We start from the raw sequence: 57671 nt of genomic DNA on the forward strand, positions 1-57671 counted from the left end.
ATGGCTGCCATGTCTCGAAAATGCCACCATTATTTAAAAAGAGCTGCGTGATGAGCGTATGATGATAGGCATCATTCCATTGGGCGACGCTTAAATTGCGCACTGCCAGCATGCGTTGCAGCAAGCTCACCAAGGCAATGCTCAAAAGCAGCCAGCCATGGCCGCTGATCCTGATGGTTTTAAGCTGATTAAGCCGCATCGTCCAAGTTGAGCGTGGCGCGGGCCAGATTGCAGCGAGTAGCCCGATCAAGGCATAGCCAAAAATAACCCAGCGATTAATCGCTAGCCCAACAAGCGCAAAGAGGTTTAAGCTGATTGGCGGCAGGGCAATGCCAACGCACCAACTCAAGGCCCAGCGTTCGCTTCTGCTGAGCAATTGGGCAGGGCTAAGCCAGCGAATGGCGGCCCAGCCAGGAATTAACATCACAAAGAGCAAAAAGCTGCTAACCCCAACGATCGGCGTGAGATTAAGCGCTAACCAATTGATGCTGCGCCCAAAGCCAAAGCTGAACAATGCCAAGATGATGGCTAGCACTGCGCTGGCAATCGTTAAGTATGGCTGATAGCGCTGCCAACCTGATTGCTTCGCCTGAGTTGAAGGATGGGATTCGATCTGCATGCATCGTGGCCTTTAATTCATGTGACAGGTGTCACAACGTGGCGAGTATAACAATAGCCTAAAACGCTGTCAAACCTTAAGGCTTGGCCAGCGCTAGGCTATTGTGGGGTTTTAGCGTGGTTAGGCTTGGGCTAAAGGCCGTACTTTAACATCGCCTGCATAGACGGTTTGCAGTTGGCCTGTGTTGTCGCGCACCTGCAAACCACCATGCTGATCAACCGCTTCGGCCACGCCAACAAAGCTATGCGTGCTTAGTTCAATCTCGACCGCTTTGCCCAAGGTGGTTAAGCGATCCAGCCATGCTTGCCGTAATGCTTCGCGGCGACCGCTGCGCAAATTGAGATAATGGCGATCGTAGCTGTGCAAAATTGCGCGCAGCAAGCCAGCGCGATCAACTTCATGGCCACATTCGCTTGCCAACGAGGTTGCCGCTTGGTTAATTGTAGGATCATCGCTTGGCTGCCAATTGACATTAATGCCGCTACCAATCACTGCCCAGCGCAACCGTTCGGGGCCAGCGGTTTCTAGCTCGACCAAAATGCCAGCTAGTTTGCGCCCGTTAATCAGCAGATCGTTAGGCCACTTGAGTTCAACCGTACAGCTAGTTTCGCGTTCGATTGCCTCGCTGATGGCCACCGCAGCCAACATTGTTAGCAAAAAGCTTTCGCTTGGCACCAGCCAGGTTGGCCGCAAAAGCAGCGACAACAACAAACTACTGCCAGCGGGAGCGCTCCAGTTGCGCCCGCGTCGCCCACGGCCTGCGGTTTGCTCGTTGGCCACAATCACCAAGCCTTCGGCTACGCCAGCAAAGGCCCGTTCGCGAATCAGGCTGTTGGTCGAAGCAGTTTGTTCGAGGCCTAGCAATTCTTGGCCAATAATCAACGTCTCTAGTTGATAGCGGGCTGGTTCGATAATTGTTTGTTCAAAAGATGTCAACATAGGCGCGTTAACCGTCCCTCGTGTAAGTGCCAAATCTCGCCAGCAAATTGCTGGATAAAGCGCCGATCGTGCGAAACGGCAATGATCGGCCCAGCAAATTGATTGATCGCGGCCTCGAATTGCTCTAAAACATCAAAACTGAGGTGGTTGGTTGGTTCATCGAGCAAGAGCAAATTGGCGCGCAAGGCAATCAAGCGGGCTAATTGTAACTTATGCAACTGGCCTGTGCTAATGCCCCCAACCGGACGATTAACCTCAGCATAGCGAAATAAGCCCGACCACACGAGCTCGTTGATTAAGTCTTTGTTGAAGCCAATTAAGCCTTCGCGATAGGCTTCAAAGAGCGTTTGCTCAGGCTTGGGGCGCTGATATTCTTGGCGTAAATAGCCAATTTGCAAATTTGGCCCAGGGCGAATTTGGCCACTACTCGGTTGCAAATCGCCTGCGATTAGATCGAGCAATGTGGTTTTGCCGCTGCCATTGGCTCCGGTTATCAGAATCCGTTGGCGGGGCCGTAATTCCAAATCGATCTGCTCAAGGATAGTTTGTTGCTCGCGTTGGTATCCTAGGCCTTCGATTGAGAGCAGTTGTTGGCTGCCATCGGGGCTGGGGTTAAACGTTGGGTTGATTGTGAGTGGTTTGGGTGGCTCGGCAATCGGGTCGGCTAAAATCCGATCGAGCGCTTGTTGGGCTGAACGCACATTGCGCGAAACAGCCGTCGCCACATTTTCACCCTTGGCATGGTAAATAAAGCCATCGTTATCGCGTGGCGCTCGATTATGGGCAACTTGTTGATTTTGGGCTTTGGCGCGCTGTTGCAATTGACGAATTTCGGCCTGCTGACGCTCATAATCAGCTTCCCAACGTTCGCGTTCTGCTTGTTTGGCGGCAAAATAAGCGCTGTAATTGCCAGGATACGTTTTGAGTTGATGGCTATGTTCGTCAAGCTCAAGAATGGTGGTTGCCACTTGATCAAGAAAGGCCCGATCGTGCGAAACCACCAAAATTGCGCCAAGATGCGATTGAAGCCAAGTTTCGAGCCATGCGCTGGCCTGATGATCAAGGTGATTGGTTGGTTCATCGAGCAACAATAAATCGGGGTTGCTAATGAGCAATGCTGCTAAACCAAGCCGCGTTTTCTCGCCGCCAGATAGCTCTTGCACCGAGCGTTTGCGCGGAATATGGCTTAATCCAAGGCCTTGCAGCACTTGATCGATGCGATGATCAAGCTCGTAGCCACCACGCAGTTCAAAGCGTTGGGCCACATCGCCGTAGTGTTCTAAAATCGCTGAAAGTTGATCGGGGTCGGTGCTTGCCATTTGGATGCTTAATTGCTCAAGTTGTTGGCTTAGCGCGCTCAGCTGTTGTTGGCTGGCGGCCAGTAATTGCTCAACATTGACATCAGCGGGGCTGGTTAATTGCTGGGTTAAATAGCCATATTCGCAGCCTTCGCCCCAGCGAATCGAGCCAGTATCTGCTTGCTCTTGACCAATAATTAAACGCAGTAGGGTTGATTTGCCAACGCCATTGGCTCCAACTAAGCCAATTCGTTCGCCGCGATTGATGATTAGCGCAATGTCGCTGAGGATTTGGTGTGGGCCATAGGCTTTGTTGAGGTTGTTGATCTGCAATAACATATGTTCGATGATCTCCCGGGTAGTCTATTTTGGGCCGAAGGGCGATTCAGGATCATCAAACTGGTGATTTTCATTGGTGTAACTCCATAAATGAATCAATAACTTCAGTGTAGCACAACTGCATCCACCCCAAGATCGGGCTTGCGAAGGATGAAGGCAAAAGGCAGAAAGCAAAAGTCAAAAGGCAGAAAAGAGCATAGAGCAAAGAACATAGAACATAAGGATGAGGGATGAATTATGAGGGAGTAGGATCCAGGGCTTTTGGCTTTTGGCTATTGGTTCATTGCGTTAGCCACCGCATGATCCCCTCACCCCAACCCCTCTCCTATCCGATGGGCGAGGGGCTTTAAGCGCATGGTTCTGCCGCACTGGATGGTAAAAAAGGATCTGCTCCCCTCGCCCGCGTTCAGTGGGAGAGGGGCTGGGGGTGAGGGATAGTTGCTCATCCAATGTACCATTACAGCTATTGGCTATGAGTTGTAGACGAAAGACTATTGATATTTCCAACGAATTTCCGCTAGCCAAAAGCCAAATGCCATTTCCCTTCGCGCTCTTCGCGTCCTTCGCGGTTTCAGGCTTCGTGCTCTTCGTGCGCTTCGTGGATCAATATGGTCATTTTCGCATACTTGCATAGCGCAGCACATCGCAGTAGAATGGGCGCTAATTGAATCTGGTACGGCAGCTCCGTACAGCAGCAAATGTTCGGGAACAACTGGGTTCTTGAGCGTTTTTTTGTAAGTAGCGGGAAACGGCCCGTTGCGAAGGACAAACGTGCTATGCAATGGAAATTAGCACTTCATCGGCCAATTGCTCCCCGAGCGAGCAATGAAGAAACTTTGCGCCGCAACATGCGCTTAGGAGTGGCCAATGGAGTTTTATTTATTTTAGCCGACGCATTTAGCGATGCGAATTTGGTTTTGACCGTGTTTGTGCGGGAGTTGGGTGCTGCGCCGTGGGTAGTTGGCCTATTGCCATCGCTCAAATCGGGCGGTTGGTTGTTGCCGCAATTGTTGAGCGCTGGGCGTTTGCAAGGCATGACCTACAAACTGCCAGTGTATCGCCAAGTTGGCATTGTGCGCTTCTTTATTTGGTTGGCGATGGTGCTCGTGGTGTGGAACGCCACCAGTCTGCCGGTTTTGGTGCTGCTGCCGTTGTTTTTGCTGGGCTACGCCATGTACAACTTTACTGGCGGCTCTGGCTCGGTGGCGTTTCAAGAAGTGGTGGCCAAAACGATTCCAGCCCGCCAGCGCGGCAAATTTTTTGGCGCGCGCAATTTGATTGGCGGTTTGCTTTCGTTTGCCTTGGTTAGTCCCTTGGTTGGCTGGCTTCTCAGTCGCACTAGCCCGTTGGTTTTTCCGCATAACTACGGCATTTTGCTGTTTATTTCGTTTGTGCTGATTGGATTTGGCATTATTTCGTTTAGCTTATTTGCCGAGCCGCCAACGACCAACCCGCCAGCAGCAATCTCGGCTAGACAGATGTTTGCCAAAATTCCGGTGCTGCTCAAGCACGACCGCAACTTTCGCCAATATGTGCTTTCGCGCATGGTCACGCGCTTGGGTGGCTTGGCCGACCCATTTTATATTTTGTATGCCCGCGAAGTGCTGCATGTCTCGCCGCGCATGATTGGGGTCTATTTGGCGGTGCGGGTATTCGCCGCAGCCCTATCCAACCTGGTTTGGTCACGCATCGGCGATCAACGTGGCAATCGTTTGTTGATTGTATTAACTGGCGCGTTGATTATTACCGTGCCAACGTGGGCTTTGCTGATTATGCCATTTGCCAATGTTTTAGGCCCAGAAGCCTTGGGCTGGCTGTTTGGCGTAATCTTTTTGCTGATTGGCTTGAGCGTTGATGGCTCGAACACCGCTAGTTTGACCTATGTGATGGAGCTAGCTCCAGCCGAGCAACGGCCTGTTTATGTGGGCGTTTGTAATACGCTGATGGGTGTAGCAACCTTCTTTCCCGTTTTGGGTGGCTTGCTACTGGCTCAATTCGGCTATTTGCCATTATTTTGGATCAGCGCTGCCAGTGCTTTTGGCGGCTGGTTGCTCTCGCGCCGCCTACCTGAGCCACGGACGAAGAGCATAGAACATAGAGCATAGAACATAGAACATAGAGCGTATTTTGGGCTATGCTTTAACGCAGAGGCGCAGAGCAACAAAGTTACGACTGCGCCTTTGTGTTAAAGCAAGATTACGAAGGAGCGTAACCGCGAAGAGCACGAAGAACACGAAGGATTATTTTCGCCACAGATTCTACAGATTGGCTTGATTATCGTTCCCATAGCCCAAAGCCAATAGCCCAAAGCCATCGTGTCTCTGCGCCTCTGCGTTAAAATTGTGATCCACGCAGGACTATTTTCGCCACAGATTTCTAGGATTGGGCTTTTGACTTCTGACTTTTGATTTTTGCCTTCATCCTTCCCCCTATGTTCTATGCTCTTTGTTCTATGTTCTACCAATATGGTATGATGGCGCAAATCTATAGCTGAGAGCCAGACCCGTTTCGGAGTGCAAGGAGGCATTTGCATGCTACGTGGCCTGATGATGGACTATCCGCTGACCGTTGATCGGTTGCTCGACCACGCTTATAAGCTCTACCCCCACAAACGTGTGACAACCAAGCAACCAGATGGCTCACTCCACCGCTATTCGTTCGCCGATTTATACCACCGCGTTAAACGCTTAGGGAATGTGATCCACAAACTTGGCATCAACCAAGGTGATCGAGTCGGTACGTTTGCATGGAACAACTACCAACATCTTGAACTCTACTATGCAATCCCTTGTGCTGGCGCTGTCTGCCATACGCTCAACATTCGGCTTTCGGCTGAGCAATTGGCCTATATCATCAATCACGCCGAAGATAAGGTGATTTTTGTTGATGCGACCTTGCTGCCGTTGTTCTCCAAGCTAGCCGATAACATTCCTGCGGTCGAAACCATTGTCTTGATCAATGGCCAACCTGGCATCGAACTCCCCTTCCCCAATGTTGTGCACTATGAAGATTTGATGGCTGCTGCTGAGGCAGAATTCGCTTGGCCAGTGACTGACGAACGCCAAGCAATGGGTTTGTGCTATACCAGCGGCACGACTGGCAATCCCAAAGGCGTGTTGTATAGCCATCGCTCGCTCTATTTGCATACGATGGGCGAAAATCAGGCAACCGCCTTGGCCTTTACCCCCGATGATATTGTGATGCCAGTTGTCCCTCAATTTCATGCCATGGCGTGGGGCTTGCCCTATTCGGCCATGTTTGCAGGCGCAGATTTGGTGATGCCTGGCTTGCACTTGAATCCAGTAGCCTTGGCCGATTTGATTGCTGACGAAAAAATTACCTTTCCTGCTGGCGTTCCCACGATCTGGACGGCGATGTATCAAGAAATGCGGGCTAGACCACGCGATTTTTCGCATGTGCGCTGTTTGGCTGTGGGCGGCGCGGCCATGCCACGCGGCTTAATCGAAGCCTACGAACGCGATTTTGGTGTGCCAGTGCTGCACGCGTGGGGCATGACCGAGCTTTCGCCTCTAGGCACAATTTCTAGTTTGCAACCGCAACATCGCAATTTGAGCAACCCCGAGCGCTGGGATTTACGCGCCAAACAAGGCTATCCAATTGGTGGAGTCGAGCTGCGCATCGTCAACGATGCAGGCGAGGAATTGCCGTGGGATGGTACAACAGTGGGTGAGTTGCAAGCGCGTGGCCCGTGGGTTACTGCTGGCTATTACAAAGTTGAGCCAACTGCCGAGCATTTTACCGCCGATGGCTGGTTTCGTACTGGCGACGTGGCCACAATCAACCACGAAGGCTATTTGGGCATTACCGACCGCACCAAAGATTTGGTCAAGAGCGGCGGCGAATGGATCTCGTCGGTCGAATTGGAAAATGCCTTGATGGGCCATGCCAAAGTGACCGAAGCGGCGGTGATCGCGATTCCCGATGAGCGTTGGAGCGAGCGCCCGCTGGCGTGTGTGGTCTTAACTAACGATGCTGGCGAGGTTGCGCCAAGCGAATTATTGGATTATCTTGAGCCGTTGGTTGCCAAATTCTGGCTGCCTGAGCGGGTTGTTTTTCTGAGCGAAATTCCTAAAACCAGCGTTGGTAAGTTTGATAAAAAAGTTTTGCGTGCCCGCTATGCCAATGGCGAACTGGGCTAAATAAAAACAGGGCGGATGTTACATCCGCCCTGTTTGATCTATGGCTTGGAGTTTAACAGACTGTTTCCCCAAAGCAGGCTTCAAGCAGGGTGCGAATTTGAGTTTGGTGTTGTTGCCACCAGCCGCGCCCGCCGAGCACTTCAACAACGGTTATCACTTCGTTAAGTTGGTAACATGTAGCCTCGATGCCATCAGAGCGCACGATCGAAATGCTTTGCTCATCAGCATTAGGCGAAATTTTGATTGTATATGTTTGGGTTTCAATCACCATGCTCATTTGTGTGCTACTACCCTTTCGTTTCTACTATTCACCAATAGCCTCGCTTGCTGGTTGGAAACGTTTTCTCCAGCAAGAAAACTATGGTTTCAGCCTACAATTTCAAGTTAACCAACTAATTTACCCAATTTGCTTTCGATGTAAGTAGAACGTTTGAAAACGCCGAACGTTCCTAGAAAAATTCCTTTTGGCTACCCTTTAACATTGCGCTAACAGTAGTTACTCGTTGGGCTAGGCTTAACGTTGACGCTTACCAGGATAAATCTCTGCCGCAGTTTTCCCACAATCGTGGGGCGCATCGACCACAGCCTCGCAGCGCGAACGTGCTTAGGCCATTGCTGGCAAAGGTGAGAGAATTTGAGCCTGCTTTGCCAACATACTGGAACGATTTGCCCCAAGCATAATGGTTATGTCGCCTGCGAACACTATCATCTAGGTTGGATTGGCCAGCAATTTAGGTTTAAATGCTGAGTGTTTTGGTCAATTGGGCCAGAATTTAGCCCAACAGTAAGCGCGATTAACCAAGCTGAGCTAGGTATTTGTCGGTGCTTCCTTGAGGGCTTCTGCTAAGCAAATATCGAGCCATGGCTATATATGTATAGTTGTAGGTTTAAGGATGAAAGTCAAAAATCAGAAGTCAAAAGGCAAAATAGAAGGATGAGGAATGAAACGTAACAGCTTTAACTTAAGGCAGCGGCGCAGAGGGATCATGGCTATAGGCTATGGGCTATCGGGCATTTGTTGGTAACGTCAAAAACCGATAGTCCATAGCCGCGTTTTCTTCGCGGTTTCAGGCTTCGTGCTCTTTGTGGATCAAATTTAACGCAGAGACGCAGAGGAATGAGTTTATGGGCTATCGGTTTTGGAACTAAATATCTTGGAACTACCAGAATCAATCATTCCGATAGCCAATAGCCCAAAGCCAATAGCCACTAGCTCTCTGTTCTATGCTCTGTTTATTGCCCCAAAATCAAGGCAAACATCAACGGAGCCACGATTGAGGCATCGGATTCAACGATAAACTTCGGTGTGGTTGGCTCCAGCTTGCCCCAGGTAATTTTTTCGTTGGGCACAGCGCCTGAGTACGAGCCATAGCTGGTGGTCGAATCGCTGATTTGGCAGAAGTAGCCCCAGACTGGCACATTGCCCATCTGCATATCTTGGTGCAACATTGGCACAACACAAATTGGGAAGTCACCAGCGATACCGCCGCCAATTTGATAGAAGCCAATTGAATGGGTTTTGCTGGTTTCGATATACCAGTCGGCCAAATATGTCATGTATTCGATGCCCGTGCGCACGGTGTGCACATTTTTGACTTCGCCTTGCATAACGTGAGCTGCAAACATATTCCCAGTCGTTGAATCTTCCCAGCCTGGCACGATGATTGGCAGGTTTTTCTCCATCGCGGCGTACATCCACGAATCTTTGATGTCGATTTGGAAGAATTCTTCCAACACACCTTTGCGCAAGATCCGATATAAAAACTCGTGGGGGAAATAGCGCTCGCCAGCGGCATCGGCTGCTGTCCATTCATCGACCAAGGCCCGCTCCAAGCGGCGCATGGCTTCTTCTTCTGGAATACAGGTGTCGGTGACGCGATTCATGTGGCGGGCCAAGAGTTCTGCTTCATCATCGGGGGTTAAATCGCGATAATGTGGCACGCGTTCGTAGTAATCGTGGGCCACCAAGTTAAACAAATCTTCTTCGAGATTGGCTCCGGTACACGAAATAATCTGCACTTTATCTTGGCGAATCATTTTGGCCAACGAGAGACCCAATTCGGCGGTGCTCATCGCGCCTGCAAGCGTAATCATCATTTTGCCATTATTGGCAAGGTGCTGCACATAGGCATCGCTGGCATCGATTAAGGCTGCCGCATTGAAGTGGCGAAAGTTATGGCGCAAAAAATCGCTGATAGGAGTTGTGCTCACAAGCTACCTCTTTATTGATAATGCAAAGATTAAGGCGCTAGATTGGGCTAGCGCCGCCGTCTATTGTACCGCAGGCTGCCCCGATTATTGCGCTAAAACGAGGGCAATCCGTTTGCGTTCTTGGTCAATCGATTGAATACTAACATCCACAATATCGCCAACGCTCAAACTCAGGCCACGAGGAATTTGCGAACGGTGCAATAAGCCATCGTGTTTGACCCCCAAATCGATGAATGCACCCCAATCGACGACATTGCGCACGGTGCCTTTGAGCTGCATGCCTGGCTGCAAATCTTCAAAAGCTAGCACATCGCTGCGCAAAATCGGTGCTGGTACATCCTCGCGTGGGTCACGGCCTGGGCGCAAAAGTTGGTCGATAATATCGCTCAAGGTTGGCACGCCGGTGCCTAATTCTGCTGCAAGGCCATGCAATGGCTGGTTTTTCAGATCTTCCAAGCGTTTGATGCGTTCGTTGCGGCCTGTTTTGGCATTGATATTGAGCTTGGCTAGCAAATTTCGTGCTACAGCATAGCTTTCTGGGTGAATGGCGCTGGCATCCAAGGCCTCATCGCCATCGCGAATGCGCAAGAAGCCTGCTGCTTGTTCAAAGGCTTTTGGCCCAAGGCCTTTGACCTTTTTGAGTGCGACGCGCGAACGAAAAGGCCCATGTTCCTCGCGATGGCTGACAATTTGGGCCGAAAGTTTGGGGCCAATCCCCGCAACGTAGCGCAAGAGCGCAGGCGAGGCGGTGTTGACATCAACGCCAACATTATTAACCGCGCTTTCAACCACGCCATCGAGAGCATTGCCCAGCGCAGTTTGATCAACATCGTGTTGATACATGCCCACGCCAATTGCTTTTGGCTCGATTTTGACCAACTCTGCAAGCGGGTCTTGCACGCGACGGGCAATCGAAACTGCGCCGCGCAAACTTACATCGAGATCGGGCAATTCGTTGCGAGCAAGTGTGCTGGCGCTATAGACGCTGGCTCCTGCTTCGCTGACAATCAAATATTTGAGGCCAGCATTTTGGCGAATTACATCGGCAACCAATTGCTCGGTTTCGCGCGAGGCTGTGCCATTGCCAATGGCAATTAAACTTACAGCATAGCGTTTGATCAAGCCCTGTAATTCTTGAAAGGCTCGTTCGCGAGCTGCCGCGCCACTGTGGGGATAAATTGTCGCAGTGGTGAGCACATTGCCAGTTTGGCCAATAATCGCCACTTTGCAGCCAGTGCGAAAGCCCGGGTCAAGCCCAAGCACGACGTTATTGGCAATTGGCGCTTGCAACAGCAACGAATGCACGTTTTTGGCAAAAACGGTGATCGCATGGCTTTCTGCTTGTTCGGTCAAGGCGCGGCGCACATCGCGTTCGATTGCTGGCAGCAGCAAGCGCTCAGCACCATCGTGAACCGCCAAACGCAGCTGTTCAGACCATTGTGAGCGTTGATCGAGCGGAAAATATTTGGCGGCAACATCGGCCCAATCGCGTTCGCTGACCTGAATTTTGAAGCGCAAAATATGTTCGGCCTCGCCGCGATTGAGCGCCAGCACTTGGTAGGGCTTGAGCCGATTGGCGATGGCCTCAAATTGGTAATAGGTCTGGTAAACGCCTTTGCTATCGTCGGCATCGGCGATCAACTCGCTGCGGGCAACGCCCCAACGCAAGGCTCGTTCGCGGGTTTGGCGGCGCACTTCTGGATGCTCGCTCAGCTGCTCGGCCACAATATCGCGCGCTCCGGCCAAGGCATCTTCAACGCTCGCAACGTGGTCGTTGAGAAACTGGCGGGCAGTGGCCTCGATTGCGTCGTTGGGCTGCATCTGGATAATCTCGGCCAAGCCTTCGAGGCCACGTTCGCGGGCGATGCTGGCGCGGGTGCGGCGTTTGGGCTTGAAGGGTGCATACAAATCTTCGAGCGTCGTTTTATCGCTGGCTGCGGCCAAGGCTTGGGCCAGCGCATCAGTCAAGGTGCCTTGTTCGCGCAGGGTATTCAAAATCGCCTCGCGACGTTCATCAAGCTCGCGCAAGCGGGCAATTTGGCTTTGGATGCTGCGCAATTGTTCTTCATCCAAGCCGCCAGTTTGCTCCTTGCGGTAGCGAGCGACAAACGGCAAGGTATTGCCTGCATCAAACAGTTGAATTGCGGCAGTAACTTGGTCGGCACGCACCGTCAAGCTTTTGGCAATTAAATGAGCATAATCCATACAAGTTCCCAATCTAGCTAAACCAATAGCTTCATTTTAACATAGCAGGTTTGATCGACACGGGGGAAGTGGTATGAGGGATAAGGGTTCAGGGTCTAGGGAGACGGAAACCACGAAGAGTTTTTAACCACGAAGGACACGAAGCGCACGAAGGGGGATGAGGCTATGGGGTATGGCTATCGGCTATCGGAATTTTATTTTTCCTCCCTCATACTTCATCCTTTGGTTCTCTGCGCCGCTTCGTTAACATTTCGATCCACGAAGAGCACGAAGAACATGAAGTATAGATTTATTGTGCTATTTGGCGGTAATTCATAGGTATCTTCAACCCTAGTCCTTGGCCCCTGACCCCTACTAATCCTACTCAGGATTGAGTTGAGGGCGCGTAAATGGATTACTCAATGCTTCGCCCCAAGTAGCGCTGAGCGGCTGGCCTTCGATTGTGATCAAGACCTGTTGAACGCTGCTGAACGAGGTTAATGCCAATACCAAAGCATCAACGGCTGCGCGGGGATTGCTGGTTTGGGTGAATTCAGCGCTGAGATCGAGCTGGGCCACGCCATCGACAATCACCAAACGCCGAACTTGGCTTGTGCTAGGAATTGCACTGCTGACCACATTACTATAGCGGCCAGCACCGCGAATAAGCTCATCGACAGTGGCGCGGGCCTCGGTTTTGGTGCTTGGCACGAGGCGCATCACACGCACCCAACGGCCAGTGCTGGCTTGGAAATACAACGGTAAGAACGAAGTTGTGTTAAACTGGCCATTTAAACCCTGCGGATTATCGGGGTTGACGTTGGGTCGGTAACGCAAGCCCCCAAGATTCTGGCCTTGGACTTGAAGCTGCACTTGGCTAACGTCTGGTTGTTCAGTCAAGGCCAAAACGATCGAACGCAAGCCCAAATCTTCCACACCTGAATTGCCAAACGTCGGGATACGGTTAAAATTAGCCGTAGCGATGCCACTGTTGAGCCGTAGCCCAAGCAATTGGGTATCGCTGGGCAACAAACTGCGTAAATCGCTGCGTGCTCCAGCAATCAACTCGTGGATCGCAGCAGTGCGTGGCTGGCGCGTCGTTGCAATTTGGCGCGACACCGGCACTAACACTTGACCACTGCTATCTGCATAAAACAGCGTCACTTGATTGACCTCACGGCCACCAGTTTCCTCGGTTGGCGGGGCAGTTGGTTCTGGCAGCGGTTCGGTGGTTGGCTCGATTGTTGGTTCAACCGTTGGTTGTACGGTTGGCTCGACCGTTGGTTGTACGGTTGGCTCGATTGTTGGTTCCACGGTTGGTACAGCGGTTGCAATTGGCGATAACGTTGGCTCGAACGTCGGCAGATCGGTGGCAAACGGAATGCTAGGAGTTGGACTAGCAACAATCACATCTTCAGTTGGCGGTACAATAACAAATGTAGGCGATGCAAGAATCACCTGAGTGGTTGCAGAAGCCGATGGCGTAGCAGAGACCGAGGGAGTGGCGGTAGTGGTTAGAGCGATGGCTTCGGCTGTTTGAGTTTGACGAACCGCTGCTGTGGCAAAGGCATTTGGCGATGGTGAAACGGTTAATGTTGGACCAGCGTTGGTTGGTTGCACGACCAACGATGTGGTGCTCGGTGTCGTAGGGCTGGAGTTGTTGCTAAATAACACAACCCCGCTAATGGCATAGGCCACAATAATTAAGCAGAGCAAGCCAACTAAGGTGGCATAAATGCGGCGATCGCGGGTAGATAAGCCAGCGAGCCAACCGCGCCAACCACCAACCCCAACCGGCGTAGGCGGGCTAACCGCCTGCTCAATCGGCAGATCTTCACCAGTATATAATGGGCAACGCACATGGTTGCTACTTAAACAAAACGCGGCTTGGGGCACTGGAATATCGTGGGCCTCACCAGTTATGTAGCAGCGGTGCTCCGACGTAGGACTCGCGAAACGAATCGCACGATTTTGTTTAAGGCCCACATATGGGCAGTGATGCACTGGTTCCACGACGTTCCTCGTTCAAGCTCAAAAGGCTTCTGACCGCCATTATACTCTACCAACCCTTGCCACAGAAACAGCGCTTGATTGCAGAAAGGTAACACATGCGGGTTCTGGTTCTTGCTGATATTCATGCTAACTTAGCCGCACTGGAAGCTGTTCTTGGAGCAGCAGGCGAGGTCGATTCGGTTTGGTGTTTGGGTGATACGGTTGGTTATGGGCCTCAACCAAATGAATGTGTTGCGCTCATGCGTGAACGCCAGCAAGCGATGTTGGTCGGGAATCACGACCTTGGTTGCCTTGGCTCAATTTCGCTGAACAATTTTAATCGTGATGCTCGGATTGCCAACGAATGGAATGGGTCGCAATTAACCGAGGACAATCGCGAGTTTTTGCTTAGCCTTAGCCCCATGCAGCAGGTGAACGATACGGTTACGTTGGCGCATGGCAGCCCACGCGACCCAGTTTGGGAATATTTACTTGATACGGTGGGGGCAACCTATTCGTTTGATCATTTTAGCACACCTATTTGCTTTGTTGGCCATACGCATCAGCCAGTTATTTTTACTGCCGATATGCTTGGCGACCATTGTACCGCCACGATTCCCACCGATAACTTGGTGCTGAAGCTGCAACCAGATAAGCGCTATATCATCAATGCTGGGGGCGTAGGCCAACCCCGCGATGGCGATGCCCGCTCTGGCTGGGCGATTTACGACGATGAGCAACAAACGGTCACGTTCCATCGCACAACTTACAATATTCGGCGCACCCAAACCTTGATGCTTGAACATGGCTTGCCCAATATTTTGGCTGCCCGTTTGAGCTTTGGGATGTAGCTATCGGCCCACGCCAGGCAAAAAGATGTTGGTAATTGGTGTCCAGCTGCGAGTTTCAGCGAGCGCATTCGTGCCATTCCACCCACCAATGCTATAAATATCCCGAGCATTTGAAAGCACGAGGTGTTCGCTGAGGGCATGGCCTGTGCGTAAATCGGTTGTCGTCCACAGGTTGTTTTGCAAAACCAGCACCGGCTGATCGCCTTCCGCGCCACCAACCAGATAGATTTGATTGGTAATATACACTGCGCCAGCGTCAATCCGTGGAGCTGGCAAATCGGCCAAGGCTTGCCACTCACCAGTTTGCAAACGCCAGGTTTTGAGGTTTGGGCCAGTGGTGGTTTGGCCACCGATCAGGACCACATCGCTGCCGTTTTGGGCAAGCGCCGCATCGCGTAATGGCAATGGGATGGGTGTGCCTTGGCTCCAGTTTTTGCTGTCGGGGCTATAAATAAACGTGGTGTTGGCAATCACGCTTTCGCTTTCGCCGCCAAACACATACACTTTGCCATCAATTGCTGCAACCATGGCATTGGCGCGTGCTTCAGGCATGGCTGGCCCACTTTGCCAGCGATTTTGTGCCAGATCAAAAATCTCAAAGCTCTTGCTTGCATTGCCGTTTTTATCGCGACCCCCAGCCACATAAATTTGGCCGGCAATCTGCACTGCGCCGCTGGCTACGACTGCGGTTGGCTTGGGCGCAAGCTCGCGCCATGCTCCGGTCGCAAGGTTGAGTTGCCAAGTTTGCGCTACCACGCCCGTCTCGGTATTGCCGCCAATCACAATCAAGCTATCGGCCAAAAAGACCCCGGTATGTTGATAGGTTGGTTGGGGCAAGGCAGTTAATGGTTGCCATACATTACTCACAACGGTGGTTGGCGCAGGTTGGGTTGTGGGCGTGATGTTGTTGCGCACAACAAACCAGCCAATCGCCATTACCGCTACAATCAGCCCACCCAACACGCCCAAAATCGCCAACGCATAGCCGCGCGGAATCGTAATTTGATTGGTTGGTTGGGTCAGCACAGGGGTAATGGGATCGGGCGTTGGCGTTATTGTTGGTTGCACAATCGTGGTCGCTTGAACTGGTTCGGGTGGGGTTGGCTCGCTGCTTGGGGGCGTAACAATCGGTTCTGGCTCAGTTGGCACAATTTCTGGCTCTGGCGCGAGGGTTGGGTTAACTGCAACCTCAATTAAGCCCCGACGTACTGCTTCGAGCGTTGCCTCTGTTCGCGATAACACCCCTAACTTAGCATAGATATTGCGGATATGTACTTTAACCGTGTTGGGGCTGATGACGAGCGTATTGGCGATTTCGTTATTGCTTGCCCCCAGCGCTAGCTGTTGCAAGACTTCAATTTCACGCTCGCTAAGTGGTGATTGTTCAGACATATTCCTCAATTCCTGAGCCAATTCTCGATCGCTTGCATGGTAGCTGAACGCAGAAGCAAAGTCAAAGGGTTAATCAACAATCAGGGGTAGGAATCAGGATTTGATTCCTACCCCTGATCGCTCTCTTAACGCTGTTTATTTGGCTGGCTGTTCGCTCGAATCAGCTGCTTGATCAGCATCGTCGTCGCTCTCAGGCTGATCAGTGTCGCTATCATCATTGCTGTCATCAAAATCGTCAGCGTCGTCAGCGTCGTCATTATCACTGTCGTCGAAATCGTCATCATCATCGTCGTCGTCATCCTTGCCCAAACCCAACGATTGTTTGGTCATTAACAAGGCTGCACGGCCACGCAACATCAAATCGTCAAATTTCGATGGCTCTTTTTCCTCGCGTGGCAACACCGAGATAAAATGATTGAACAAGTGGCTATTTTCGCGCACAAACTGGTTCAAATCTGCATCAGGATTGCGCAATTGCCAATCTTCCAAGCTGACGGCCAAGAACTCGTGTAGTTTTTCCACGGTGTCGGGAGTGGTTTGGGCCGCAGCGCCAGCAATGTAGTATTCATCGCCAACTGGCACAAGGTGGGCGAAAATCAATTCGTTTTCTTCTAAGCGTTTGGCGGCGGCATGGTCGCGCAGGGTGAAGGTTTCTTTGGTTAAAACCTCTTCAATCAACGCACCTTTGCCCTTAATAATTTCGACGATTAGGTATGGTCGCAAGCGAATGCCCGACCACGTTGGCAGCAGATTAAGTTCATGCTCGTCAAGCTCAAGCTCTGCTGGCGGATTGGCAGCGATGCGTTCGACCAAGGTTGAGCCGTCGTCGCCACTTTGGGCATCGAAGGCGAGCCAAGTCAAGAAGCGCTCTGAGCCGCGATCTTCCTTCTCGTCAAGGTCGATCATATCGGCGGCAGTGTAGCGGCCACCCCAATATTGCTCAAACAAAGCAGGGGTTTTGGGCGCTAAATCGTCGTTTTGGCTGGCATCGATCAATTTGGGAAACAAGCGATCTTGGGCACGGCGCAATAAGCGCAACTGGTCTTCTTGTGCTCGATCAGCTGCTTCATGACATTGTTTATATTTTTTGCCACTGCCACATGGGCATGGATCGTTGCGGCCTACTTTTGCCATGGAACTACTCCTAGATTATGCTGCTGAGGGCATGCTAAAGATAAAAGTACTGCCTTTGCCAGGCGTGCTATCGACCCAAATGCGGCCACCATGGGCCTCGATCACCTGCTTGCAATAGGCCAAGCCAACCCCGCCGATGCGTTGCTCGCCAACCTGTTTGCTGAAGCGGTCGAAAATGCGGCCCGCCAGCTCGACCGGAATACTTGGGCCTTGGTCGGCGATCCGCACTTGGGCATTGCCGCCAGTGTTGCTGACCTGCACCCGCACCGTGCTATAGGCTGGGCTGCGGCGCAAGGCATTATCCAACAGATGGCTCATCACGCGGCGCATCTTATCGGCATCAAACGCCAGCCCACCACTATCAGCGCCATATTCCAACACAAGGTTGATTGCACGTTGTTGGGCTTGGGGCGTGGCTTGAGCAATGCTGCCTTCGATGAGTGGCCGCAGAGGGTTGGCCAAACGGTGCAAGCTGTTGGCATCGCCATGCAAACGGCTCATTTCCATCAAGGTATTGGTCAATTCGACCAAGCGCGAGGTTGTGCGGCGGGCGGTTGATAGCACCCGCTCGTTGCCATCGCCCAAATCGCCAGCCAACAAGGTATCTTGGGCCGCTAACACTGAATTGAGCGGATCATGCATATCTTGCACCAAGAAATCGAGCAATTGCGAGCGCATTTCCTCAACTTCCAATTCGGTGGTTTTATCGTGAAACACCCCAACATAACCCAAAACGCTGCCAGCGCTACTGCGAATTGGCACTTGATTCAGGCCAATGACGGGCTTGCGCGTACCTTGTTGTTGCTCAAAAACCACTCGTTGGCGTTCGCCTTCGCGCTCGTTGCTGATCACGCGCAGGCGGCCTGTGTTTTCTTGGCTCCATTGGTTGAGCGCTTGGCCTTCAAGCGTGCCGCCAAAGGTTTCATTCAACAACTGGCGGGCAGCAGCATTGGCCTGGACGATTACGCCATTGCTATCGGCCAAAACCACGCCATCGCTCGCTGCGCCAAGCACCGCCGCCAGCCGATCGCGCTCTTGCACCAATAATTGGGCGGCGCGTTCGACCCGCTCTTGTTCTTCGCCAAGCTGCTTGTTGAGCTGGGTCGTCGATTCGTGGCCAACGGTTTGCTGGCGGTCAAAGGCGCGCAAGGCTGCGCTACATACCAAACCAAAAACGCTGATCACCAACACAAAGGCGCTCAGCACGCCCCATTGAATTAATTGGTTGCTGCTTGGCTCGGCAGCGGCGAAATAGGCTGCGGCCCACAAACTAGCTAAACTAACAACCGTAACAATAGCAGTGTGCAAGGGGCGCAAGGTCAAAGCTGCACACAACACCGGCAAGGCCGCGCTGATAATCGCCAATTCACGCTGGTCGGGAAAGACCATAGTCGCGCCGAGGGCAATACTTAGTGTGCCAATGACCAAAGCCCAACCGCTCAAGGGCAAGCGTCGACGCAGGCCAGCAATCAAGCCAACCAAGGCGGCGAGTGCGCCAATCCCGCCAGCAATTGCGCCAATGAGCATGGGTTGCGAACCAAAATTAAGCCCACTCCACGCTGCAAGCCCTGCGCCAAGCGCCAAGACAACCAAGGCAATTGGCAATAACAACCGACTTAAGGGCGAACGTGGGCTGGGTATGGCAGCCATTTGGCTAGGCTGCTCGGCAATTGCGACGCTTTCAGTCATGAGCCAATCCTCAATCCATCTAAGCTAGGGCTGCCCAATTATACTACGGTGTGACGTTATAGCTGTAATCGGCTGCTTCGGTTGTGCCTTGCGTCGTTGCATTGAGCACCAAAACCGCGCGCTGATTGGCCGGAATGACCCAGCGTGCCTTGCCATTATCAGTTGGAATTGACATAATTTTGATTGCCCCAGTTTGATCATAGAGCACCGCCGTGAGCATCCAGCGTTGAGCTAGTTGATTGTGTACCGGCACAAAACCAGCGCCCTGCCATTCTGGGGTTAGGCCAGCGATTGTCAGATCGCTCAAGGCCAAACCAGGAGCATTATAGGCTTCATCGTTGATAACCCAAAAGCGCAGTTGAATGTTTTGGCCTGCCCACGGCGTGAGATCGACGCTTTCTGCTTGCCAACTGGTTTGTTGGCCTGTCCAGCCAGCGCCAATATTTAAGCCAACCGGATTAGCGCCAGTGCTGGCTGAGGTGGCGATTGCCTGCCAGGTTTGGCCTTGGTCAAGCGAGACGCTGAGATAGGCATAATCGTAATCTTGCTCTAAATCAAACCAGCGTTGATAGCTTAATGTGCTGCCCGTGCTTGGCACCTGAATTGCCGTGGTTAATGTACTGACGCGGGCATCGCCACGGCCACTCCACCATGTGGCGCTATTTGTCACATCAGCAGCGAAAATAGGTACAGTGTTATTGCCCTGCCATTCAACTGTTCGTTCGAAGGCTGCTGGCTCAAAGGCCAAATAATCGCTGCCAAATTGCTGAATGCTGAGGTTTTGTTTGCTACTTTGGGCTGGTTCTGGCATCACAGCACGGGGCAGATCGTAGCCATAACGGCCATCAGCCAAACTGTCATCATTAACCAAATTGGCCACCGCCCAAGCAGCAAACACATGGTCAAAGCTGCTCATATCGGGGTAGCGGGTGGCCATCAGGCTGGTAATGCTGGTTAAATTATCGCCAGCATCGGCTGCGGCCAAGGTTCCCATCGGCAAGCCAGCCAGCTGCTGATCAAGGTAGCTCAGAAAAAGCTGGGCCGCGCCATAGTGCTTGAGCGCAGTGCCCGGGCTGCTGGCCCATGCATTCAGTTGGGTATCGGGCGAGGCCAGAAAATCGAGCGCCAAGCTATCGTTGCCATAGCCTGAGCGCTGTTCGCTGAGCATCGAAGCGCCTTCGTTGATCCATGTTGCTGGGTGGCTCAGCACATTGCGTTGCAATAAATGCTGCATCTCGTGGATCACGGTAGCAACATAACTCGGATCATTTGGTGGCGTGGCCGCAGCGTTAATCACCACCATCTCACGTTCATTCGAAAAGGGATTGATCGCTTGGGACAGTTCATTATCGCTGGCATAGTAGCCGCCAGCTCCGCTAATATTGGTATTGAGCACGGTTACGGGCACTTTGGGCCAAGCCTGTTGCGGATACCATTTGGCAAGCAGCGGCCAGCCAACTTGCTCAAATTGCTGGGCAGCATTGCTCAGCGCTGCTTGGTCAACTGGCAAATCATCAGCCACATAGATTAACAAGTGGGTTGTGCTGAGTTGAAGGGTGGCACTGATATTGCGCTGTTGATTGCTCGTCAAGTCGGTAACCCAAAAGCTGCGTTGCTCGTATGGAGGTGGCATTTTGGGCAGCACGGCTGGTGATTTGGCCTCAATCAAGCGCCAATCAACTGCCAATTGAGCCAAATCGCGCTCAAGCCCTTGTTGGTTGGCTTGTTCCACGGCTGCTTCATCAGCAATTATTGGAAGGGTTGTGGCGACAACGTGCGTCGGATTGAGTGACTGAGTTGGCGTTAATGAGCTTGTAGTTGGTGGTTGGGTGGGCTTTGCAGGGGTGGTTGTGCTACAACCGGCCAACATCAAAAGCAAAAGGCAGATTTGCCAGCAACGCATACCATTGATCCTTATCGCAATTTTGCTATCAGGATAGCACAGAACTTCGGTAGACATGGCATGGTTTGCCATCTATAATCGCAGTATCCTCCGGTAGAATAATTATTGAAGGAGCGAAACCCATGAAACAATGGATGAGCCGTATTTTAGTCGGCGTTTTAGCACTTTCCCTGAGCGGCTGTGTTGCCTCACAAATCGAAACTTCGATTAAAGATGATGGCACTGGCACAAACACCTTTAAAGCGGGCTTGGGCGAAAAAGGTTTGGCCATGCTCCAACAGCTTGGTGGCGACGATGCTCAAGAACCATTCGCTGATGTTAAAGAAGGTGTAGCTGCCTATCCCGCCGAATGGGGCGCAACTGCTGCTGATTGGCAAGAAACCATCAATGGCACGACCTTCAAAGGCGTGAAGGTTGACATGAAGTTTGATAACCTTGCTATGCTCAATGAGCAACTGAACAAATTTATGAGTGATTCGGATAGCGAACAAATTCCAGCTACCCAGTCATTATCAAATTTGAAAGTGACTGATGATGGCGATAACTATACGGTTACTGGCAATGCAACCGCTACCGACTTGGCAGCTGACCTTGCAGCCCAAAGTGGCGGCGAAATGGGTGAATTACCCAGCGAAGTTGAAGATCCAAAAAGTGCTGTGATTGTCTGGCAAATCACCTTGCCTGGCGAAATTACCGAATCAGGCCCAGCTGAAATTACCACTGTCAATGGCAATACCGTTACGTGGAAGATTCCTGCCGACAAGGTTGCAACCTATAGCTTGAAGGCTGTTTCGTCGAAGGGTGGCGGGAGTAACTTGCCGTTGATTATTGGCGGCATTGGTTTGTTGGTGGTTTTGGCAGGTGTCGGCTTATTTGTGATGAATCGCCGCAAAGCAGCTCCAGTGGCCGCTGGTTATCAACAATATGGTGGCCAAACCTACGACCCGAACGCCCAACAAAATTATTCAGATCCCAATGACCCTAACCGCAAACCATAACCAAACTTGAAACATTTTGGCCAACACTCCGTCTTTAGGGCGGAGTGTTGGCGTTTTAGCTGGCAAAATTGCGGTACGATTAGAGTGAGTGATTTTTGATTAATGGAGGCTTGTATATGCGTGCTTGGTTGTTGCTTCTCGGTCTGGTGTTGTTGAGCGGGTGTGTGAGTCAGCAACAACAAACTGAATTCAATCCCGATGGAAGTGGTTTGTATGAAATTCGGCTGGGCTTTTCGCAGCAAATGCTCGATTTTGCCATGATGGGAAATTCTGGGGTAAGTGATGATGTGTTTGATGATGCAATGCTTGAGTTAGGCTCAATTGCCAATGGCTTACCCACCGAATGGCAAGCAAGCAGCGAAAATTGGAAAAGTGATGATGGCAAATATCGCGGCACAGTAATTCGCATGCAATTTCGCGATGCGGCGATGCTGCGTGATCAATTAACGAATACTGACTTGAACGAATTGTATAGTTTGGTGCGTTTTGAGGATGTTGAAGTTATCCAAGATGGCCGCGAAGTTCGCATGCGTGCGACAGTCAAAAATGGCGAAAATAGCATGTTCGATAGCCAAGAAAGCGCTGATGTGCTAGGCTCTGGTTTGATCGCTAGCCCAACCACGAGCTGGACAATTCGCTTCCCCGAAAGCATCGATTCGTGGAGCGAACGCGAAATTGCCTCAATCAGCGAAGATAAAAAGACCTTGACCTATGAGTTTCCTTATCCGCTGACCCGTGATTATCAGCTTGAAATCGTTGGCACACTCAGCCCGGCTGTGCCACAATGGGCGCTTTGGGTTGTTGGTGGCTTGGTTGGGGTTGGTCTGATCTTGGTGGGGGTGGGCTTCGGGTTGAGCCGCCGCAAGCCGACTGCGAGCTATCAGCCCTATGATTCAGCAACTGCTGGCCCGAGCACTGCGTCTTATCCAGCAGCCAGCCAAACCGCACCGCTAGCTCCGCCAAGCTACACACCTAAGCCTGCTGAATATCAACCAAGCGATAGCGTTGCGCCGTATGTGCCCAAGCCTGCTGAATATCAACCAAGCGATAGCGTTGCGCCGTATGCACCCAAGCCTGCTGAATATCAACCAAGCACCAGCTACGAACAGCCAACCAGTTTTGGCTCAACGCCTGCCGAGTATGGCGGACGCACGCCAACCCGCTCCTTGGGCATGTGGCAAGATCCGAACGATCAAGCCTAAAGCCGATATGGCGCGTGTGGCGCTGCATTTGGTTTATTTTGGGCTTGAATATGATTAATAGCTGCCAGCGGCCCAATAATCACCAGTTGATCGCCGCTGGTCAAGCGTTCATCGCCACGTGGGCGTAAATCTTCGCCATTACGCCCACGCCGATAGAGCACCGAAATATCGTGTTGATTTTCGACCGTCTGAATCAAGCGGCCATCAAAAATGCCATCACGTTCAACCACAATTTCCACCGTCGAAAGCAATTTGCCCGCAACATATAAGGCGTTGGTAATGCCGCGACCTAAGGCTGCTGCGGCCAAGGTTGGCGCTGCCAAGGCCGAGGTGCTAAATGCGGTCTGAATGTTAAACGCCGAGCTAAGTTTGCCCGCCAACGAATCGTTGAACACCCGCATCACAATATGAATATCGGGGTGTTGTTCGCGCGCGGTCAGCGCAATATCAAGGTTGGTCAAATCGTCGCCAGTGACGACAGTGAGCGAGGTGGCATGATGCAGACCCGCTTGTTGCAACAGCTCTGGCTGGCGCGCATCGCCAATAATCACTGGCACATGCTGGCCCATCACCAATTCATGAAACGGCCCATCGCTATGGGCATCGATCACCACAATATCGCAGCCGCTGGCCAGCAATTGGCCAACAACTCGATAGCCAATCTTGCCCAAACCACACACAATAATATGATCACGATAGGTTGATGCTAACGCCATTTGCCATGCCTCCCGTCGATTGCGTTTATCGAAGAGCAAAATGCCCATGTTGAGCGCACCTCGCGCCAGCAAAATAATATTCAAGGCTGGCGCGAGATAAAACAAAAGCTGCAACCACCATGGCTCAGGCAACGGCACAGGGTTAAGGGTTATTTGGCTAAATGCTTGATACAGCGCTTCGTGAAACGCCAGCGCCGGGCGCGTGCCCGCCCAAATTGCCATCGTAAAGCCCAGCCACAGCAAGAGCCACAAGCCCAACCAGACCCACGAATCGCGAAACACAATCCAGCCGTCGCGCAACGAGGCAGCGACCAAGCGTTTCCAACGGGCTTTGCGACTAGGGGCTTTGGCTCGTTTCATGCGTGATACATTGCCTCGCTCGCTCCCTCACGCAGTTGTTGATCAGCTTGTTGAATTGTGCTGGCAGTCCCAATTAAGGTTAGTTGATCTGCTGCTTGTAATTCGGTTTGGCCATCGGGCACAAATAGATTGCCCGCCCGCCGAATCGCCACAATCAACACATTACTTGGCAAATTAAGCTGTTTCAACGGCTTACCCACAACCCGCGGATTGGATACTTCAACTTCGTAAATGCTTTGATCAGCTTGATGACTTAAAAGCATGCTCATGGCTGATGGGCCTTGAACCAATTGAGTCAAAGCATCAATTGATGCTTGTAAGGGATTCAAAACCATAATTCCGAGATCGCGCAAAACGCTGCTAGTACTTTCATTTTCAGCCCGAGCCACAATGGTTACAACTTTAAAATGCGAACGCACAACTTGGCTTACCAACAGATTGAGTTTATCACTCGGGGTCAAGGCTACAACCGCTTTGGCCCGTTCAACGCCAGCTTTACGCAACACTTGCAGATCTGTCGCATCGCCAGTGATTGTGCTTATGCCGTGTTGGCGCACCCGATCGATCAATTGTTGGTCAGTATCGATCACGACTACATCGTGATGTTGGCTATGTAGTTGGCGGGCAAAGAGCTGGCCTAAATCATTCGCGCCAATAACTAAAGTGGTCATCGGTTCAACTCCTAATAAACGGGCAAATAGTGGGGTAGTGAAGCTTTGCAACACTACTGTGCCGATCACGGTCATAAAGACCAAGCCAATCAACAAATTGCCCCCAGCAAATCCTGCTTCTTCCAATGAGATCGAGGCAAAGGTGGCGACCGAAGCGGCCACAACTCCGCGTGGGCAAACCGCAGCAATAAATGCCCGTTCGCGCCAGGTTAACGTTGAGCCAAGCGTCGAGGCAAAGACACACAATGGTCGCACCACCACAATCATCAACACCACTGCCAACACGCCCCACCAGCCAAGCGCGGCCAAATCGGCAAATTTCAAACGCGCAGCTAGCAAAATAAAAATAATTGTAATTGCCAGCATGGTTAGGTCGCCCTTGAACAACACGACTTCTTCTTCATGAGGAAAATCAATATTGCCAACGACAATCCCTGAAACTGCTGCGGCGGCAATGCCAGCTTCATGCGAAATCGCTTCGGCAATAATAAAGATCGCAATTGCGCCACCCAACGCGCTCAAACGGGTGGTTTCAGCATTGAGTTTCGAGCCAATAAAGCGCAAGGCATAGGCCAAACCAATGCCGCCAACCAAGCCAATCAACGAACCAAGCAATAAGCGTTCGGCCCAATCGAAGGCTCCACTAATGGTTGTGCCGCTGGTAAGCAAAACATCAAGTACAACCACTGCCAAAATAGCGCCAACCGCATCAACCAGCACGCCTTCAGCTTGTAACAACACTTTTAAGCGCTCTTTGGCATTGCTACGCCGCATCAAGGGTGTGATCACGGTTGGCCCAGTCACACTCATTAAAGCCCCAAACAAGGTTGCCAGTGGCCACGATAAGCCCGCCACAAAATGTGCTACCAGGGTTGCACTGCCCCATGTCACCAAGGCTCCGACGCTCATCAACATCTGCAATGGGTAGGATAAACGGCGCAAATCGTTGATATCGAGCACCAAACCACCCTCAAACACAATAATCGCCACAAACAATGGAATTAATACTCGCAGCCCAACCCCTAAGGCCGATGGATCAACCAAGCCAAAAACTTCGGGGCCAACCAGCACCCCTACCAACAGCAACAATACAATCGACGGGATGCCAATCCGTTCGGCCAGCACGAAGGTGGCAATACCAAAACAAATTACCATTCCCGCCATCAACAGCAAACTATGTGCATCCATATAACTCCTTTCTGTGCGCCATGATACATTGACACAAACCTAAGCTATGCTACTATTATTGTTAGGTTTATCGTTTAACTTAGTTAACAAAAGGACCCAAACGATGGCGCGGATTTACGAAAACATTACCCAACTTGTCGGCAACACGCCGCTGGTTCGCTTGGGCAAAGTTAATACCACGGGGGCGACGGTATTAGCGAAGCTTGAGTTCTTCAACCCAGCGAGCAGCGTCAAAGATCGCATTGGCTTGGCGATGATCGAGGCAGCGGAGGCCGACGGTCTGATCAACCCAAGCGAAACTACGATTATCGAGCCAACCAGTGGCAATACTGGCATTGGCTTGGCCTTCGTGGCAGCAGCCAAAGGCTACCGCATTGTGCTAGTTATGCCAGAAACGATGAGCCTAGAGCGACGCAAATTGCTCAAAGGCTTTGGTGCTGAATTAGTGCTGACCCCAGGGCCAGAAGGCATGACTGGCGCGATTCGCAAGGCCGAAGAAATAGCCGCCGAACGACCTGGCAGCTTTATTCCGCAACAATTTAAAAATAAAGCCAATCCAGCAGTACATCAACGCACAACCGCCGAAGAAATTTGGAATGATACTGATGGCGCGGTTGATATTTTGGTTTCAGGCGTTGGAACTGGCGGCACACTGACTGGCGTAGCCTCGGTGCTCAAAGCGCGCAATCCAAACTTCAAGGCCATTGCGGTTGAGCCAACTGCCTCGCCGGTGCTTTCTGGTGGCAAAATGGGGCCGCATAAAATCCAAGGCATTGGGGCGGGCTTTATCCCCGATGTGCTTGATACCAGCTTGATCGATGAAGTTATTCAGGTGACCAATGAACACGCCTTTGAATGGGCGCGCAAATTGGCCCAAGAAGAAGGCTTGATGGTGGGTATTAGCTCTGGAGCTGCCGCTTGGGCCGCTTTGCAAGTAGCTGCCCGCCCAGAAAATGCTGGCAAAACGATTGTCTTTATTGTGCCAAGCAACGGCGAACGCTACCTCAGCACGCCATTGTTTGATGCTGAGTAGCGTTGAGGGGTCAGGGGCTAGCTGCCAGGGAGCAGTAGCTGAGATTCTATGCTTTGTGATTGTTTTAGCTAAAAGCTGATCCCTCGCCCCTGATAACTGAATCCTAAACAAAACCACCCTCAGCATATTTAGGTGCTGAGGGTGGTTTTTTGTGTTTGAGCGCAATTTAGGCAGCTGGAGGAGCTTCGTCGCCGTCGATGCCCAATTTATCTTTGGCGGCTTCATAGACATCGCTAGCTTTATCGCCAACGACTTCAGCAGCATCGCTAATTTTTTCTGCTGCTTGTTCTGCAAGGTCGCCAGCTTTTTCAGCGGCATCGCCTAAAAATTCACCAACCGACTCGGCAACATCCTTGGCTTTTTCAACCAAATTTTCGAAAAACCCTGGTTCATTATCAGTCATTGGGGTTTCCTCCAAAATGCCACGTGGTAGCTACCACGATCCGATGCTTCGCTCTATTGTAGTGGATTCATGCCAAGTTACAAGTAGCAATTTGGTTCCATTCCGCTGGATTCAGCACTGATCCATAAAGGCTATTGGCTACAGGTGTTAGGCTATCGTGGGCATGATTGAAATACCCATGCCTGCTGAAACCGCGAAGACCACGAATGCCGCAAAGGATGAGGCTCTAGGCTACAGGCGTTAGGCTATGGAAACAGAATGTTCCTAATATTCGTGGATTAGATTTTTAACGCAGCGGCGCAGAGCATGAATGGATCAAGGATGCGGAACAATTTTTGGATTTCAATGATTGCTCCATCCAATAGCCATCAGCCTATAGCCCAACTAATGGAATGTTCGATTTTACTTATAATAATGAGCGCTACATAACAAGGAGTGAAGAATGAAAGTCATTTGGAGTTTTCATTGTGATTATTGTTTAGCATGGCAAGAGTTTCACGATGATGATTGGGAATTGCCAGACGATTATTCTTGCCCCAAAGGCCATGAACTTGTAACTGCTTCGAAGCGATTGCTATCCGATAAACCAATTATTTGTTTGTATCCAACCAACACCTATGATCCGGTTAAAAAACAAACCAGCAAAGACAAGAATTTTTGGGTGATGATTCAACATATTCATACAGGCGAGCAAGTTTTTTCGCAAAACTTCTATCTCTTGGCCGATGCGCTCAAAATTGTTGAAAATTTACATCTGTTGACTTGGGATCGAGCACTGTGGTATTTGCAATTGAAAAAGATTTAATCATTGGATGAGGCTATTGGCTTTGGGCTATCGGGGCGTGGTTGAAATTAGCCATGCAGGCTGAAACCGCGAAGACCACGAAGACCACGAAGGTTAAGTTTTTTCGCCACAGATTTGTTTGATTATTCTTCTATGCGCACAGACACAGCTGCTTTTTGATTTTGCCTTTCGTACTTCATCCTTCATCCTTCATCCTTAGCCATATTTCCCTCTGCGCCAAGAAAATGAATCCACGAAGGTTATAGGCTTCTGACTTTTGACTTTTGACTTTTGCCTTCTGACTTTTGCTCTTCATCCTTCATCCCTCATCCTTTGTTCTCTGCTCTCTGTTCTCTGTTCTTATTCTGGTACAATATACGCACAGGTGAGCGACTAGATTTGAACATAGAAATTTCTATGTTCTTTGTTTTGATGGCTATGCAAGCAAATCAGCATATTATTGACCTTGGCAAAACCTTGGCCGCCGAGGAAAAAGCCGGTTGCGACGATACTGCAACCACCGAGGGAATTAGCGCCTTTCTGCGCGAATGGCAAGCGCAGCATCCCCAAGCCTTGCACGAACCAGTTGTGCAGGGCGTGCTTGATGCGCTCGATGGCTATTCCGATTTGGGCCATGCCGAACGCGAGGCGCGTTTGAGTGTCGCGCTTGATCGGCTGCGCAATTTGTTTCGTAAACAGCCCAAAGCGCCGACCGAGCCAGTTGGAGCCGTACCGCCGCTCGATACCTTGCTGAAAAATTTGGCGGGCATTGGGCCAAGTACCGCGCGCTCGTTTGCTAAGCTGGGCGTACATAGCCTCGAAGATTTGCTTTATCACGTGCCGCATCGCTACGACGATTTTAGCAAACGCAAGCAGATTTGCGATTTGGTGGTGGGCGAAACTGATACCGTGATTGTGACCGTCGATGCGATTAAAAGCTTCAATGCCAAAGGTCGCCAAGGCGTTGAAATTACGGTCGGCGACGATACTGGCGTGCTCAAGGCTTCGTGGTTTCGTGGCACATGGATGGCCAAGCAATTTCGTGAAGGCATGCGGATTGTGCTCAGCGGCAAAGTGAGTATGTTTCGCGAAATGAAATCGATGAGCAACCCACAGTGGGAGCCATTTGTCGAGGACGATTTGGTGCATACTGGCCGACTTGTGCCAGTTCACCCGCTAACCAAAGGCCTGCAAGATCGCAATGCTCGCCAAGTGATCAAACGAGTGGTCGATGTACTTACGCCAACTTTGCCCGATCCATTGCCAATTGAGCTACGCGAACGCGCCAGTTTGTTGCCTTTGGGCGTTGCAGTCAGCCAAATTCATTTTCCTGATAGCTGGGCGATGGTGCAACGGGCGCGCCAACGCTTGGGCTTTGATGAATTTTTGTACATTCAGCTGGGCGTGTTGCAGCGCAAACGGCTCTATCAAGGGGTGCAAGGCCAACCAATCGCCTTTAATCAAGCAATTCACGATGCCTATTTGGCTTCGTTGCCCTTTGCGTTGACCAATGCTCAAGCGCGCACCTTTACCGAAATTTGCCGCGATTTGGAGCGACCCGTACCGATGACCCGCTTGGTGCAGGGCGATGTTGGTTCGGGCAAGACGGCGGTTGCAGCAGCAGCCTTGGTGCAGGCCGTTGCGGCTGGCTTTCAAGGCGCGATGATGGCTCCAACCGAAATCTTGGCCGAGCAACACTATCGCGGCCTGAAAAAACTGCTAGCGAATGTTAAAATTCCTGGCCGCGAAACGCCGACGAATGGCGATTGGCGCAGCGATCTTGATCAAGAAAAACGTAATCGGCTGGCGCAAATTAAGCAATTGCTGATGCTCGCCGATGAGCCAGAGCCAGAGCCAGGTGGCATTCGGGTAGCACTGTTGACTGGCAGCCTAAAGGCTCGCCAACGCCGCGAAGCACTCAAATTAATTGCCGATGGCGAAGTTGACATTATCATTGGCACGCATTCGCTGATTCAAGCCAATGTCGATTATCAGGCGCTTGGCTTGGCGGTGGTCGATGAACAGCATCGCTTTGGGGTTGAGCAACGTGAGGCGCTCAAACGCAAGGGCTTTAATCCGCATCTCTTGGTGATGACGGCCACGCCAATTCCGCGCTCGTTGGCCTTGACAATTTATGGCGATCTTGATGTTTCGGTGATTGATGAGCGCCCACCAGGCCGCCAGCCGATTCGCACCAAATGGATTAGCTCAGGCGAACGCAGCAAAGCCTACAAACATATGCGCAAAGAGATTGCTGCTGGTCGCCAAGCCTTTGTGATCTGCCCGTTGGTTGAGGAAAGCGAAAAACTCGAAGATGTGAAATCGGCGATTGTCGAGCAAGAGCATTTGCAGCACGAGATTTTCCCTGAGCTGAAAGTGGGCTTGATTCATGGCCGCATGACGGCGAGCGAAAAAGACACGATTATGGCGCAGTTTCGCGACCGTGAATTTGATATTTTGGTGGCAACGGCGGTAGTTGAAGTTGGCATCGACATTCCCAACGCTACAACAATTATGATCGAAGGTGCTGAGCGCTTTGGCTTAGCCCAATTGCATCAATTCCGTGGGCGGGTTGGGCGCGGCAGCCATCAATCATTCTGCATTTTGGTCAGCGATAAAGAAGATAACGATGTGACGGTGGCGCGGCTTTCGTCGATGGAAGAAAGCGAAGATGGCTTTCGCTTGGCCGAGGTTGACCTTGAACTGCGTGGGCCTGGCGAGTTTTTTGGCATTCGCCAGAGCGGCACGCCTGATCTCAAAGTGGCGCAACTGACCGATACGCGCTTGTTGCACGCGGCGCGAATCGAGGCTGAACGCATCTTGAAGATTGACCCTGAGCTAGAATTGCCTGAGCATGCCAAGGTTCGCGAAAAACTCCAAGCCTTTTGGGCTGGCATGGAAACCCAAAGCAACTAGCTATACTGGTTCTTTGGATTGGCAACCAGAGCATGCCCTCACAGCCCCTCTCACACTGAACGCGGGCGAGGGGCGCGTGGTTCCCCCTCGCCTCGCGGGCGGGAGAGGGGGCAAGGGGGTGAGGGTATCAGGCCGTTGTTAACGTAATAAACCATTACAAATAGCTACTACAAAGGTTGCGAAAATTGCCCAACTAAAACACCAAAGACCCTCTTGACAGAGAGTGATTGGTGGTGTACTATATATTCAAACCTTCTCCTCTCTCTTCTCTCCCACAAGCGGCTCCATTATGCGAGCCGTTTGTGGTTTAAAACGTTTTTTTATTTTCCTCAAACCAAAACTCTTTGCTTTTGCGCTTAAAAATTTTTGATTTATCTCCAACGGTAGCGAAACTGTAACATTCTGTCACTTGGCGCATGTTATGCTCAAAGCCTAAACCGCGATCGCCCAAGCGTGATGGTTTAGGTACTTTAAGGATTAAGCTTGCCGTTCGCTCGCGACGGCGCTATAATCGACAGACAATCAACCCTCACATTGATTCCGTCGTCGTTTCAAGTAACTCCAAAGGAGGAGTCTCTATGAAAGAGTACGGTCCGGATCGTATCCACACAATTGGCCTGTTTGGCCATGGCGGTGCTGGCAAAACGACCCTCGCTGAAGCCCTACTTTTCGCCAGCAAAGCCCTCCCACGCATGGGGCGCGTCGAAGATGGCTCAACCGTGAGCGATTACGACCCCGATGAAGTCAAACGCCACGCCTCAATCAACCTCTCGGTGATTCCAATCGAATGGAACGGCAACAAGTTCAATTTTATCGATGTGCCTGGCTATGCAGATTTTCGCGGCGAAGCTGCTGCGGCGCTCAGGGTGATCGATGGGATGGTGCTGGTGCTTGATGCCGCTGGCGGGGTCGAAGTTGGTGCAGAATTGCTGTGGCAAATGGCTCGTGAGGCGAATATCCCACGAGTTGTTTTTATTAACAAGCTTGATCGCGAAAATGCCAACTTTCAACGCACCGTCGAACAAGCCAAAGGCCTGCTGAGCGAAGCAATCACGCCAATGCATATGCCAATCGGCAGCGGAGCGAACTTCAAGGGCATTGTTTCGTTGCGCAAACGCAAAGCATGGCTGCATCACAATGGCAAAGATGGAGCCTATGAGATCGCCGAAATTCCTGCTGAGATTCGCCCTGCAGCTCTGCAAATGGCCGATGGTTTGATTGAAAAAATTGCCATGACCAACGACCACTTGATCGAGGAATATTTGGCAGGCGGCGCAGAAGCGCTTAGCGATGAAGAGCTTCGCCAAGGCTTTCAGGCTGCAATCAATGCGCATACAATTATGCCGCTGTTTATCGGCTCGGCAACTACGCTTTCGGGCATTCCCCAGTTGCTCGATGGCATTCTCGATGCGATTCCATCCGCGGCCAAGCGTTTGACCACTGCCCACGATTTGCGCAATGATGATGATTATTTTCTCGAAGGCAAATCAGACGAGCCGCTGAGTGCGCTGGTTTTCAAAACCCATGTCGATCAATATGTTGGCCGTTTGAGCTGCTTCCGCGTATTTAGCGGCGAGCTGCACTCAAACTCGGTGGTGCGCAATGCGCGCACAGGCCGCGACGAACGCATTGGTCAACTCTTCCAGTTGCGCGGCAAGGAGCAAACGCCAGTCTCGGTGGTGCATGCAGGCGATTTGGGAGCTGTGGCCAAGCTCGCCGACACACTGAGCGGCGACACACTCTACGGCGCTGACAATCCGCTGCGCTTGCGCGGCATTAGCTACCCCGAAGCCGCCTTTACCGCCAAAGTCACCCCACATTCCAAAAACGACCTCGACAAGTTAGGCAATGCACTGCATCGAATTATTGAAGAAGACCCGATTTTGCAGCTTGGGCGCGACATCCAAACTGGCGAAACCTTGCTTGCAGGCTTGAGCGAAACGCACTTGAATTTTGTCGCCGAACGAGTGAAGCGCAAATTCGATGTGCATTTCGATTTGGCAATTCCTAGCGTGCCCTATCGCGAACGCATCAGCAGCACCGCTAGCTCAACCTATCGCCATAAAAAGCAAACTGGTGGAGCTGGCCAATTTGCCGAAATTTCGCTGCGGCTTGAGCCATTGCCAGCCGATCCTGATCGCGCTGATCCACTCGAATTTGCGAGCGAAATTGTAGGTGGAGTGGTTTCGCGCTCGTTCTGGCCAGCGATTGAAAAGGGCATTCGCGAATCGATGGCTTTGGGCGTGCTTTCTGGCCACCCAGTGATTGACGTGAAGGCCGTGATTTACGACGGCAAGGAACATCCGGTTGATAGCAAAGAAATTGCTTTCAAAACTGCTGGTAAATTTGCCTTCCGCGAGGCTGCGCGCAAAGCCAATCCGGTAATTATCGAGCCAATTTATGTGCTCAACATCAATGTTCCCGATGAATATGTTGGCGATATTTTGAGCGATTTGAATGGCAATAAACGGGGGCGAGTGCAAGGCATGGAGCAAATTGGCCATAGCCGCACCTTGATTACCGCCCATGTGCCTTTGGCCGAATGCCAACGCTACTCGACCGATTTGCGTTCGATTACCCAAGGCCGTGGCGATTTTGTGATGCGGCTTGATCATTATGATGATGTGCCGCACAGCGTCGCCCAAACCATCATCGCCAATGCCAAGCAGCACCACGACGACGATGAATAGCGACTGAAGGATGAATTATGAAGGATGAGGGATGAAGGCAGAAGTCAAAAGTCAAAAATTTAACGCAGAGGCGCAGAGAACCAAGGGATGAAGGCAGAAATCAAAAGTCAAAAGGCAAAAGAAGGGAGGAATGGCTATAGGCTATAGGCTTTGGGAACGTAATCAATAAATTTGTGGCGAAAAGAAGGGATGAAGGATGAAAATTCGGGCTGTAGGCTCTGGGAATTATTCCTAGAGCCTATATGTACTGGTCATTGCATTAACCATCGATTTCCCCTCACCCCCAACCCCTCACCCACGTGGCGGGCGAGGGGCTTTAATCCCGTGGTTCTTGCGCAATACGTTGGTAAAAACCGGTGCTCCCCTCGCCCGCGTTCAGTGGGAGCGGGGCTGGGGGGTGAGGGCATGAATTTCGTTGCCAATCTAACGAACCAGTACACCTATAGCCCATAGCCCATAGCCATACTTATCTCTGCGCCGCTGCGTTAAAACCCCGATCTCTTATCCCCTATGTTCTATGTTCTATGCTCTATGTTCTTACTTCCCGATCCCCAACCCCTATGCTCTCTGTTCTTTCTCTGTTAACGCAAAAAAGCCCACAGATGGGGCTTTCATTGCAGAACAGTGCTAAAAATGGCAGAGCTTATTGCACGGTGGTGCGGGTGCCGATGCCATTAGCAATGTTGAAGCGGCGAACCAACCGTGATTTGCGGCGGGCTGCTTGGTTTTTGTGAATGATGCCTTTAGCGGCTGCTTGGTCCAAGGCTTTCAACGCTGCTGCCAACGACTCTTTGCTAGCTTCGTTTTTAGCATTGACGCTTTGAGCTGATTTCTTGACCAAGGTTTTGAGTTGTGAGCGCACCATAACGTTGCGTGCATGGCGGCGAGCAGTTGTCCGAATGCGTTTGCGGGCTGAAGCTGTATTAGCCAACGTGACCTCCTCGAAGGTTTGGTATCATAAGAAAACGCCGAGGCCACGCAGCCTGCGGCTAATTTGGATTCGCGACGATGGATTATACCAGAAAGAATCAAAATGAGCAACGAGTCATTATCGCCGACTCCCACGCCCACTTCCAGCCCATTACGCAAGCGCTCGATGAGTGCAGTGCTCAATAGCGCAATTGTGATGTTGGGCTATTTATTAAGTCGCGTGATTGGGATTGTGCGCCAAACAGTCTTGTCGAGCTACTTTGGCACCAATGTTGTCAGCGATATTTATACCACAGCCTTTCAAATTCCCGATTTGTTGTATTTGGTGATTATTGGCGGCGCGTTGGGCACAGCCTTTATTCCAATTTTTATTGAAGCCTATACCAACCAAACTCATGAACGAGCGTGGCAAGTTGCCAATTTGGTGATTAACGCAGCTTTGGCGGTGCTAAGTGTGGTTTCGTTGGCGATTTTGCTGCTAGCCGACCCGCTGCTACGTTGGCTTAACCCGACTTATACGCCCGAACAACTCGGTTTGGCGATATATTTGGTGCGCTTGTTTATGCTCTCGCCGTTGCTGCTTGGCTTGGGTGGTTTGGCAATGGCAACGCTGAATGCGCTTGATCATTTCACCATGCCAGCCTTAGTTCCGGTGATTTATAACGTGGCGATTATTGCGGGAATTGTGCTGATTGGGCCGTTGCTGGTGCGTTTTGGCTTGGTGCAACATCCGATCAGCGTGGTTGAGCATAATGGCCAATCGGTTTCGATTGAAGGCGCTGCGTGGGGCGTGGTGCTGGGTGCGTTGCTCTATTTGGTTTGTCAATTGCCGGTGCTCTATCGGGCGGGCTTTCGCTATCAAGTGTTGTTTAATTGGCGCGATGCTGCCTTGCGCCGAATTGGCCTGTTGATGGGGCCGCGGGTTTTTGGCCAAGCAGCCATGCAAATCAACACAATCGCAATTTTTAGCTTTGCCAAATTGCTTGGCGATGGCCGCGCCACGGCGTTGAGCAACGCATTAACGTTGATGTTGCTGCCGCATGGCATTTTTGCCCTCAGCTTGGCGACTGTGATGTTTCCCCAACTCAGCCGCTTGGATGCGGCAGGCGATGAGGAAGGCTTTAATCAAACGACGCGCAGCACCTTGGGCACAGTATTATGGGCAATTATTCCCGCCGCTGTTGGCTTGATGCTGCTGGCCACGCCAATTGTCCAGGTACTGTTCCAACGCGGCAACTTCGATAGCCAATCGACCTTGTGGGTGGTGCAAGCCTTGATGATGTATGCCACGGCGCTGCCAGCCTTTGGTGCTGCCGAAATCTTGATTCGTGGCTTTTATGCCCGCCAAGAAACCACGATTCCGGTGCTGATTGGGATTGTGACCGTGGTGTTGAATATTGGTCTGTGTTGGATCCTGACTCGTTATAGCACCAGCCATATTGTGCTGGCGGGGGCATTTAGCGTTACCAACAATCTTGAATTATTGTTGCTGCTGGTGATGTGGCGGCGGCGCAATGGCAATCTTGATGCTGCTGGCCAATTGCAGCGTTCGTTGCTCATTACGCTGCTTAGCTCGTTGGCGATGGCGTTGGTGTTGCAAGCGCCGATATTTAGCCTGTTGATTGTTGGCTTACTTGGCTTAAATTATGGGTGGCGACGTTTGAAGGCCGAGCCGCTGCCTCAATGGCTGGGCTTTGCCATTGCAGCGATTGGCGGTTTGGGCTTGGCGTGGCAAACCAACTTATTTGATCTAAAGTCTTGGGTGCAAATTGCGCCACAAGCCCAAAGTTTGGCTGGCTTGCTCGGTTCGTTGCTGTTTAATGGCTTATTGGCGATTGCAATCTATTTTGCTTGCTCAAGCGCCTTGGGTGCGCCCGAAGCAGCAGTTTGGCAACAACGCATTTTGGGGCGGCTGAAACGGCGCTAAATCAGCTGTGAGCTAATTCACACTAAAATTGCTCAATTCGTGACAGAACATGACACATAAGCCAATTATAGTATCTCCATCAACAGAAAATTGTTTATGGAGGGACGTAATTATGGCTACACGACGGATTTCAACAATCGTAATGGCAGTTTTGGGTTTGATTATGTTGGTTGGTTTATTCTTGCCCTATATTCAAAGCACCAGCTCGCCAGATTTAAAGATTAGCGTGTTTCAAGTACTTGGTGGCGAAATTAGCGATTTAATTCCAGCGGCAAATAAAACCATTTATCTGGTTATCGGGGCTGCTGTTGCAATTGGTGGTTTATTCGCTTTATTGAGCCTGACTGGCAAAAAAGTATTTGGAATTTTTAGTATTATCGCAAGTTTCTTGATTGCTGCATTCCATGGCTTGCTCACAATTGGCTTCTCGGAAAAACGCGATATTGTGGCAGGCTTAGGTTTTTGGTTGCTCTTAGCTGCAAGCTTGGTTTTATTTGTCACGAGCATTGTCTTTGTTGCGCGTAAACCAAAACTTGTCTAATTGATTGTGGCGGATGGCGGCAGTTGGGTGGAACTGCCGCCGTTTTGTATTTAATTAGCGATTGGATTTAGCAAACGGTAAATACATACGAAAATTCAAATTTGGCACCAGCGTTGGTGTGCGACTTGGCGTTGCAGTTGGCGTGCGACTTGGGGTGATGGTAATCGTCGCAGGCGTGGTGGTGCTGGTTGTAGGCGTGCCAGTCGCCGTTCTGGTTGGCGTGTTGCTTGCGGTTGGCGTTGCGGTACCGCCATTGCCTGCCAAGCCCATCTCATACAAATTGGGAAAATTGCCAGTCAGCAACAACATATTCAGCAAGCGCCAAGCGTTGGGATAATAGCTGTTGGGCGTATCTTTGGTTGCAAGCACGGCGTTGTAGGCTTGTTGGGGCGTGGTTTTCAGGCTGGCGGTTGCAGCGCCACAATTGACAGCTTGTGGAGCTGGCGCGGCCCAAATCGCGGCAGCAGCATTGGCCACGAAGAACACGCCGCGATAATTATCAACCGAGGTGCCATCGAGCCGATAGCGGGCTTGCAGGTTGTCGATGCCCACGCTACTGAAAAAACCACCAATTTCGTTCATGGTTTCGCGCGAGCTAGCGGTGTTGTACCAAGCCTTATCGATTGCGACTCGCCATGCAAAACGGGCTGCATCGTAGCTCCACCACGCCGATTCCTCAGGCTGCCACGAAACATACTGTACATCGCCATCATATTGATTCCAATTTGGCACCAGTTTGGAGCAATTGCCAGCTTTGGCTTGCACCAAATTGGTAATTGCATAGTTGCGGGTATTGACGGCGGCCCATTCGCTATTTTTATTGGTAAATTTGCCAAAGACCGTGCTATAGCCAGGTGAAAAATAAGAGAGATTAACAATACCTTGGATATATTCGGTCGCGGTCGACCAAGAATCACCTGGAAGAAGCTCGTTGCCTTGGTTGTTGGGCAAACCAGCGGGCGGGTTGCTGCCAGCATGATCAACTTCGTAAGTATAAATATTGTTGATCATCGTGGTGGCTAAGCTGCAATAATTCAGCCCATTGCTGCTGGCGGGCCAAACCCCTTGTTGCACTTTGACACAGGCATTGACAAGGCCCAAGGCCATATCTTCATCGCCATCGGTGGCAGCGCCACTGCCATTAATTTGGCCTGGATTGCCGATGTGCCAGTGCATCAAGCCACGAGTAGTAAAGTAGTCGCGGGTAAACAGCCACAACCCATCGAAGGTCGTCTGATCATCGAATAACGAGGCGAACAGCATGCCATAGCCTTGACCTTCGGAAACCGTCGTGTTATTGCTGACCCCACCCAGCACCCGCAAGCGATTGCCGCCGCCAGCGTTGTTGCTGGTAATTTGGGCGCTTTTCCATTCATTCCATGCTTGCGTGAGATCGGTCACATTGTAGTTAATGCCTGAAGCTTGATTATAGGGAAAAGTAAAGCCTTGCGGGCTAGCCTTGGCTGCTTGCTCACGTGGCAACGTAAAGCCGAGGCCGACTAAAATTGCCAAAATAAGCCAACGCGAGTGGAATGCTTGCTTCATCGTGATTGCTCCTAGACACAAAAACAAGGATGCAGTTGTGGGCTGCATCCTTGCAATAAACCGACGGCTAGTATACCAAGAATCTTATGGCGCGACGCTACATGCGGTGCCGTTTAAGCTAATGCTGCTTGGCTTGGGGTTGCTACCGCTGTAGGTTCCTTGGAAGCCAAAGCTAGCAGTGCCACCGCTGGCGATCGAGCCATTCCAGCCAGCGCTATTGACACTGACGTTTTGGCCGGTTTGGCTGACAACGCCATTCCAGAGATTGCTAATTTGTTGATTGCCTGCGAATGTCCAAGCCACATTCCAGCCATTAATCGCTGCACCGTTGTTGCGAATACTGACATCGGCGGTGAAGCCACTGCCCCAGTCGTTGCTGATGGTGTAGCTGATTTGGCATGCGCCAGCAATTGGCGTATTGGTTGGCGGCGCGCTGGTTGGCACTGGCGTGTTGGTTGGGCGAATCGTTGGAACCGCTGTATTGGTTGGCAACACGTTAGTTGGCACTGGCGTGTTGGTTGCTGGTAAGGTGGTATTGGTTGGCAAGACGTTAGTTGGCACTGGCGTGTTGGTTGCTGGCACAGTGGTGTTGGTTGGGCGTGGCGTGCTGGTTGCTGGCACGGTGGTGTTGGTTGGCACTGGCGTGCTGGTTGGCGTAACGCCGTTGGCCAATTCATAAATATTGGGGAAGTTGCCAGTCAGCAGCAACATGCTCATCAAACGCCAAGCATTGACATAATATGAATTTGGCGAATCTTTGGTTGCCAAAACCATGTTATACGCTTGTTGCGGCGTGGTTTTGAGCTGGCCCGTGGCAGCGCCACAATTGACAGCTTGCGCAGCAGGAGCGGCCCAAATTGCGGCAGCAGCATTGGCCACGAAGAACACGCCGCGATAATTATCGACCGAGGTGCCGTTCATGCGATAGCGGGCTTGCACATTTTCGATGCCGACGCTGCTGAAGAAACCACCAACTTCGTTCATGGTTTCGCGTGAGCTGGCGGTGTTGTACCACGCTTTATCGACGGCAACGCGCCATGCAAAGCGTGCTGCGTCATAGCTCCACCAAGCGTATTCTTCTGGCTGCCACGAAACGAGTTGGGCATCGCCATCATATTGGTTCCAGTTGGGCACGAGCTTGGAGCAGTTGCCCGGGCGCGATTGAGCTAAGTTGGTAATTTCATAATTGCGGGCATTGACCGCTTCCCATTCGCTGGTTTTGCCTGTGAATTTACCAAAGACGGTGAAATAGCCAGGCGAGAAATAGGAAAGATTGACGATGCCTTCTGGATAATCGCGGGTCAGGTTCCAGCCATCGCCGGGTAATAATTCGTTGCCTGGGTTGTTGGGCAAACCAGCGATTGGGCTTGAGCCTGGGTGATCAACTTCGTAGGTGTAAATATTGTTGATCATCGTTGTTGCCAAGCTACAATAATCGAGACCATTGCTGCTTGGTTGCCAAACGCCCTTGCGCACCTTGACACAGGCATTGACGAGTCCCAAGGCCATATCTTCGTCGCCATCAGTGGCGGCGTAGCTCCCGCGCAATTGGCCAGGATTGCCAATGTGCCAGTGCATCAAGCCGTTGGGGTCAAGGTGATCGCGGGTGAACAACCACAAACCGTCAAGCGTGTTTTGGTCGTCGAAAATCGAGGCGAACAGAATGCCATAGCCTTGGCCTTCGGAAACCGTCGATGAGCTATCGACCCCACCCATCACGCGTAGGCGATTGCCGCCGCCAGCATTGTTGGCGGTGATCATATTGCTTTTCCACTCGTTCCAAGCCTGCGTGAGATCGGTCACATTGTAGTTAATGCCTGAGGGTTGGTTATAGGGAAACAACAATGGGCTAACATTATTGCCTTGGGCAGATTTGGATTGCAGCCATGGCACGCTAATCAGCGCGAGTAATGCCACGAGCAGCAGCATTTTGCGATGCTTTAACATCAAACAACCTCCGAAAAGAACAATTCAGAAAAAAGAGGGCAGACAATTAACTGCCGCCCTCAGTTTACTCTTTATTAAGATATTTAATGGATAGCCTAAAAGTCCTGCAATTAAGGTTTATTAATGACTGCGCGTTAGCCGGCACTAACGCGCAGTCGTGATGCTTATTGGAACAATCGATCGTATTCGGCGTACGCCATTGCGATATCGGCTTGGGCCCAGAAGCGGTGGTAGGTGAAGGTTGGTGCTGGGCCACCGTTGAGGTAGGCTTGCACTGCTGGGAACGCTGGATCATCTTCGTACTTGGTGCGAATGCTCAAGAACGTCGATGAATTGTTGATTGGATCGCCATTGGCCATCGTGCCAGTCCAGCCGTTTGGCACAGACACTGGATCATCGAAGCGGTTGTAGTCGCGGCGGGTTTCTGGGTTAGCAACACCCTTATCATCGCGATACTGGGTCCACATGCGGTCGATCAATGCTTTGGCCATGGTTTGTGAAGCAACGTGTTGGGTGCCATAGCGCTTGGTAGCGGCGCTGTAGTACATCAAGGTTTTGGCGTAGGCGGCGGCAACACCCACGTCTTGGGTCTTATCGACAACCGTAACGTGCAAATTGGTGTTGGCAGCTGGGTTGCTGGCGTTCCAAGTTGCTGGTTGGCCAGTCCATGCCAAGGTTGATGGAATTTCGTAGCTGCCATTGCTGGTCAAGGTGGTGTTGGCCAAAGCCCACGTTACCCACTTGTCGAGCACGTTTTTGGCTTTGACATCGCCTGAAGCGTAGTAGTATTCTGCGACCCGTTCCATCGACCAAGCTTGGAAACCAAACCAGGTGTTGCTCGCAGGATCGTGATAGACCGGTTTTTCGTCGTAGGCCATGTTGTAGAAGGTGCTGGTGCCGGCTGGAGCTGCTTCGTAGCGGCCATTCCAGCTGTTGGTAGCACCACCAGCAATTGCGCCTTCGCTTGATTGCAACCAGGTGTAGAACTCAATTTGGCGGGTCAAGCTGGTGTTCCAGTCGCGAGCGCCATTGGGTGAAGCTGGTTTGAAGGCTGGTTGGCTGCCCAAGATCCAGGCTGCCATTGGGTTTTGGTAGCCAAAGTGATTGTGGCTGCTGCCAATGCGCCATGCCCAGCCGCCGCCGTTGCCAATCGAGCCGCCCCAAGCGTAGTACCACGACAACAGATAGTGAGCGCTGTTGTAGCCTGAGCCTGCTGGGCACGAGGTTGATTTACAGCCAATTTGCTTGAAGTACTTGTCGAAGAAGGCGTAGCGCAGGTAGTCGCCCATCTTGGAGGCTTTGGTTACCAAGCCATTGACGATTGGCGAGCCGCCTTGTTCGTCGGCCCATACTTTAGCCCAGTAGATCGCTTGGACAGCACGGGCATCAGCATCGGGAGCATTGGTGTAGCGCCATTGGCGGGCATAGCTTGCATCGCCAGTGAACAAATCTAAGAAGCCGTTGGTGCCACCATCGTTGAAGCTTTCCCACGATGGATGGGGCACAGTTTCCCACACTGATTCTTGCGCGCCACGTTGGAAGGTATTGATATATGATGGTTTGCTGGTGCCATCGCCACGGCGGCCATAGCCATACCAGTTATCAACATCGAGCAACCAGTGCATGCCATAAACATCGCTGGTTCCATAGGCCGAGCGCAATTCGGCGGCAATTGGGTCTTGGCCAACTGAGACGTTGGTTTGCAATTGTGATGGATAAAGGTTTGGCTGTTCCCATTCGCCAGCGTAGGTGGCTGGGCTATTGGCGTTGTATGAACCACTGCTTGGTTGATCTTGGCTGGTTGGAATGATGTACATTTCCATATTGCGCCAAGCATCGGCCAATGGTTGCCAGTTGCCAGTTGCTTCGCCATACATGGCTTCGAGCCACAACCAGTAGCTATAGGCTTCGGATGTGGTTTCGTGGCCATAATCTGGGGCTTCAACAATCAGGGTTTCGATTGAGTGGTAGGGCACGCCTTCTGGGCTGAAGTAGCCATTGGCTGGGTTTTTCAGCTCAGCATATAGTTCCAAGAAGCGTTGATCATACGTATCATCGCCTGGAATGGTTGGCGTGCTGGTTGGTGGCACCACGGTTGGCGTATTGGTTGGCCGTGGCGTGCTGGTTGGGCCGTTGGTTGCAGTTGGCGGCACGGTTGTGTTGGTTGGCCGCGTGGTCGCGGTTGGCGGCACAGCCGTGTTGGTTGGTGGCACAACTGCGGTGTTGGTTGGCCGCGTGGTTGCGGTTGGTGGCACGGTTGTGTTGGTTGGGCGGGTCGTTGCGGTTGGATTTGGATTATTTTCGCCACAAACCACACCATTTAAGGTAAACACGGTTGGCAGGGCATTAGCTCCGCTGTAGGTGCCTTGGAAGCCAAAGTTTACAGCGCCACCGCTGCCGATTGCCCCGTTCCAACCAGCGTTGCTGACCGTGACGTTTTGGCCAGTTTGGCTGACCACGCCACTCCAGAGGTTGCTGATTTGCTGATTGCCAGCAAACGTCCAGCCAACCGTCCAGCTGCTGAGTGCAGCACCATTATTTTGAATGTTAACATCGCCGAGGAAGCCACTGCCCCAATCGTTGGGTACGCGATAGGTGACAACACAACTGGCAGCAGCAGCAGTTGGTTTGGCATTCTGAGTGGTCAGCAGACCACCAATCATTGTTAGCAGCGCTAACAACATCGCCCCACGGGCATAATAGTGTCGAGACATACATGCTCCTTGGATAAATGAAAAGTTCAGAGACAATACGAAGCGAACCTCTGCCCAATCGACGGCAGAGCTATCTATTTCCATACAACTAGCGTGCGAGCCTAGGGCAATGGTTGGAGCAAACAGCGCGGATCGTTTGCTGCAACCATTGCCGAGGATTTGCTAGTTGGTTATGGCACAATCGTACAAGCAGCGCCGTTCAGGTTGAAGCTTGTTGGAATGTTATTGGTTCCGCTGTAGGTACCTTGGAAGCCAACATTAACCGAGCCGCCACTGGCAAGATTGCCGTTCCAGCCAGCGTTGCTGACCGTGACGTTTTGACCAGTTTGGCTGACCACGCCGCTCCAGAGATTGCTGATTTGTTGATTACCAGCAAAGCTCCAAGTCAGCGTCCAGCTGTTGATGGCTGCGCCACCGTTAGTGATGGTCACATCGCCAAGGAAGCCGCTGCCCCAATCGTTGGCAACGCGATATTTGACTTGGCATGCGCCAGCAACAGGCGTGTTGGTTGGCAGTGGTGTGTTGGTTGGCAACGCGGTTGCGCTTGGCAATGGCGTTGCAGTGTTGGTTGGGCGGATGGTTGGGGTTAAGCTTGGGCCAACGGTTGGGGTGGCGGTGTTGGTTGGACGGGTCGTTGGCGTAAGGCTTGGCCCCGTGGTTGGGGTTGCGGTATTGGTTGGGCGCACGGTTGGCGTAGCTGTGTTGGTTGGCAACGCGGTTGCGGTTGGCGTGACGTTGCTGCCACCAGGCTCATCGCCAAAGACCTTTACGCCATTGTCGTAGACTGGGATGCGGCGGGTTTTGAGCCGATCAGTGCTCGTGCCAACACCATTGAACGACCAGTCATTGGTGTTGTCCCATTGTTGGGCGTTGGTATTGGTTGGCAGTGAAAGCCGGAATTGCACTTCTTTGCGTGATTCCGATTGGCCGCCCGGGTAGACGTTGATGCCAGCAAAGGCGATTTCGACATAGTAAATTGTGCCAGCCCATTGCTTGAGCGCCGAAACGCCTGAGCCTTGGGTATAGGCGCTGCTCACCGTAATATCGTTCAAGCCATAGCCAGCAGCAAAGACTTCGCTCAAATCAACAAAGTAGCGATAGCTGAGTTTGGTGCTGTTGCGAGCAGGCCATGCACTTTGGTTATGCACCACGCCGCTAATTTCGATAAAGCGTGGGCCTGAAGCATTAACTTTGGCTTCCACGAAAAATTCATCTTCGGCGGTTTCAACTGGTGGAAAGCTCGCGAGTGGCGCGCCGCCAAACTCGCTATACATGCGAGCCAAGGCGCTGGTGAAGCCAGCATTGTAGTCGGTGGCAACTTCGTTGGCCACATAATCGTTGCGGCTATCGGTGTAGGCATCACCCGAACCCTTGGCTGGGCCGCCAACCAACGCGCCGTACAAAATATGGCGTTGATTGACCGGATTGCTCAATGAGTCGGTCCATGAGCCGTGGGCAGTGCGATGGTGCACGTTGACTGGCGGATTGTTGCCAAAGCCGACGACATAGCTGCTATTGCGGGGATTGCTGCCCAGCATATAGTTGATTTGGCTGACCGCAAAATCGTGATAACGTGCTTTTTTGGTTGCATCAGTAATGTAATCGCTGTAGACAAAGGCGGCAAATGAGGTGTTGGCCGAGTAGCGCAAGGCTCCCCATGTATCCAACTGTGCCAAACCGCCTGGCGAATAGGTGATGCGTTGGCCGTTATAGCCGACCGTCCAATAATCCAACCAGCGTTCGGTATCGTCTTTGTATTGTTGTTTGCCCGTCAATTTGGCCAGCAACAAATAGCAACCATAGGATTTATCGTCCCATGCGATGCTCCAGCGATACGATTTGGTGGTGCTTTGGGGTTCGGTGCTGAGGTTGGCATAATATTGCTCAGCCTTGTTGAGGTAGCTGGCTTCGTTGGTTGCGCGATACAACCAAATTGCGCCCCAAACCAATTCATCGTTGTAGCCGCTCCACGAGTTGTAGAACGAGGTGGCATCGGTGATACAGTCGCTGTATTTGCCGCGCACAGTGTCGGCAAAGCTGTAGAGTTGGCGGGCATGGCTCAGCAAGGTGTCGGCATAAGCAGGGTCGGTTGGCCGAAACACAATCGACGAGGCTGCCATGGCAGCGGCGGTTTCGCCAGCCAAATCCGAGCCACCACAGGTTGCATCGATTTTGTATGAAGGGCGTGGCCCTGCTTGATCATCGAGGTGAATAATTTCGGCTGGTCCCCAGAAGGCGTGGTCTTTGCCACCATTGCCAACTTGGCCATAGAGTACATTGGGCGAGGGATGGGCGTTGATGAAATAGTTGTTGACGAAGCGCAAATTGTTCAGCAATTCGTCAAGCTGGCCGCTTTGGGCATAGGCATCGCGATATTCAACCGCGCCCCAAGCCAACATTGTGGCCGAAGCCGCCATAGGAAAGCCAAACTTAACGTGGTCGCCAGCGTCGAACCAGCCGCCGCTGAGGTTAAGGCCAACGTCAGCACCATCGTTGAGCACTGAATCGCCGCGCCATGTGACGCGATTCCAGCTTGGTTTTGGGCCTGCCTGTTGTGCTTCGTAAAAGAAAAAGGACTTTTGCAGTGCTTCGCCGTAGGCATACAGCGGCGCGGCTGCTTTGGTGGGGGTGGTGGGGCTAAGAACTAGCCCTGCAATCATCAAACAAGCAACGATTCCGGCGAAAAGTCGCCAGCGTTGGCTCGATCGTTCGAGCGGTGTACTCATCATTGGACACTCCTTCCTACATTGAAGGCTTTAATGTTGATTGCATGTGCTGGTGTGCTGCGTGGCACAGCACGACGATCATGGTCGCTGTGGCTTCAGCTTGGCTTGTTCAAGCTATTGAGACCGCTCCCAATTGCCTGAGATCAATCGTTTGCTGCGTGCATTCAAGGAGGAAGGAGAGTGATGGAGTAGTGAGATGAGATCGCTCCCAAGCACAGATTGTTATGAAAGTAAAAATATCGTAAATGATTCATTGCAACTTGTCAAGCGTAAATTTTACAAATTTTTTAGATTTAGGTTTAGGCTATTAGAATGGTCTAAAAAGCTACTACACCACTATAAAGAAAACTAAAAGAGTGATTTGGCAAAGTACAGCTTGACAAAATACATAAGATCTTTTATCCTCTCCCCAAGACTTCTGAGACCGGTTCCAAAGTATTTTAAATCAGTTTGTGGGGTTTCACCGTGGAACAACTCACGATTCGTCAAATAGCCCAACTTGCGAATGTTTCACGCTCAACCGTTTCGCGGGTAATTAATAATCATCCCAGCGTGCGGCCTGAAGTGCGACAACGGGTGTTGGAAGTTATTCGCGAACAAGAATATGTTCCGCAGGCAGCCGCACGCAGTCTGGCAAGCCGCCGAACCAATGTGGTGACCCTGTTGATCCCACGCAGCTCGGCAGTGATCTTCACCGACCCATTCTTCCCTTTAATTATTCAAGGAATTACCGAAACCTGTTCAGAACGGGATTATTCGGTGATGCTCTCGATGGTAACGGGGCTGCAAGAACGGGATTTCTATCAGCGGGTATTACGCAGTCGGATGACCGACGGTCTGTTGATGCTTTCGAGCGATATTGATGACCCAGTGTTGCCCTTGTTGATTAACGACCAAATGCCGTTGGTCTTAATCGGCGAACACCCCTATATGCAACCAATGTATACCGTTGACGTGGCAAATCGGGCGGGCGCAGTGCTGGCAGTCAATCATTTATTGCAACTTGGTCATCGACGGATTGGGGCAATTACAGGCCTACTTCAGATGAAAACCGCCATTGATCGACGTGATGGCTACAAGCAATCGCTGTTGCAAGCTGGAGTCGCAATCGAGCATCAATTGATGATTGAAGGCGAATTTACCCAAGAGGGTGGCTATGCTGCAATGCGTCAATTGCTGAGCCTTGAGCATCGACCAAGCGCTGTCTTTGTGGCAAGCGACACCATGGCGTTAGGAGCCTTACGGGCTATTTACGAGGCCGGTTTACATGCCCCACATGATATTTCGTTGATCGGCTTTGACGATGTGCCAGGCGCGGCCTACACAACCCCCGCCCTGACCACAATTCACCAACCGATTCAAAAACTCGGAAGTACCGCCGCTACGATGTTGCTTGACCATCTCGAAGGGCGACCACCGCTTCAGCAACACATTCGTCTCTCACCTTCGTTAGTCTTACGCCAATCGTGCGGACCACGGGTTTCATAAACCCGCCGGATTCACTAGATCGCATGGTCTGATCGAACACGGGAGTTTTTGGGAGCGATCCCAAATGCGTTCGCATTGGACACTGATGTTCAACCCACTCAACGCCGGAATCAAGGAGGATTCGTATGCAACGCTCACGCCGTCCGTTTATTAATTGGCTGACCCTCTTAACTCTGATCTCAATGATCTTAGTTGCTTGTGGTGGTGCTGAGACCGCTCCCACTGCCACAACTGCTCCAGCTGCAACCGCAACGACTGCGGCCCAAGTTGAGCCAACCGTTGCGGCAACTGCCGAAACCGCAGCAACCACCGAACCAGCAACCGCTGAGCCAGCTGCTGGCGAAGTAACCTTGAAGCTGTGGCACATGCCAAACGGTGCTGCTCCAGCAGACGCTATTCAAGCAGAAATTGATGCGTTCGAAAAAGCCAACCCAGGCATTAACGTTGAGCCAGAAATGCTCGACTGGGGTGCAGCTTTCCAACGCATCCAAACCTCAGTTCAAGGTGGCGAAGGCCCATGTTTGACCCAATTGGGCACGACCTGGAACCCAACCTTTGCTGCAATGGGTGGTTTGCGCCCATTCACCGCTGAAGAAATCACCGCCATGGGTGGCAGCGACAGCTTCGTAGCCGCTTCATGGGCAACCTCACAATTGCAAGGTATGGAAGGCACGTTCTCGATTCCATGGTTTGCTGATGTGCGCGCCTTGGCCTATCGCAAAGACTTGTTGGAAAAAGCTGGCTTGAAGCCAGAAGATGCCTTCAAGGATTGGGCTAGCTTCAAAACCACCTTGGCTACCATCCAAGAACAAAATCCTGACGTTGCTGGGATCGCTTTCCCAGGCCGCAACGACTGGAACGTTTGGCAAAATAGCTCAATGTGGATCTGGAACAGCGGTGGCGATTTGTTGAGCAGCGACCTCAGCGAAGCAACCTTCAACTCAGATGCAGCTGTGGCTGGCGTTTCAGAATTTGCTAACCTCTACAGCAGCAAATTGACCGTCACCAACACCTTGGAATTGAACTCAGCTCAAGTTGATGCCAGCTTCGGCGATGGCCGCACCTTCAGCGCCATCACTGGCCCATGGTTGATCAGCAATGCTCGCACTGCTGCTGACGCTGGTGGCTGGACCAACCGCGACGTGGCCGACAACTTGGCCTACGCCGAATTCCCAGCAGGCCCAGGTGGCTCATACACCTTCGTTGGTGGTAGCAACTTGGCCATCTTGAAGAGCTGCGAAAACGTCGAAGCTGCTGTCAAGTTCGTTCAATTCTTGGCTGGTAACGAATCACAATTGCGCTACAGCCAAGCCATCGGGATGTTGCCAGCAACCAAGACCGCTCAAGCAGATGCTAGCATCGCCAGCGATCCGTTGTACAGCGTGTTCATCTCAGCTGCCGCTAAAGGCAAGACCTCAGCACCTATCGCTGAATGGGGTCAAGTTGAGAGCGTTCTCAACGAACAACTTGGTTCATTGTGGGACGATGTAGCAACCGCTGGCGGCCCAGTCAGCGCTGAAGTCGTCAAGACCCGCTTGGATCAAGCTGCTCAAACCGTCAACGAATTGTTGGGTAACTAATCGGACTGATACTGGGATGCATGTGGCTTGCTGCTTGCATCCCAGTATCGACAGCATCCACGCAATGGAGCGACGTTTATGGCTCTGGCACCAAAAAAAAATAAACTCTCATTGTGGCAACGGATTCGGCAAAACAGCCTAGCATATAAATTTATCGCTCCAACCATTGTAGCGATGCTGGTTGTACACTTGATTCCGATTGTGCAAGGCTTGTATCTTTCACTCCTCGACGTTCGCCTTACCACCCTGACCCTCTACCTCAAAGCTCCATTTGTTGGGCTCAAATACTACATCGAAGTATTCAACGCGATTTTTGGCATCGGCGAAGATGGCACAAGCTCGCGGGTAACTGGCCTAATTAATGCAGCCTCAAATACCTTAGTTTATACAATCTGGACGAATATTGGCACGCTGGGCGTGGGCTTGATTCTGGCCATGCTGCTGAATCGTAATTTCCGCTGGCGCGGGATTGCCCGAACCTTGGTCTTGTTGCCGTGGGTTGTACCCACCTTCGTCACTGGCACGATTTTCAACTTTATTTGGCTCGAACAAGGTGGCTTGGCCAATCGCATTTTGCTTGGCTTGAACATTGTTGATACGCCAATAACCTGGTTGATTGGCCCTAACTCGCTATATGCCTTGGTGATTGCCACGGTTTGGCGTGGGTTGCCCTTCACCACCATTATGTTCCTCGCCGCAATTCAGGTGATTCCAACCGACTTATATGAGGCGGCCTCACTTGACGGCGCAAATGGCTGGCAGCGCTTTCGTCACATTACCTTGCCCTTGATTAAGCCAATTGCGGCAACTCAAGTGTTGTTTGGCTTGATTAATGGTTTCTACGGCGGCTATAATATCGCTGTCCAAATGTTTGGCGGTGGTACCGGTTTCGCAGGCGAATATGCCGACTTGCTGGTTCCTGCAATTACGCGTCAGACGTGGGAACGCCACCTGTATGGATTTGGCTCGGCAGCCTCGGTGATTCTGATGGGCATGCTGTTGATCTTTGTTGGCATTTGGTATCGTACATTCCGCGATAGCTTGCGGGCTGAATAAGGAGGCCGTTTATGGGTGTTTCGCTCAGTAAAAAGGCCGAATCGGCCCGACCAGCACGCGCGACGATCAATTACAAAGCTTGGTTATTTGATCGTGGTGGCGATATTCTGTTGCTGATTCTGATTGCCTTTATGTTGTTGCCAATTCTCTTCTTGATTCTTGGCTCGTTCAAATCGCGCGATGAGTTCGCAGCTGCTAGTAGTTTCTTTCCCAGCGAGTGGAAATTTAGCAACTATAGCGAAATGTGGACGCGGGTTAAATTTGGCACTTATTTTAGCAATAGCTTAATTATTTGTGGCATTACGACCCTCGTTGTAACCATTTTGGCTTCGATGTCGGGCTATGCCTTGGCCCGCTTCCGCTTCCCTGGCTCTGGTGGGTTTAGTATGGCGATTTTGGGAACCCAATTGGTGCCTGGCACCTTGTTCCTGATTCCGTTGTATATGACCTTTCTTTGGTTGAAAAATAACCTTGGCATTCCTTTGATTGGCACCAATTTTGGCGCGATTGTGCTGTATGTTGGCTTCTTCTTGCCAATCTCACTCTGGATTCAACGCAGTTTCTTTGCGACGATTCCAATCGACTTGGAAGAACAGGCCATGGTCGATGGGGCAACCCGCTTCCAAGCCTTCTTGTATATTATTATGCCGTTGGCTGGCCCAGGTGTCATTTCAACCGCAATCTTTGTGTTCTTGACCGCGTGGGATGAACTGTTGTTCGCCTGGATCTTGAACGTACAGACGATTCCGGTCGGGATTCGCCAATTTACGGGCGTTGCTGGCTCGCAAAATCGCTACGAGTTGCTTTCGGCAGCGTCGGTGGTGATTATTCTGCCAGTTGCCGCGATGTTCTTCCTTTTACAAAAGCGATTTATCGCTGGCCTTACCGCTGGCGCTGTCAAATAGATTTATTTTCTCACCAACCGGGACAAAGGCGTGCAGACTTTGGCGTTGCTGAGGTCTGCACGTCGCTTTGTTATTTATCGAGCAGTGTTTGGCAATCGCACCCAAACATAGGAGCACAGGATCATGACCGAACAACGCCACCACCCCTCAATTCCTCTCGCAGCGTGGCAACGCCCGCTTGGCCTCGATTATCCGAATGCGGCGATTGCCGCCCACGATCATGGGCCAATCATTGACGATGGTGTCTTTCACGGCTTGCCAATTGGTGGCATGGGCAGCGGGGCGATTGGCCGTAACTTTCGCGGCGATTGGTCGCGCTGGCATTTAGAAGTTGGCAAGCACGTTAATCGCAGCGTTTGGCCCAACCAATGGAGTGTTTTCTGGCAAACCGCCAGCCAACAAGCAGCCCAAGTGTTGTGCACAACCCAACCAGATGGCGATGAACTCAGCACATGGAATTGGAATTATCCAGTTGGCGCTGGCAAGTATCATGCGCTATTCCCCCGCGCTTGGTTCGATTATCAACACCCAGATTGGCCACTTGAATTGGTGCAAGAGCAATTCTCGCCAGTTTTGGCTGGTAATCTCAAGGAAAGTAGCTTCCCTGTTGGCGTGTTTACTTGGCGCGTGACTAACCGTGGCAGCGAAACGCTACGCTTGGGCTTGATGCTGACTTGGGAACATACCCGCGCAGTGGAAGCAGCAGGCCTGACGTTGCAACGCCAACACAACGCATGGCACGATGGCAACACAACTGGCGTAACTTTGAGCCAAACCAGCGACCAAGCCTTGAGCAGCCACAATGGCACATGGGCGTTGGCAGTGCAAGCGCCAGAAGCTGCCAGCGTGAGTCAATGGACGTGTTGGGATGTGGCCCAAGATGCCGCCGCATTGTGGCAAGATTTTGCCAGCGATGGTCAATTGGCCGAATATCCAACCAGCCAACAGGTTGCCGCCGACCAACGCAGCGCAACTGCGATTGCTGTGACCCTCGAACTTGCACCTGGCGAAAGCGCCGTGATTCCGTTCAGCCTTGCTTGGGATTTTCCAATCGTTGAGTTTGCTGATGAAAGCCGCTGGTACAAGCGCTATACCCATTTTTGGGGCACAAACGGCGATCAAGCCCAAGCTTTGGCAAGCGCTAGTTTGAACAACGCCGATGCTTGGCGCAACGCAATTGAAGCATGGCAAAACCCAATTCTCAACGACGATCAACGGCCACAATGGTATAAATCTGCTCTTTTTAACGAACTTTATTATTTGGTTGATGGTGGTACGTTGTGGGTTGATCGCGCAGTGGGCGAGCCTGAGCCTGCTGAGGATTCGGTGGGCTTGTTTAGCTACCTCGAATGCTACGATTATCCATTCTATGGTACGCTCGATGTGTCGTTTTATAGCTCGTGGAGCATCTTGGCTTTGTGGCCAGAGCTTGAACGCGGCGAAATTATTGCCTTCTCCAAAACCGTCAACGATGCTGATGATACTGTCGTGACGATTGTGGCAACCCAAGTGCAAGCGATTCGCAAAGCAGCTGGAGCCTTGCCACACGATCTTGGCGCGCCCAAAGAGCAACCCTTGATCAAAACCAACGCCTATGACTTCCAAGACATCAACAATTGGAAAGATCTCAACCTCAAGTATATTTTGCGCATCTATCGCGACGTAACGTTGTGGAACGATCAGGCCATGCTTGAAGCAACGTGGTCAACGATTCCGACCGCCTTGGAATATGTGCATCAATTTGATAGCGATGGCGATGGTTTGCTTGATCATAGCGGAGCCGACCAAACCTACGATACCTGGGCGATGAGCGGCGCTGCTAGCTACTCAGCCAGCTTGTTGATTTGTGCCTTGGAAGCGGCGATTCGCTTGGCCCAACGCATGGGCGAGCAAGCGCAAGCCGACACGTGGAGCGAATGGTTGGCAGCAGCCCGCCAAAGCTTCGAAACCAAGCTTTGGAATGGCAGCTACTTCCGCTATCACACTGCCGATACCGATTTGCGCGAAGTGATTATGGCTGATCAATTGGTTGGTCAATGGTATGCAGGCGCAATTGGCTTGCCAGCGGTCGCCCCGCACGCCATGATTCGCTCGGCCTTGCAAACGGTCTATCGTTTCAACGTCATGCAATATGCCAATGGAACCTTGGGCGCGGTCAACGGCATGCATCCAGATGGCACGGTTGATACCAGCTCGAACCAAGCCAGCGAAGTTTGGAGCGGCACAACCTATGCCATTGCGGCCATGATGTTGCAAGAAGGTTTGGATGTGGAAGGCTGGCAAACCGCTTGGGGAGCCTATAACGCCACCTATAACGAACTTGGTTTGTGGTTCCGTACCCCAGAAGCATGGGGCGTGGAGCGAACCTTCCGCGCCAGTATGTATATGCGGCCACAATCGATTTGGGCAATTGAGCATGCCTTAGCTGTGCGTGCCAACAAAGCCTGATTAGCGGACAAGCCTCGCTTGTCGAACCTCTTCGCGTCGCCTTGACGCAACCATGCTTCAAAACCACGCTGGATTCTGGCCCAGCGTGGTTTTGCGCTTACCACCGATCAACCATATCCTTGGCTTCTTTCAAGCCCAAGTTGGTTGCTTGACGCACCAATTTGATCGCCTGAATTTTGTTGCCTTGGCGGGCGATGGCTTGGGCTTCGCGCAGTAGATCGTCTGGTAAGGCTTGAGCTTGAGGAGCAGCACGATTTGCACTCATCAGCTGACTTGGGTTTTCGCCGCGTTCAATCATCTCGACATAATCTTTGGCTTCTTTGAGGCCAAGGTTGGTTTGTACGCGAACCTGCTTAATCGCCTCAATCTTCTTGCCTTGGATCAATAAACCTTGAATAGCTGCTTGATCGATTGGTTTTGAATCGAAGCCAGAGCTAAATTGAGCGCTTGGATTTGCATCAACGTTTGGTGTGTGGACTGGATTGATTGGGGTCTGATTGAGATTGATGCTACTGCTTGGCCGTTCTGAGCGTTTGCTCCAAATCCAAATCGCCAACCCAATCAAGACTGCTAAAACAATCCACCACATTTGATTTGGCATATTCATTGCTCCATCTACTTAATCGTTCTAATCAGAGTGTACGTGAATTGATGATCAATGCAAGGCCGAAGTTGATCCACGAAGAGCACGAAGGCGAGGAGGCTACGTCGAATGGTTCATTGGATTGGTAATCAGTTGCATGCCCTCACCCCCAGCCCCTCTCCCACTGAACGCAGGAGAGGAGAGTTGACTGTTGTGTACCAAAAAATGGTGGTAAAACTACCGTCTAAAGCCCCTCGCCCGCGCCACGGGAGAGGGGTTGGGGTGAGGGCATCTTCAACAACCAAAAGCCTATAGCCTAATTCCCAATGTTCTATGCTCTATGTTCTCTGTTCTGAGTATAATTGAACCAATGGTTTATTGAATTTAGGAGGCTGCTGATGCAGATCACCATTACCTTTTGTATGTATTGAAACTACACCCCGCGTGCTGTCAGTTTGGCAGCCCAACTGTTGGACATTCATCGCCAAGCGATTCAGCAACTGAGCCTCGTTCCCTCGAAGGGTGGCTGTTTTGAAGTTGAAGTTAATGGGCAATTGCTCTATAGCAAACTTCAGACCGAACGCCATGCCGAGGCAGGCGAAGTTGAGGCCTTGATCGCTGCCTATCTCGACCAACAAGCCTAAACCGCTGCTGCAAGCCTACTTGCGGCATGCAGCGGGCTTGCAGCTTTCACAGGGCCAAATCCGCATGCTATAATCGCAGCCACACCATACTAAGCAAGGAGTCTCCCGTGTTGGTTTTGATCACAGGTTCCAGTGGGCAGATTGGCACCAATTTGGCGCTACGCCTTCTCGCAGATGGCCATGAAGTGTTTGGAGTTGATCAACGGGTCAACACGTGGACAAAAGCCTTTGAGTATGTGATTCAGGATTTGGGCGCACCCTACCGCGATTTCGAAGGCGGCATTGGCGGCGTGCCCTATCCCAAGCCCGATGTCGTGGTCCACTTGGCGGCCAACGCCAAAGTTCACGAATTGGTGACCTATCCGCACCGAGCGTTGGAAAATGTGATGACCACCTACAACGTATTGGAATACTGTCGCCATCAACAAGTGCCAATCATTTTTAGTTCATCACGTGAAGTCTATGGTGATATTCATCGCTACTTAACCGAAGAAGCCCAAGCCGACTTTGTGTATACCGAAAGCCCATATTCAGCCTCAAAAATCAGCGGCGAAGCATTTATCTATTCCTATGCCCGATGTTACAACCTGCCCTATTTGGTTTTTCGCTTTTCGAATGTCTATGGGCGCTACGATAACGACATCGAACGTATGGAACGGGTAATTCCCCTGTTCATTCGCCGCATTCGCGACGGCCAACCTGTGACCGTCTTTGGGCGTGAAAAAACCCTCGATTTCACCTACGTCGACGATTGTGTCGATGGGATTGTGCGCGGAATCGAGCGGATTGTCAGTGGCCAAGTTGCCAATCAGACCTTTAATTTAGCCTATGGCGAAGGCAATACCCTGGTTCGTATGGCCGAATTGATCGCCGAGGCGTTGCAAATTGAAGCAACGATTAACGTGCAACCGTCAAAACTCGCCGGTGAAGTCACCTACTATGTGGCCAACATCGGGCGAGCACGCCAACTCTTGGGTTACACGCCCCAAGTTGCTTTAGCCGAAGGCTTACGGCGAGCTGTCGCGTGGAACATTGCGTGGGATGAGGAACAGCGGCGATGACAGAACGATCACGGCAACGCGGCCATCGACAGCTGCAAACGCTGGCTAGCAAACGGATTCAAACTCGGCTTTTAGCGCTTTCGCGGATCATGAACGATATTATGAATGTTGATGATCCTGCGCGCTTGATTACCGCCGCTAGTGCCCAATTGCGCCACGTTTTAGCTGTCGATGCGATTGCAGTGTGGTTTTATAGTGCTACTTCACATCGTTACCTGCTAAGCCACTTCAATAGTGCGAGCCACGAGGATTTTAGCGCCGACGATCGCGAGGCTCTTAGTGCCTTGCAAGTGCGCAGCGGTGAGGCGCTGGCTGGCCGCGTGATCAGCGAAGGCCATGCGATTACCGCGAGCAACGTCGATGAATATCGGGCCATGTTTGGGGCGTTGGGTCGTCGCCGCGAGGCGCTTTTTAATCGTTGGCGCGCCTTATTGCCCATTTCGTTTCAAGTAACTGCGTTTACCTTGGGCGGTAATGGGCGGCCCAGCGGCGTAATTGAGTTTTTTTGCAGCAAACCTAGCCTCAACGCCAATTCGGCAGTTTGGTTGCAACCAACCCTTGATCAACTGGGTTCGTTGTTGCAGTTGGTGCGCCAACAGGCCGATGCCCGTGGCCAACGCCGCCGCTTGGCTGCGCTCGATGCAGTTGTGACGGCAATCAGCACATCATCCGATTTGCCCGACTTGCTGAATGTCGCCTTGTTGGTGGTGATTGAGGTCGTCAGTGCCAATGGTGGGGCGATTTGTTTGGCCTCGCCTGGTGGCCGCAGCATGTCGCTTGCCGCCCAACATCAACTTCCGCCGCGTGAGGCGCTACTGCTTGGTTCGAGCCAAGCCAATAGCGTGCTTGAGGATGTGGTTTATTATGGCCAGCCAACCTTGCGCCCAGTCATCAACACCAGCGATCTTGGCGAGGATATTATGGGGCGGGCGGCGATGCCACTCTTGGCAGGCGGCACAATCGTCGGCGTTTTGGTGTTGTATGGCAATTATCAAACTCTTGCGGCGAATATCGATTGGCCCTCGCTAGTTTCGATGGGTTCGCAAATTGGCATTGCGATTGCCAATACTCGTTTATATGAAGAAAGCCAACGCGAACGCCAACGGCTGGGCACGGTGATCGAATCGATCGCCGATGGCGTGGCGATTTGTAACGGAGTTGGCGAGTTGATTCTGGCCAACGAAACCGCCGCTGGTTTGTTGGAAATTTCGATTTTGCCAACTATGGCTACCAGTAGCGAGGCAGGTGCGCGCTACCTCGATGGCAGTGTTGTCGAAGCCGATATGTTGCCGTTTGCCCGCGCCTTGGCTGGCGAAGTTTTTCGCGATTATCGTTTGATTGTGCCTGGCAGCCAAGATCAAGATGTGGTGCTGAGCTTTAGCGGCGCGCCTTTGCGCCGTTCAGTATTAATTGATAGCGGCGATACCTCGTTTGATGGCGCGGTAATCGTGTTTCGCGATATTACCGAGCAACGCCGCTTGGAAGAGGCCAAAGATGAGTTTTTGGCGGTTGCAGCCCACGAGTTGCGCTCGCCATTGGCCGCAATCAAAGGCTACAGCGATTTGCTGTTGCGCCGCGAGTTGAAGCAAGCCACCGAGGGCCGCGATTTACGCGGCTTTATCACGCTCAGTCAGCAAGTTAATATTATGGTGCAACTGGTCGATAATTTGCTTGATGTGTCGCGAATTGATGCCGAGCGCTATACGATTCAGCTTGATGCTGTTGATTTGGGCATTTTGCTTGATTCAGTTGTGACTCATGCCCGCCAAACAGCCAACCATCATACCCTGCATTTTGAACAGCTCAACCACAGCGTCGTCTATGGCGATTCGCTGAAATTGCGCCAAGTTGCCACCAACTTTTTGACCAACGCCATTCGCTATAGCCCGCAACAAACCCAGATT

The 57671-nt window shown here is 51.7% G+C and carries 38 protein-coding genes and 1 pseudogene (2 of these 39 cut by a window edge); 19 read left to right on the forward strand and 20 right to left on the reverse strand.

Annotation, left to right across the window (positions count from 1 at the left end):
- From JOD20_RS14070 to abc-f, 3 genes are all read right to left on the reverse strand, one after another.
- On the reverse strand, window positions 1–619 hold the 5' portion of the coding sequence (locus JOD20_RS14070; protein WP_204755870.1) for a hypothetical protein. 1430 nt of this gene lie to the left of the window's left edge; only the first 619 of its 2049 coding nucleotides appear in the window; its start codon is at window positions 617–619; its stop codon lies off the left edge, out of view.
- A 120-nt stretch (window positions 620–739) separates the two neighbouring features.
- Window positions 740–1558, reverse strand: a complete 819-nt coding sequence (locus JOD20_RS14075; RefSeq protein WP_204755871.1) for a biotin--[acetyl-CoA-carboxylase] ligase — start codon at window positions 1556–1558, stop codon at window positions 740–742.
- A complete protein-coding gene (gene abc-f / locus JOD20_RS14080) occupies window positions 1552–3195 on the reverse strand; it encodes a ribosomal protection-like ABC-F family protein (protein WP_204755872.1) in 1644 nt (547 codons plus the stop codon). Before abc-f ends, JOD20_RS14075 begins: the two co-directional genes overlap by 7 nt.
- Before the next feature lie 776 nt (window positions 3196–3971).
- Here abc-f and JOD20_RS14085 point away from each other — a divergent pair.
- On the forward strand, window positions 3972–5300 hold the full coding sequence (locus tag JOD20_RS14085; protein ID WP_204755873.1) for an MFS transporter: 1329 nt from the start codon (window positions 3972–3974) through the stop codon (window positions 5298–5300).
- A 426-nt stretch (window positions 5301–5726) separates the two neighbouring features.
- The gene (locus JOD20_RS14090; protein WP_204755874.1) at window positions 5727–7355 is read left to right on the forward strand and encodes a long-chain fatty acid--CoA ligase; all 1629 of its coding nucleotides are present in this window, start codon (window positions 5727–5729) and stop codon (window positions 7353–7355) included.
- Between the two features lie 52 nt (window positions 7356–7407).
- Here JOD20_RS14090 and JOD20_RS14095 read toward each other — a convergent pair whose 3' ends face one another.
- The 4 genes from JOD20_RS14095 to JOD20_RS14110 form a co-directional block, all read right to left on the reverse strand.
- Complete coding sequence (locus JOD20_RS14095; protein WP_204755875.1) at window positions 7408–7632, reverse strand: hypothetical protein; 225 nt, start codon at window positions 7630–7632, stop codon at window positions 7408–7410.
- A 956-nt stretch (window positions 7633–8588) separates the two neighbouring features.
- On the reverse strand, window positions 8589–9566 hold the full coding sequence (locus JOD20_RS14100; RefSeq protein WP_204755876.1) for a deoxyhypusine synthase family protein: 978 nt from the start codon (window positions 9564–9566) through the stop codon (window positions 8589–8591).
- Window positions 9567–9650: 84 nt separating this feature from the next.
- On the reverse strand, window positions 9651–11771 hold the full coding sequence (locus tag JOD20_RS14105; RefSeq protein ID WP_204755877.1) for a Tex family protein: 2121 nt from the start codon (window positions 11769–11771) through the stop codon (window positions 9651–9653).
- Window positions 11772–12131: 360 nt separating this feature from the next.
- Window positions 12132–13610: a GerMN domain-containing protein gene (locus JOD20_RS14110; RefSeq protein WP_204755878.1), complete on the reverse strand. Its 1479-nt coding sequence runs from the start codon at window positions 13608–13610 to the stop codon at window positions 12132–12134.
- A 248-nt stretch (window positions 13611–13858) separates the two neighbouring features.
- Here JOD20_RS14110 and JOD20_RS14115 point away from each other — a divergent pair, with 248 nt between their 5' ends.
- The gene (locus JOD20_RS14115; RefSeq protein ID WP_204755879.1) at window positions 13859–14593 is read left to right on the forward strand and encodes a metallophosphoesterase family protein; all 735 of its coding nucleotides are present in this window, start codon (window positions 13859–13861) and stop codon (window positions 14591–14593) included.
- Here the strand turns inward: JOD20_RS14115 and JOD20_RS14120 are convergent, their stop codons facing one another.
- The 4 genes from JOD20_RS14120 to JOD20_RS14135 all read right to left on the reverse strand — a co-directional run bounded on the left by JOD20_RS14120 (window position 14594) and on the right by JOD20_RS14135 (window position 20711).
- Window positions 14594–15985 carry a Kelch repeat-containing protein gene (locus tag JOD20_RS14120; RefSeq protein ID WP_204755880.1) on the reverse strand — a complete coding sequence of 464 codons (1392 nt, stop codon included), beginning with the start codon at window positions 15983–15985 and terminating at the stop codon, window positions 14594–14596.
- Window positions 15986–16120: 135 nt separating this feature from the next.
- The gene (locus JOD20_RS14125) at window positions 16121–17119 is read right to left on the reverse strand and encodes a YecA family protein (protein WP_204755881.1); all 999 of its coding nucleotides are present in this window, start codon (window positions 17117–17119) and stop codon (window positions 16121–16123) included.
- 15 nt (window positions 17120–17134) lie between these two features.
- Entirely contained in the window at window positions 17135–18808 is a 1674-nt protein-coding gene (locus JOD20_RS14130) for a sensor histidine kinase (protein ID WP_204755882.1), read from the reverse strand.
- A 43-nt stretch (window positions 18809–18851) separates the two neighbouring features.
- The gene (locus JOD20_RS14135; RefSeq protein ID WP_204755883.1) at window positions 18852–20711 is read right to left on the reverse strand and encodes an immune inhibitor A domain-containing protein; all 1860 of its coding nucleotides are present in this window, start codon (window positions 20709–20711) and stop codon (window positions 18852–18854) included.
- Between the two features lie 122 nt (window positions 20712–20833).
- Here JOD20_RS14135 and JOD20_RS14140 point away from each other — a divergent pair, with 122 nt between their 5' ends.
- Both JOD20_RS14140 and JOD20_RS14145 read left to right on the forward strand, forming a co-directional pair.
- Window positions 20834–21709: an LppM family (lipo)protein gene (locus JOD20_RS14140; protein WP_204755884.1), complete on the forward strand. Its 876-nt coding sequence runs from the start codon at window positions 20834–20836 to the stop codon at window positions 21707–21709.
- Window positions 21710–21825: 116 nt separating this feature from the next.
- The gene (locus tag JOD20_RS14145) at window positions 21826–22911 is read left to right on the forward strand and encodes a hypothetical protein (RefSeq protein ID WP_204755885.1); all 1086 of its coding nucleotides are present in this window, start codon (window positions 21826–21828) and stop codon (window positions 22909–22911) included.
- On the opposite strand, the gene JOD20_RS14150 is transcribed toward JOD20_RS14145, so the two are convergent.
- Together JOD20_RS14150 and JOD20_RS14155 are read right to left on the reverse strand one after the other, a co-directional pair.
- On the reverse strand, window positions 22908–23987 hold the full coding sequence (locus JOD20_RS14150; RefSeq protein WP_204755886.1) for a potassium channel family protein: 1080 nt from the start codon (window positions 23985–23987) through the stop codon (window positions 22908–22910). The two genes, JOD20_RS14145 and JOD20_RS14150, sit on opposite strands and share 4 nt — an antisense overlap.
- Window positions 23984–25846 (reverse strand): cation:proton antiporter domain-containing protein, encoded by a 1863-nt coding sequence (locus JOD20_RS14155; protein ID WP_204755887.1) that lies wholly within the window; start codon window positions 25844–25846, stop codon window positions 23984–23986. The genes JOD20_RS14150 and JOD20_RS14155 overlap by 4 nt, the downstream gene beginning before the upstream one ends.
- 103 nt (window positions 25847–25949) lie before the next feature.
- Between JOD20_RS14155 and cysK the strand changes: the two genes are divergently transcribed.
- Window positions 25950–26879 carry a cysteine synthase A gene (gene cysK, locus JOD20_RS14160; protein ID WP_204755888.1) on the forward strand — a complete coding sequence of 310 codons (930 nt, stop codon included), beginning with the start codon at window positions 25950–25952 and terminating at the stop codon, window positions 26877–26879.
- Between the two features lie 166 nt (window positions 26880–27045).
- Here cysK and JOD20_RS14165 read toward each other — a convergent pair whose 3' ends face one another.
- Window positions 27046–27282 (reverse strand): hypothetical protein, encoded by a 237-nt coding sequence (locus JOD20_RS14165; RefSeq protein ID WP_204755889.1) that lies wholly within the window; start codon window positions 27280–27282, stop codon window positions 27046–27048.
- Window positions 27283–27724: 442 nt separating this feature from the next.
- Between JOD20_RS14165 and JOD20_RS14170 the strand changes: the two genes are divergently transcribed.
- The 3 genes from JOD20_RS14170 (at window position 27725) to JOD20_RS14180 (ending at window position 33672) form a co-directional block, all read left to right on the forward strand.
- On the forward strand, window positions 27725–28087 hold the full coding sequence (locus JOD20_RS14170; RefSeq protein ID WP_204755890.1) for a hypothetical protein: 363 nt from the start codon (window positions 27725–27727) through the stop codon (window positions 28085–28087).
- A 396-nt stretch (window positions 28088–28483) separates the two neighbouring features.
- Window positions 28484–30982: an ATP-dependent DNA helicase RecG gene (gene recG / locus JOD20_RS14175; protein WP_204755891.1), complete on the forward strand. Its 2499-nt coding sequence runs from the start codon at window positions 28484–28486 to the stop codon at window positions 30980–30982.
- Window positions 30983–31560: 578 nt separating this feature from the next.
- Complete coding sequence (locus JOD20_RS14180) at window positions 31561–33672, forward strand: elongation factor G (RefSeq protein ID WP_204755892.1); 2112 nt, start codon at window positions 31561–31563, stop codon at window positions 33670–33672.
- Between the two features lie 643 nt (window positions 33673–34315).
- Here JOD20_RS14180 and rpsT read toward each other — a convergent pair.
- Window positions 34316–34603 (reverse strand): 30S ribosomal protein S20, encoded by a 288-nt coding sequence (gene rpsT, locus JOD20_RS14185; RefSeq protein ID WP_054535094.1) that lies wholly within the window; start codon window positions 34601–34603, stop codon window positions 34316–34318.
- A gap of 102 nt (window positions 34604–34705) precedes the next feature.
- Between rpsT and murJ the strand changes: the two genes are divergently transcribed.
- Together murJ and JOD20_RS14195 are read left to right on the forward strand one after the other, a co-directional pair.
- Window positions 34706–36529, forward strand: coding sequence for a murein biosynthesis integral membrane protein MurJ (gene murJ / locus JOD20_RS14190; protein ID WP_204755893.1), 1824 nt, complete (start codon window positions 34706–34708; stop codon window positions 36527–36529).
- 112 nt (window positions 36530–36641) lie between these two features.
- Complete coding sequence (locus JOD20_RS14195) at window positions 36642–37070, forward strand: hypothetical protein (RefSeq protein WP_204755894.1); 429 nt, start codon at window positions 36642–36644, stop codon at window positions 37068–37070.
- A 54-nt stretch (window positions 37071–37124) separates the two neighbouring features.
- Here the strand turns inward: JOD20_RS14195 and JOD20_RS14200 are convergent, their stop codons facing one another.
- The 4 genes from JOD20_RS14200 to JOD20_RS14215 form a co-directional block, all read right to left on the reverse strand.
- Window positions 37125–38615, reverse strand: a complete 1491-nt coding sequence (locus JOD20_RS14200; RefSeq protein ID WP_204755895.1) for a family 8 glycosyl hydrolase — start codon at window positions 38613–38615, stop codon at window positions 37125–37127.
- A gap of 84 nt (window positions 38616–38699) precedes the next feature.
- Window positions 38700–40562, reverse strand: coding sequence for a glycosyl hydrolase family 8 (locus JOD20_RS14205; protein WP_204755896.1), 1863 nt, complete (start codon window positions 40560–40562; stop codon window positions 38700–38702).
- A gap of 164 nt (window positions 40563–40726) precedes the next feature.
- Window positions 40727–43276: a glycoside hydrolase family 48 protein gene (locus tag JOD20_RS14210; RefSeq protein ID WP_204755897.1), complete on the reverse strand. Its 2550-nt coding sequence runs from the start codon at window positions 43274–43276 to the stop codon at window positions 40727–40729.
- A 170-nt stretch (window positions 43277–43446) separates the two neighbouring features.
- The gene (locus tag JOD20_RS14215; protein WP_204755898.1) at window positions 43447–46005 is read right to left on the reverse strand and encodes a glycoside hydrolase family 9 protein; all 2559 of its coding nucleotides are present in this window, start codon (window positions 46003–46005) and stop codon (window positions 43447–43449) included.
- Window positions 46006–46467: 462 nt separating this feature from the next.
- On the opposite strand from JOD20_RS14215, the gene JOD20_RS14220 reads away from it, so the two are divergent.
- From JOD20_RS14220 to JOD20_RS14240, 5 genes are all read left to right on the forward strand, one after another.
- Complete coding sequence (locus JOD20_RS14220) at window positions 46468–47490, forward strand: substrate-binding domain-containing protein (RefSeq protein WP_204755899.1); 1023 nt, start codon at window positions 46468–46470, stop codon at window positions 47488–47490.
- Between the two features lie 125 nt (window positions 47491–47615).
- A complete protein-coding gene (locus JOD20_RS14225) occupies window positions 47616–49070 on the forward strand; it encodes a sugar ABC transporter substrate-binding protein (protein WP_204755900.1) in 1455 nt (484 codons plus the stop codon).
- Window positions 49071–49148: 78 nt separating this feature from the next.
- A complete protein-coding gene (locus tag JOD20_RS14230; RefSeq protein WP_204755901.1) occupies window positions 49149–50126 on the forward strand; it encodes a carbohydrate ABC transporter permease in 978 nt (325 codons plus the stop codon).
- An 11-nt stretch (window positions 50127–50137) separates the two neighbouring features.
- Window positions 50138–51031, forward strand: a complete 894-nt coding sequence (locus tag JOD20_RS14235; RefSeq protein WP_204755902.1) for a carbohydrate ABC transporter permease — start codon at window positions 50138–50140, stop codon at window positions 51029–51031.
- Window positions 51032–51154: 123 nt separating this feature from the next.
- Window positions 51155–53479 carry a GH116 family glycosyl hydrolase gene (locus JOD20_RS14240; protein ID WP_204755903.1) on the forward strand — a complete coding sequence of 775 codons (2325 nt, stop codon included), beginning with the start codon at window positions 51155–51157 and terminating at the stop codon, window positions 53477–53479.
- 97 nt (window positions 53480–53576) lie between these two features.
- Here the strand turns inward: JOD20_RS14240 and JOD20_RS14245 are convergent, their stop codons facing one another.
- Entirely contained in the window at window positions 53577–54080 is a 504-nt protein-coding gene (locus tag JOD20_RS14245) for a ribosomal protein L7/L12 (RefSeq protein ID WP_204755904.1), read from the reverse strand.
- Between the two features lie 425 nt (window positions 54081–54505).
- On the opposite strand from JOD20_RS14245, the pseudogene JOD20_RS14250 reads away from it, so the two are divergent.
- The 3 genes and pseudogenes from JOD20_RS14250 to JOD20_RS14260 form a co-directional block, all read left to right on the forward strand.
- A pseudogene (locus JOD20_RS14250) lies at window positions 54506–54706 on the forward strand (Rdx family protein); the annotation flags it as partial.
- Window positions 54707–54813: 107 nt separating this feature from the next.
- Complete coding sequence (locus JOD20_RS14255; RefSeq protein WP_110516153.1) at window positions 54814–55767, forward strand: NAD-dependent epimerase/dehydratase family protein; 954 nt, start codon at window positions 54814–54816, stop codon at window positions 55765–55767.
- Window positions 55764–57671 carry the 5' portion of a GAF domain-containing sensor histidine kinase gene (locus JOD20_RS14260; protein WP_204755906.1) on the forward strand. 360 nt of this gene lie beyond the right edge of the window, so 1908 of the gene's 2268 nt are visible here — the first part of the coding sequence; its start codon is at window positions 55764–55766; its stop codon lies off the right edge, out of view. The genes JOD20_RS14255 and JOD20_RS14260 overlap by 4 nt, the downstream gene beginning before the upstream one ends.

Source organism: Herpetosiphon giganteus (assembly GCF_016907925.1).
GTDB classification, from domain to species: domain Bacteria; phylum Chloroflexota; class Chloroflexia; order Chloroflexales; family Herpetosiphonaceae; genus Herpetosiphon; species Herpetosiphon giganteus.

Coding starts and splice junctions, on each gene's coding strand:
- JOD20_RS14115 (WP_204755879.1), top strand. CDS start 13,859: ATGCGGGTTCTGGTTCTTGCTGATATTCATGCTAACTTAGCCGCACTG.
- JOD20_RS14120 (WP_204755880.1), bottom strand. CDS start 15,985: ATGTCTGAACAATCACCACTTAGCGAGCGTGAAATTGAAGTCTTGCAA.
- JOD20_RS14165 (WP_204755889.1), bottom strand. CDS start 27,282: ATGACTGATAATGAACCAGGGTTTTTCGAAAATTTGGTTGAAAAAGCC.
- JOD20_RS14180 (WP_204755892.1), top strand. CDS start 31,561: ATGAAAGAGTACGGTCCGGATCGTATCCACACAATTGGCCTGTTTGGC.
- JOD20_RS14195 (WP_204755894.1), top strand. CDS start 36,642: ATGGCTACACGACGGATTTCAACAATCGTAATGGCAGTTTTGGGTTTG.
- JOD20_RS14090 (WP_204755874.1), top strand. CDS start 5,727: ATGCTACGTGGCCTGATGATGGACTATCCGCTGACCGTTGATCGGTTG.
- JOD20_RS14230 (WP_204755901.1), top strand. CDS start 49,149: ATGGCTCTGGCACCAAAAAAAAATAAACTCTCATTGTGGCAACGGATT.
- murJ (WP_204755893.1), top strand. CDS start 34,706: ATGAGCAACGAGTCATTATCGCCGACTCCCACGCCCACTTCCAGCCCA.
- abc-f (WP_204755872.1), bottom strand. CDS start 3,195: ATGTTATTGCAGATCAACAACCTCAACAAAGCCTATGGCCCACACCAA.
- JOD20_RS14095 (WP_204755875.1), bottom strand. CDS start 7,632: ATGAGCATGGTGATTGAAACCCAAACATATACAATCAAAATTTCGCCT.
- JOD20_RS14145 (WP_204755885.1), top strand. CDS start 21,826: ATGCGTGCTTGGTTGTTGCTTCTCGGTCTGGTGTTGTTGAGCGGGTGT.
- JOD20_RS14085 (WP_204755873.1), top strand. CDS start 3,972: ATGCAATGGAAATTAGCACTTCATCGGCCAATTGCTCCCCGAGCGAGC.
- JOD20_RS14155 (WP_204755887.1), bottom strand. CDS start 25,846: ATGGATGCACATAGTTTGCTGTTGATGGCGGGAATGGTAATTTGTTTT.
- JOD20_RS14075 (WP_204755871.1), bottom strand. CDS start 1,558: ATGTTGACATCTTTTGAACAAACAATTATCGAACCAGCCCGCTATCAA.
- recG (WP_204755891.1), top strand. CDS start 28,484: ATGTTCTTTGTTTTGATGGCTATGCAAGCAAATCAGCATATTATTGAC.
- JOD20_RS14200 (WP_204755895.1), bottom strand. CDS start 38,615: ATGAAGCAAGCATTCCACTCGCGTTGGCTTATTTTGGCAATTTTAGTC.
- JOD20_RS14240 (WP_204755903.1), top strand. CDS start 51,155: ATGACCGAACAACGCCACCACCCCTCAATTCCTCTCGCAGCGTGGCAA.
- JOD20_RS14235 (WP_204755902.1), top strand. CDS start 50,138: ATGGGTGTTTCGCTCAGTAAAAAGGCCGAATCGGCCCGACCAGCACGC.
- JOD20_RS14130 (WP_204755882.1), bottom strand. CDS start 18,808: ATGACTGAAAGCGTCGCAATTGCCGAGCAGCCTAGCCAAATGGCTGCC.
- JOD20_RS14150 (WP_204755886.1), bottom strand. CDS start 23,987: ATGAAACGAGCCAAAGCCCCTAGTCGCAAAGCCCGTTGGAAACGCTTG.
- JOD20_RS14210 (WP_204755897.1), bottom strand. CDS start 43,276: ATGTCTCGACACTATTATGCCCGTGGGGCGATGTTGTTAGCGCTGCTA.
- JOD20_RS14170 (WP_204755890.1), top strand. CDS start 27,725: ATGAAAGTCATTTGGAGTTTTCATTGTGATTATTGTTTAGCATGGCAA.
- JOD20_RS14135 (WP_204755883.1), bottom strand. CDS start 20,711: ATGCGTTGCTGGCAAATCTGCCTTTTGCTTTTGATGTTGGCCGGTTGT.
- JOD20_RS14245 (WP_204755904.1), bottom strand. CDS start 54,080: ATGCCAAATCAAATGTGGTGGATTGTTTTAGCAGTCTTGATTGGGTTG.
- JOD20_RS14225 (WP_204755900.1), top strand. CDS start 47,616: ATGCAACGCTCACGCCGTCCGTTTATTAATTGGCTGACCCTCTTAACT.
- JOD20_RS14125 (WP_204755881.1), bottom strand. CDS start 17,119: ATGGCAAAAGTAGGCCGCAACGATCCATGCCCATGTGGCAGTGGCAAA.
- JOD20_RS14105 (WP_204755877.1), bottom strand. CDS start 11,771: ATGGATTATGCTCATTTAATTGCCAAAAGCTTGACGGTGCGTGCCGAC.
- cysK (WP_204755888.1), top strand. CDS start 25,950: ATGGCGCGGATTTACGAAAACATTACCCAACTTGTCGGCAACACGCCG.
- JOD20_RS14140 (WP_204755884.1), top strand. CDS start 20,834: ATGAAACAATGGATGAGCCGTATTTTAGTCGGCGTTTTAGCACTTTCC.
- JOD20_RS14205 (WP_204755896.1), bottom strand. CDS start 40,562: ATGTTAAAGCATCGCAAAATGCTGCTGCTCGTGGCATTACTCGCGCTG.
- JOD20_RS14215 (WP_204755898.1), bottom strand. CDS start 46,005: ATGATGAGTACACCGCTCGAACGATCGAGCCAACGCTGGCGACTTTTC.